General features: G+C 66.5%; 41 protein-coding genes (1 of these 41 running past the window's edge). 27 read left to right on the top strand and 14 right to left on the bottom strand.

Features of this window, described 5'->3' with window-relative positions:
* A partial coding sequence (locus AB4Z42_RS27275; protein WP_442012370.1) for a non-ribosomal peptide synthetase occupies positions 1-3,564 on the bottom strand: 3,564 nt, incomplete at its 3' end.
* Between the two features lie 374 nt (positions 3,565-3,938).
* Here AB4Z42_RS27275 and lysE point away from each other — a divergent pair.
* From lysE to AB4Z42_RS27210, 13 genes are all read left to right on the top strand, one after another.
* A complete protein-coding gene (gene lysE, locus AB4Z42_RS27270; RefSeq protein ID WP_442012369.1) occupies positions 3,939-4,538 on the top strand; it encodes an L-lysine exporter in 600 nt (199 codons plus the stop codon).
* 12 nt (positions 4,539-4,550) lie between these two features.
* Positions 4,551-5,135, top strand: a complete 585-nt coding sequence (locus tag AB4Z42_RS27265) for a TetR family transcriptional regulator (protein ID WP_442012368.1) — start codon at positions 4,551-4,553, stop codon at positions 5,133-5,135.
* Entirely contained in the window at positions 5,136-5,966 is an 831-nt protein-coding gene (locus AB4Z42_RS27260; protein ID WP_442012367.1) for an SDR family oxidoreductase, read from the top strand. It abuts the gene before it with no gap.
* Complete coding sequence (locus AB4Z42_RS27255) at positions 5,966-6,265, top strand: EF-Tu/IF-2/RF-3 family GTPase (protein ID WP_442012366.1); 300 nt, start codon at positions 5,966-5,968, stop codon at positions 6,263-6,265. The genes AB4Z42_RS27260 and AB4Z42_RS27255 overlap by 1 nt, the downstream gene beginning before the upstream one ends.
* A 145-nt stretch (positions 6,266-6,410) precedes the next feature.
* On the top strand, positions 6,411-7,520 hold the full coding sequence (locus AB4Z42_RS27250) for a YeiH family protein (protein WP_442012365.1): 1,110 nt from the start codon (positions 6,411-6,413) through the stop codon (positions 7,518-7,520).
* Positions 7,521-7,533: 13 nt separating this feature from the next.
* Positions 7,534-8,436 carry an ABC transporter substrate-binding protein gene (locus AB4Z42_RS27245; RefSeq protein ID WP_442012364.1) on the top strand — a complete coding sequence of 301 codons (903 nt, stop codon included), beginning with the start codon at positions 7,534-7,536 and terminating at the stop codon, positions 8,434-8,436.
* Between the two features lie 12 nt (positions 8,437-8,448).
* Complete coding sequence (locus tag AB4Z42_RS27240) at positions 8,449-9,153, top strand: queuosine precursor transporter (protein ID WP_442012363.1); 705 nt, start codon at positions 8,449-8,451, stop codon at positions 9,151-9,153.
* Positions 9,154-9,238: 85 nt separating this feature from the next.
* Positions 9,239-9,943, top strand: coding sequence for a 5-oxoprolinase subunit B family protein (locus AB4Z42_RS27235; protein WP_442012362.1), 705 nt, complete (start codon positions 9,239-9,241; stop codon positions 9,941-9,943).
* Positions 9,940-10,827, top strand: a complete 888-nt coding sequence (locus AB4Z42_RS27230; protein WP_442012361.1) for a 5-oxoprolinase/urea amidolyase family protein — start codon at positions 9,940-9,942, stop codon at positions 10,825-10,827. Before AB4Z42_RS27235 ends, AB4Z42_RS27230 begins: the two co-directional genes overlap by 4 nt.
* A 90-nt stretch (positions 10,828-10,917) precedes the next feature.
* On the top strand, positions 10,918-11,505 hold the full coding sequence (locus tag AB4Z42_RS27225; protein WP_442012360.1) for a GNAT family N-acetyltransferase: 588 nt from the start codon (positions 10,918-10,920) through the stop codon (positions 11,503-11,505).
* Between the two features lie 173 nt (positions 11,506-11,678).
* Positions 11,679-12,827: a uroporphyrinogen-III synthase gene (locus AB4Z42_RS27220; protein ID WP_442012359.1), complete on the top strand. Its 1,149-nt coding sequence runs from the start codon at positions 11,679-11,681 to the stop codon at positions 12,825-12,827.
* On the top strand, positions 12,824-13,516 hold the full coding sequence (locus AB4Z42_RS27215) for a sirohydrochlorin chelatase (RefSeq protein WP_442012358.1): 693 nt from the start codon (positions 12,824-12,826) through the stop codon (positions 13,514-13,516). Before AB4Z42_RS27220 ends, AB4Z42_RS27215 begins: the two co-directional genes overlap by 4 nt.
* Before the next feature lie 74 nt (positions 13,517-13,590).
* Positions 13,591-14,358 carry a superoxide dismutase family protein gene (locus tag AB4Z42_RS27210; RefSeq protein WP_442012357.1) on the top strand — a complete coding sequence of 256 codons (768 nt, stop codon included), beginning with the start codon at positions 13,591-13,593 and terminating at the stop codon, positions 14,356-14,358.
* An 11-nt stretch (positions 14,359-14,369) separates the two neighbouring features.
* Here the strand turns inward: AB4Z42_RS27210 and nirD are convergent, their stop codons facing one another.
* From nirD to AB4Z42_RS27190, 4 genes are all read right to left on the bottom strand, one after another.
* Positions 14,370-14,717: a nitrite reductase small subunit NirD gene (gene nirD / locus AB4Z42_RS27205; RefSeq protein ID WP_442012356.1), complete on the bottom strand. Its 348-nt coding sequence runs from the start codon at positions 14,715-14,717 to the stop codon at positions 14,370-14,372.
* Complete coding sequence (gene nirB / locus AB4Z42_RS27200; RefSeq protein ID WP_442012355.1) at positions 14,714-17,272, bottom strand: nitrite reductase large subunit NirB; 2,559 nt, start codon at positions 17,270-17,272, stop codon at positions 14,714-14,716. The genes nirD and nirB overlap by 4 nt, the downstream gene beginning before the upstream one ends.
* 67 nt (positions 17,273-17,339) lie before the next feature.
* Positions 17,340-17,648 (bottom strand): hypothetical protein, encoded by a 309-nt coding sequence (locus AB4Z42_RS27195; RefSeq protein ID WP_442012354.1) that lies wholly within the window; start codon positions 17,646-17,648, stop codon positions 17,340-17,342.
* Positions 17,649-17,657: 9 nt separating this feature from the next.
* Complete coding sequence (locus tag AB4Z42_RS27190) at positions 17,658-18,416, bottom strand: isocitrate lyase/PEP mutase family protein (RefSeq protein WP_442012353.1); 759 nt, start codon at positions 18,414-18,416, stop codon at positions 17,658-17,660.
* A gap of 110 nt (positions 18,417-18,526) precedes the next feature.
* Here AB4Z42_RS27190 and AB4Z42_RS27185 point away from each other — a divergent pair, with 110 nt between their 5' ends.
* The 5 genes from AB4Z42_RS27185 (at position 18,527) to AB4Z42_RS27165 (ending at position 22,662) form a co-directional block, all read left to right on the top strand.
* Positions 18,527-18,823: a hypothetical protein gene (locus AB4Z42_RS27185; protein WP_442012352.1), complete on the top strand. Its 297-nt coding sequence runs from the start codon at positions 18,527-18,529 to the stop codon at positions 18,821-18,823.
* A 45-nt stretch (positions 18,824-18,868) separates the two neighbouring features.
* On the top strand, positions 18,869-19,705 hold the full coding sequence (locus tag AB4Z42_RS27180) for a hypothetical protein (protein ID WP_442012351.1): 837 nt from the start codon (positions 18,869-18,871) through the stop codon (positions 19,703-19,705).
* A 59-nt stretch (positions 19,706-19,764) separates the two neighbouring features.
* The gene (locus AB4Z42_RS27175) at positions 19,765-21,678 is read left to right on the top strand and encodes a fumarate reductase/succinate dehydrogenase flavoprotein subunit (RefSeq protein ID WP_442012350.1); all 1,914 of its coding nucleotides are present in this window, start codon (positions 19,765-19,767) and stop codon (positions 21,676-21,678) included.
* On the top strand, positions 21,678-22,427 hold the full coding sequence (locus AB4Z42_RS27170) for a succinate dehydrogenase/fumarate reductase iron-sulfur subunit (protein WP_442012349.1): 750 nt from the start codon (positions 21,678-21,680) through the stop codon (positions 22,425-22,427). The genes AB4Z42_RS27175 and AB4Z42_RS27170 overlap by 1 nt, the downstream gene beginning before the upstream one ends.
* A gap of 73 nt (positions 22,428-22,500) precedes the next feature.
* Positions 22,501-22,662 carry a hypothetical protein gene (locus tag AB4Z42_RS27165; protein WP_442012348.1) on the top strand — a complete coding sequence of 54 codons (162 nt, stop codon included), beginning with the start codon at positions 22,501-22,503 and terminating at the stop codon, positions 22,660-22,662.
* 11 nt (positions 22,663-22,673) lie between these two features.
* On the opposite strand, the gene AB4Z42_RS27160 is transcribed toward AB4Z42_RS27165, so the two are convergent.
* Both AB4Z42_RS27160 and AB4Z42_RS27155 read right to left on the bottom strand, forming a co-directional pair.
* Positions 22,674-23,159 (bottom strand): flavin reductase family protein, encoded by a 486-nt coding sequence (locus AB4Z42_RS27160; RefSeq protein ID WP_442012347.1) that lies wholly within the window; start codon positions 23,157-23,159, stop codon positions 22,674-22,676.
* A 32-nt stretch (positions 23,160-23,191) separates the two neighbouring features.
* Positions 23,192-24,274 carry an NAD(P)H-dependent amine dehydrogenase family protein gene (locus tag AB4Z42_RS27155; RefSeq protein ID WP_442012346.1) on the bottom strand — a complete coding sequence of 361 codons (1,083 nt, stop codon included), beginning with the start codon at positions 24,272-24,274 and terminating at the stop codon, positions 23,192-23,194.
* Positions 24,275-24,512: 238 nt separating this feature from the next.
* On the opposite strand from AB4Z42_RS27155, the gene AB4Z42_RS27150 reads away from it, so the two are divergent.
* Positions 24,513-26,348 carry an acyl-CoA dehydrogenase gene (locus tag AB4Z42_RS27150; RefSeq protein WP_442012345.1) on the top strand — a complete coding sequence of 612 codons (1,836 nt, stop codon included), beginning with the start codon at positions 24,513-24,515 and terminating at the stop codon, positions 26,346-26,348.
* A gap of 64 nt (positions 26,349-26,412) precedes the next feature.
* Here AB4Z42_RS27150 and AB4Z42_RS27145 read toward each other — a convergent pair whose 3' ends face one another.
* The 3 genes from AB4Z42_RS27145 to AB4Z42_RS27135 all read right to left on the bottom strand — a co-directional run bounded on the left by AB4Z42_RS27145 (position 26,413) and on the right by AB4Z42_RS27135 (position 28,052).
* Positions 26,413-26,751, bottom strand: coding sequence for a hypothetical protein (locus AB4Z42_RS27145; protein ID WP_442012344.1), 339 nt, complete (start codon positions 26,749-26,751; stop codon positions 26,413-26,415).
* Between the two features lie 193 nt (positions 26,752-26,944).
* Positions 26,945-27,868: a TIGR03564 family F420-dependent LLM class oxidoreductase gene (locus tag AB4Z42_RS27140; protein WP_442012343.1), complete on the bottom strand. Its 924-nt coding sequence runs from the start codon at positions 27,866-27,868 to the stop codon at positions 26,945-26,947.
* Positions 27,869-27,941: 73 nt separating this feature from the next.
* Positions 27,942-28,052, bottom strand: coding sequence for an ATP-binding protein (locus tag AB4Z42_RS27135; RefSeq protein ID WP_442012342.1), 111 nt, complete (start codon positions 28,050-28,052; stop codon positions 27,942-27,944).
* 97 nt (positions 28,053-28,149) lie between these two features.
* Here AB4Z42_RS27135 and AB4Z42_RS27130 point away from each other — a divergent pair, with 97 nt between their 5' ends.
* Positions 28,150-29,289, top strand: coding sequence for a TDT family transporter (locus AB4Z42_RS27130; RefSeq protein ID WP_442012341.1), 1,140 nt, complete (start codon positions 28,150-28,152; stop codon positions 29,287-29,289).
* Between the two features lie 116 nt (positions 29,290-29,405).
* Here AB4Z42_RS27130 and AB4Z42_RS27125 read toward each other — a convergent pair whose 3' ends face one another.
* A complete protein-coding gene (locus AB4Z42_RS27125; protein WP_442012340.1) occupies positions 29,406-30,713 on the bottom strand; it encodes an acetyl-CoA C-acetyltransferase in 1,308 nt (435 codons plus the stop codon).
* Between the two features lie 38 nt (positions 30,714-30,751).
* On the opposite strand from AB4Z42_RS27125, the gene AB4Z42_RS27120 reads away from it, so the two are divergent.
* Together AB4Z42_RS27120 and AB4Z42_RS27115 are read left to right on the top strand one after the other, a co-directional pair.
* On the top strand, positions 30,752-32,107 hold the full coding sequence (locus AB4Z42_RS27120) for a 3-oxoacyl-ACP reductase (RefSeq protein WP_442012339.1): 1,356 nt from the start codon (positions 30,752-30,754) through the stop codon (positions 32,105-32,107).
* Between the two features lies 1 nt (position 32,108).
* Positions 32,109-32,951, top strand: a complete 843-nt coding sequence (locus tag AB4Z42_RS27115) for a MaoC/PaaZ C-terminal domain-containing protein (protein ID WP_442012338.1) — start codon at positions 32,109-32,111, stop codon at positions 32,949-32,951.
* Here AB4Z42_RS27115 and AB4Z42_RS27110 read toward each other — a convergent pair.
* Together AB4Z42_RS27110 and AB4Z42_RS27105 are read right to left on the bottom strand one after the other, a co-directional pair.
* Positions 32,948-33,607 (bottom strand): TetR/AcrR family transcriptional regulator, encoded by a 660-nt coding sequence (locus AB4Z42_RS27110; RefSeq protein WP_442012337.1) that lies wholly within the window; start codon positions 33,605-33,607, stop codon positions 32,948-32,950. The genes AB4Z42_RS27115 and AB4Z42_RS27110 overlap by 4 nt on opposite strands.
* 34 nt (positions 33,608-33,641) lie before the next feature.
* Positions 33,642-34,814 carry a glycoside hydrolase family 3 N-terminal domain-containing protein gene (locus AB4Z42_RS27105; RefSeq protein ID WP_442012336.1) on the bottom strand — a complete coding sequence of 391 codons (1,173 nt, stop codon included), beginning with the start codon at positions 34,812-34,814 and terminating at the stop codon, positions 33,642-33,644.
* Positions 34,815-34,928: 114 nt separating this feature from the next.
* Between AB4Z42_RS27105 and AB4Z42_RS27100 the strand changes: the two genes are divergently transcribed.
* From AB4Z42_RS27100 to AB4Z42_RS27085, 4 genes are read left to right on the top strand one after another with little or no spacing between them, the layout of a single operon-like run.
* Positions 34,929-35,102 carry a DUF2613 domain-containing protein gene (locus AB4Z42_RS27100; protein ID WP_442012335.1) on the top strand — a complete coding sequence of 58 codons (174 nt, stop codon included), beginning with the start codon at positions 34,929-34,931 and terminating at the stop codon, positions 35,100-35,102.
* A complete protein-coding gene (locus AB4Z42_RS27095) occupies positions 35,080-39,366 on the top strand; it encodes an alpha-(1->3)-arabinofuranosyltransferase (RefSeq protein WP_442012334.1) in 4,287 nt (1,428 codons plus the stop codon). Before AB4Z42_RS27100 ends, AB4Z42_RS27095 begins: the two co-directional genes overlap by 23 nt.
* Positions 39,367-39,376: 10 nt before the next feature.
* Positions 39,377-40,348 (top strand): phosphotriesterase family protein, encoded by a 972-nt coding sequence (locus tag AB4Z42_RS27090; RefSeq protein ID WP_442012333.1) that lies wholly within the window; start codon positions 39,377-39,379, stop codon positions 40,346-40,348.
* The gene (locus tag AB4Z42_RS27085; RefSeq protein ID WP_442012332.1) at positions 40,348-41,817 is read left to right on the top strand and encodes an AMP-binding protein; all 1,470 of its coding nucleotides are present in this window, start codon (positions 40,348-40,350) and stop codon (positions 41,815-41,817) included. Before AB4Z42_RS27090 ends, AB4Z42_RS27085 begins: the two co-directional genes overlap by 1 nt.
* Here AB4Z42_RS27085 and AB4Z42_RS27080 read toward each other — a convergent pair.
* On the bottom strand, positions 41,783-43,060 hold the full coding sequence (locus AB4Z42_RS27080; protein WP_442012331.1) for an acyltransferase family protein: 1,278 nt from the start codon (positions 43,058-43,060) through the stop codon (positions 41,783-41,785). The two genes, AB4Z42_RS27085 and AB4Z42_RS27080, sit on opposite strands and share 35 nt — an antisense overlap.
* Positions 43,061-43,153: 93 nt before the next feature.
* On the opposite strand from AB4Z42_RS27080, the gene AB4Z42_RS27075 reads away from it, so the two are divergent.
* A protein-coding gene (locus tag AB4Z42_RS27075; RefSeq protein WP_442012330.1) for a DUF3068 domain-containing protein crosses the window boundary here: on the top strand, positions 43,154-44,220 show its 5' portion. 130 nt of this gene lie beyond the right edge of the window; 1,067 of the gene's 1,197 nt are visible here — the first part of the coding sequence; the start codon lies at positions 43,154-43,156; the stop codon falls past the right edge of the window.

Raw genomic sequence — 44,220 nt, 5'->3', positions numbered from 1 at the left:
GTGATGCTGAACCCAGGCAATGTTGAGATCTTCCAACAAGATTCGCCACGACACCCCGTCGACAGCAAGATGGTGAATCATCAACACCAGCTGGCTCGTCGAGGTCACCCACAACGCGCTGAGCATCGAACCAGCAGCCGGGTTCAACCGCGACCGCGCCTCGACCATCGCGGCATCAGAGAAGCTGTGCACCGATTGCAGGCAACCGCGCGCATCCACTGCCCCCGCCTCGGGCACGTTCAACGAAAGGCCGCCCGCGCCGTCGTCGTCGACGAGGAGCCGCAACATGGCGTGGCGATCCAACAGCGCCTGCAAAACCGTCACGACGGCGTCCGCGGTCACTTCTGAGGGGGCCTGCACCACCAGGGTCTGGTTGAACTCGTCGACCGGGCCATCGACGTCGTGCAACCAACCCATGATCGGGCTGGCCGCCACCCGCCCGATCCCCTCATCGACGGGACCCCCCTCACCGTCGACCACACCGGCCACCCGGGCGAGCCCGGCCACGGTCTGCTCGACGAAAATGTCACGCGGCCGGCACAACACGCCCGCTGCCCGAGCCCGCGCCACCACCTGCATCGACAAGATGCTGTCGCCGCCGAGGTCGAAGAACGAATCGTCGACCCCAACCCGCTCGACACCCAGAACCTGTGCGAAGACGCCTGCCAGGATCTCCTCGACAGCATTCGTCGGAGGGCGGTACCGCTCGCCGTCACGATATTCAGGCGCAGGCAGAGCGCGCGTGTCCAACTTGCCGTTGAGCGTCAACGGCAGCGCGTCCAGCACCACCACCATCGCCGGAACCATGTAGGCGGGCAGTCGATCAGCCAACGCACTGCGCACCTCGGCGGGGTCGGCGGACCCGGTGAGGTAACCGACGAGTCGTTTGTCGCCCGGGCGGTCCTCACGCACGATCACCGCCGCCTGGTCGACCTTGTCGAGCGCGGCGAGCGCGGCCTGAACTTCACCGAGTTCGATGCGATAACCGCGGATCTTCACCTGCTTGTCGGCACGGCCCAGATACTGCAGCTGACCGTCCTCTGCCCACCGCACGACATCTCCGGTGCGATACATCCGCGACCCCGACGAGCCGAACGGGCATGCCACAAACCGCGTCGACGTCAGATCGCAACGTCGCCAATACCCCATACCCACACCATGACCGGCCACATACAACTCACCGACCACTCCCACCGGCACCTGCCGCATGCAGTCGTCCAGCACGAAGAAGGCGAGGTGATCCAGCGGCACCCCTATGGGACTGGAGTTGCCGACGATGTCCGCCTCGCCGATCTCCCGGAACGAGGCGTGCACGGTCGTCTCGGTGATGCCGTACATGTTGATCATGCGCGGCAGTCCCGGATGGCTGTACAGCCACGTCGAAAGGCGCTGCGGCTCAAGGGCTTCCCCGCCGAAGACCACCGTCTGAAGCTTCAGCTGCTGTCCCAGCTCCGGCTGAAGCGCATCAGCGGTCTGCAGCGCATAGAACGCCGACGGCGTCTGGCTCAGGACACTGACCTGCTCGGTGACCAACAGCGCGTGCAGATCCTCCGGCGAGCGAACGACCGAATCCGGCACGATCACCAACCGACCGCCGTAAAGGAGCGCGCCCCAGATCTCCCAGACCGAGTAGTCGAAAGCCAACGAATGGCACTGCGTCCACACCTGTCCCAGCGCCAGCTCGGCGTCCAGTGGCTCAAGCAGCTGGGCGACATTGGCGTGGGTGACCGCAACGCCCTTGGGGGTTCCGGTCGTGCCGGAGGTGTAGATGATGTAGGCGACGTCGTCAGCCGCGGGCACCGGCAACGCGACGCTGGGCTGGTCCGTGACGTCGGGGTCGTTGATATCGATGACGGGCACGCCGAACGGCTCCAGCCGCGACCGCAGATCCGCCGTGGTGATCGCGACGATCGGCGCGGCGTCGCCGAGCATGAATTCCATACGGGTGTCGGGATGCCCGGGGTCGATGGGCAGATACGCCGCACCGGTCTTGAGCACCGCCAGGATCGCCACGATCGCGTCGATCGAACGTGGAAACAGCAGCGCCACGCGCTCACCGGGACGTGCACCGTTGGCGGCCAACAGGTTCGCCAACCGATCGGCGGCCTCGTCGAGTTCGCGGTACGTCAGGTGATGACCGTCGAACGTCAGCGCCGCCGCTTCGGGCGCGCGGGTCACTTGGGCTGCGAACATCGCCGGAATCGATTGAACCGTCGGCACGGGCTGCGTCAACATCGCCCGGTTGCCCCACGCATCGAGCTGGCCGAATTCGCCGGTATCGAGCACATCGATCGACGACAACAGCCGCTCAGGATCAGTGGCCATGGCCGCGAGCAGGTGCTCCAGGCGTCGCGCCAGATCCGACACCTCGAAGTTCGAAAATGGCTGTCCTGCACCGGCGGTGCTGAGAATGAGTTGATCACTGGAGCCCAGGAAGACCAGCTCGAAGTGACGCACAGGGCCGAGGTTGGTATATGTCGCCGTCGCCGGCGCACCGGCGAAGTCCAGAGTGAGCCGCGCCGGGATGAAGTTGATCGCTACCCGATCAGCAGAGGCGCCGTCACGCTCGAGCGTACGAACCGGAAACCGTTGATGCTTCAACAGGTTTCGGATACGGGCGTCGACATCACGACAGAAGTCGGCAACGGTCACATCCGGCGATGTCTTCAACGCCAGCGGCACAACCCCGGTGAGCATTCCGGGCAGCGTCTTCGACTCGGGGCTGACTCGCCTGCTGACCGGGAAGTCGAGCGTCACGTCCGAGCCGTTGGCGCTCCAGCCACGCACCAGAAGTGCACTGGCCGCCGTGATCACCGAATAGCGACGGACGCGCAGAATCTTCGAAAGATTCTTTGATTGGCCGACGACGGACGGGTTCAGTTGGACCTGCTCAGCGGGGGCGAAGGGATCGCGCCCATTTGTCGTCTGAGCCTGCGGATACTGCGTTCCGCTCTCCGATGGAAGGTTGCTGCTCCAGTACGCCTGATCGTCGAGAAAGTCCTGGGACGCTTCGTATTCGGACTCGCAGTCGAGCAAGTCTTGGAGCGAGCCGAAGTAGGCAGGCGGGACGGGTTGGCCGGAAACAATCGCGGAGTAGATGCTTGCGACTCGACGGCTGACCAGCGCCATGCCCGTTCCGTCCATGGCTATGTGGTGGCAGCAGGCGAACAGGAAGAACTCATCGAGAGCGGTCTGGAAAAGCACGAACTTGAAGAGCGGGCCGCTGAACGACATGGGTATGCGCTGAATCGACGACGATATTTCGTGGACCTTCGCCACCGGATCGTCGAAACCGATCAGATCGTAGAAATCCACCTCGACTTCCGGATAGTCGACGGCTTGTTGACGAACGCGACCACCGACCTCGGCGAAGGCGGTTCTGCCCGGTTCGGCTTCCGCCACCACCAGACGTACTGCCCGCTGCAGGGCGTCGCGATCGACCTTGCCTGCGATTCTTCCCAGAAGACCGAGCTGCCACTCCGTCCCGGCCAGACCCAGTTCCTGTGCGAGAAAAATGTCCAACTGGCCACGCGTCAGCGGTCGCCCCCCGACCTCAGGATCCATCCACAACCCCTTAACCCTTCGACGGCCAAACGCCACCAGCCGCGGCCCGCTACTGCCCCTGTGCGGACCCCTCGGCTCCTAATCGATCGAGTTTCATGCGCCGCGGTCCAAGCGCGCGGGCAATCTACTCCTCCGTAAATTACCTGCCCGACCGCCAGTCCGCTGGACCGACGTGAATCTCGCCGTGGGCAATATTCCCCGAGTTGACGACGATGCGCGGCGCGGCGCGCAGGCATGTGCCGGCGGTGCTCGCGCCACCGATCGACCGAAAGCGCGGCAAAGAGGACGGACCCCAATTTGATCATTAGTAATGCTGATGTCGATGAAGAATCTTTAGATGTACTGATGCTGACGGGGTGGCTACCGTCGCCGATATGAACTCCCCGCTGGTCGTCGGTTTCCTCGCTTCTCTGACGCTGATCGTCGCCATCGGCGCGCAGAACGCGTTCGTCCTGCGCCAGGGCATTCGCGGCGAGCATGTGTTGGCGGTGGTGGCGGTGTGCGCTGTCTCCGACATCGTGCTCATCACCGCGGGAATCGCAGGCATCGGAGCCCTGATCTCCGCGCATCCGGGAGCCCTCGACATCGCCAGGTTCGGCGGCGCGGCGTTCCTGATCGGCTATGGGCTGCTCGCGGCGCGGCGCGCCTGGCATCCGTCCACGCTGACCCCGTCGGATACCGGCCCCGCACGACTTCTCGAGGTGCTGGTCACCTGCCTCGCGCTGACGTGGCTCAACCCGCATGTGTACCTCGACACCGTGGTCCTGCTCGGCACACTCGCCAACGAACACAGCGACCAGCGGTGGTTCTTCGGCGTCGGTGCGGTGACGGCCAGCGTGGTGTGGTTCGTCAGCCTCGGACTCGGTGCGCGTCGACTTTCCGGATTGTTCGCCACCCCGGTCACCTGGCGCATCCTCGACGGTCTGATCGCCGTGACAATGATCGGACTCGGCGTGTCGCTGGCCGTGGCCTGAGACAATTCACCCATGGGGGCAGGGGAATCAGAGCTTGGGCTGCGGGACCGGAAGAAGATCCAGACCCGTGACACGATTCTGCGCGAGTCCACGCGACTCTTCGAGGCCAACGGCTACGCCAACACGACCGTCGAGCAGATCGCCGAGGCCGCCGAGATAGCGCCGAGCACGTTCTTCCGCTACTTCCCGAGCAAAGAGTCGCTGGTGATGGCCAACGAAGTAGACAAGGTGATGATCGAGGCGCTGGCATCGCAGCCCGCCGACGTCCCATCGTTGGAGGCGTTTCGGCGCGCGCTCGAGTTCACTCTTGCCACCGTTTCCTCAGACGAGTGGCAGGTCGAACGCAAACGCCTCCAGATCGTGCTCGCGGTGCCGGAGCTCAAGGCCGCCCAACTCGACGGGTACCACCGCACGATCGCACAGCTCGCCGAGGCGGAGAGTCGCCGTACCGGCCGCGACCCCAACGACTTCGAGTCACGCGTTTTCATCGGCGCGCTGGCCGGCGGACTGATGGCGGCCCTGGGCGGTCACCAGTCCGGCCTGGTGAAACGGATGTACCGCACCCTCGACTTCATCGAAGCTGGTATGCCTCTCTAGATGAGGGGACAACAGAAATCCGTGTTCATCACCGGCGCCGCAGCCGGGATCGGGAGGGCGACCGCCCTGACGTTCGCGCGGCGGGGATTCACCGTCGGTGGCTACGACATCGACGAAGTCGGGCTCAAGACACTCGCCGACGAAATCGATCGACTCGGCGCGACAGGGTCGAATGTCGCCGGCCGAGCGGCTCCGGCGATAGTCGGCCACCTCGACGTCACCGATTCGGACGAGATGGCGCAGCGGGTCGGCGAGTTCGCGAATGCCGCGGGCGGCCGACTCGACGTGATGATCAACAACGCGGGCATCCTGCGGGCAGGCCGGTTCGAGGAGATGGACATCGCGGGCCATCTAAAGGAGATCGACATCAACGCCAAAGGTGTGGTGAACGGTCTGTACGCCGCGTTTCCCTATCTGAGATCCACGCCGAAGGCCGTCGTCGTCAACCTGTCGTCCGCGTCGGCGATCTACGGTCAGGCCGAACTCGCGAACTACAGCGCGACCAAGTTCTTCGTCCGCGGCATCACCGAGGCGCTGGACCTCGAGTGGGAGCGGTACGGCATCCGGGTGATCGCGATGTGGCCGCTCTACGTTCAGACGGCGATGACCGAAAATCTCGCGACCGGAACCACCGAATCCCTCGGTATTCGGCTGACAGCGCAGGAGATCGCCGACGCGATCGTGGCCGCGACCGAGCCGTCGAAGCTGCGGCGCGCCATCCACCAGGTGCACTTTCCGGTCGGCTCGCAGAGCAAGGTGCTGGCCACCGGCTCCCGATTCTCGCCCGGGTGGCTCACCCGGCTGGTCAACAAGAGATTGGCGCACTCCTGATGTTCAAGATGACTGTCGAAGACGTCTTCGCCATCCGCAATCGCGGCGTGGTCGCGACCGGTCGCGTCGAGAGCGGGACGCTGCGCGTCGGTGACACCGTGCACATCAACGGCGGCCCCGGCGTCACCGTCTCCGCCATCGAGAAGTTCCGCAAACAGCTGGACGAGGCCACAACCGGTGACAACGTCGGCGTGCTGATGAAGGGAATCGAGCGAGAACAGCTCAACCGCGGCGACGTCCTCACCTCCTCATCGTCGGGTTCGTCGTCCGCGTCGTACGGCGAGGCGCCCCCGCTCTAATCGATTCGCGCTGAGCACAACCGGTGACGTCTGGGCACCGGCTGGCTACGTTCCTGCGCATGAACGAGGATTGGCTCGCCGTCATCGCCGGCCTGGCTCTGCTGGCTCTTGTACTCGTCGGAGCGATCCCCGGCAGCGTGGTCCCGTGACCGAACAGGCCACCACCGAGAACCGCGAAAGAGCCCGCGACCGCGGCGTCGGCTATGCGGTCGCCGGAGTACTCGTCGTCATCGCGCTTGGTGCCGCGACCCGATTCCTGGAGCAGGAGGTTCCGCAGTGGGCGGCGGGCACTCCATTCGCGAAGGTCGCCAAGTCCATCGAATTCCCCATCTACGCAATCATTTTGGGGCTGATCGGTAATTTCATCCTGTCCAAACTGACTCTGCGTGACGCGCTCTCGCGGGGGTTTCGCACAGAGTTCTTCATCAAGACAGGACTGGTGCTTCTCGGTGCGTCGATCAACCTGAAGGTGCTTGTCACCGCCGCCGGACCAGCGATCATCCAGGCGTTGCTGTTGATCACCATCGTGTTTGGATTCACGTGGTGGCTCGGCGGAGTGCTCAAGCTGGAGGACAAACTGCGGGCGCTACTGGCGTCGGCCGTATCGATCTGCGGCGTGAGTGCGGCCATCGCGGCCGCGGGTGCGGTGCAGGCCAAGAAGGAGCAGCTGGCCTACGCCGCATCTCTGGTGATCGCCTTCGCGCTTCCGTCGATCTTCCTACTCCCTTGGCTCGCAGACGTTCTCAACCTGTCCGACGCCGTCGCCGGTGCATGGATCGGCGGCAATATCGACACCACCGCGGCCGTTGCCGCCGCAGGAGCAATCGCGGGTGAGGACGCCCTGCAGATCGCCACCATCGTGAAGACGACCCAGAACGCCCTGATCGGCGTCGTTGCGATCGCGTTGACCGCGTACTTCGCGTTCAAGGTCGAGCGCAAGTCCGCCGACACACCGTCGCTGCGACAGTTCTGGGAGCGCTTCCCGAAATTCGTGCTCGGCTTCATCGCCGCGTCGGTCATCGGCACGCTGTTTCTGCAGTGGGGCGGCGACAAGTCGGCGATCACGACCGTCAACGACCTGCGCACCTGGTTCCTGATCTTCGCGTTCGTCGCGATCGGCCTCGAGTTCTCGCTCAAGGGCCTCAAGGAAGCCGGTTGGCGACCCGTCGCGCTGTTCGCCTCGGCGACGGTCGTCAACATCGTCGTCGCGCTGGGCCTGGCCGTCCTATTGTTCGGCAGTTTCGAGGTGAGTTAGCTACGCTCGCCGAGTGCCTGCTTCGTTGTCCCGGAGGGGTTTCCTCGCGTTGACGGCCGGGGCGGCGGCGACCGTTGCCGCATGCTCGTCGAAGAAGCCGGGCGAAGTCGCCGACGACGGGTCCGTCACGGTCAAGCATGTGTTCGGCGAGACCAAGGTCCCCGCACCGCCCAAGCGGGTCGTCAGTGCGGGCCTCACCGGACAGGACGACCTGCTGGCCGTCGGCGTCATACCGATCGCGGTGACGGACTGGTTCGGCGGCGAGCCGTTCGCGGTATGGCCTTGGGCGCAGCCGAAACTCGGCGGTGCGCAACCCGTCGTGCTCAATCTCGTCGACGGCGTCCCGGTGGACCAGATCGCAACGCTTCGGCCCGATCTGATCGTCGCCACCAACGCCGGCCTCGACCAGGACACCTACAACAAGCTGGCGGCGATCGCCCCGACGATCGCGCAGTCCGGCCAGGACGCGTTCTTCGAACCGTGGAAGGACCAGGCGAACGCCATCGGGCAGGCGGTGTTCAAACACGACGAGATGCAGTCGCTCATCACCGCCGTCGATGAGAAGTTCGCCACCGCGGGCAAGGACAACGCGCAGTTCGCAGGCAAGAAGGCGCTGCTGCTGGAAGGCACCCTGGGCCCGGATGGTCCTGTCGTGATGTCCCCCGGTTGGCGCAGCGAATTCCTCACGCAGATGGGAATGGCCGTCGCCGACGGCGTCGATGCAGCCGATGTGCTGATCTGGGCCACCGAAAGCGACGAACAGCGGGCCGCGCTGCTGGCCGACCCGAAGATCAATCGGCGGCGCAACGCGTTCACCGACAAGGACCTCGCGGGCGCGATCGCGTTCGCCTCGCCGCTGTCGTATCCGCTGGTGGCAGACCGGCTGCCGGCGCTCATCGCCAGGGCGATCGCCTGACAAGATGTCCGGGTGACCGACACCAGCACCGAGTCCGAAAACAGAGGTTTTGCGACCACGGGATCGGCCTACTATCCGGCGTTGGTCGCGATCTTCACCGGACTGGTGCTGATTTCGAACGTGTCGGCCACCAAGGGCATCGCGTTCGGGCCGATCATCGGCGACTGGTCTCTGATCACCGACGGCGGGTTCATCGTCTTCCCGATGACGTACGTGATCGGCGACGTGCTGTCGGAGGTGTACGGCTTCAAAGCCACCCGGCGAGCGATCTACATCGCCTTCGTGATGGAGGCCATCGCGGCATTCACCTTCTGGCTCACCGCCTACCTTCCCGCGGCGGACTTCTATACCAACCAGGCGGCGTTCGAGGCCGTCGTCAAACCGTTCACGCAGTTGATCATCGCCGGGCTGGCCGGATTCATCGTCGGACAGACGCTCAATGCGTGGGTGGTGGTGAAGATCAAGGCCCGCACCAAAGAGAAGCATCTCTGGGCCCGGCTGATCGGATCCACCATCGTCGGCGAATTCGCGGACACCGTCGTGTTCTGCGCCATCGCCGCAGGCGCGATCGGCATCACGACGTGGCGGGACTTCCTCACGTACGTGGCGCTGGGCTGGGTGTACAAGACGCTCGTCGAGATCGTCGTGCTGCCGGTGACGTATCGGGTCATCGCGTACATCAAGCGTCGCGAGCCCACGTATCAACCCGCCGTGTGAGGCGTCGTTAAGGCTCCTCTGGCAAGGTTCGAAGAGCATCCCAAGAGCAGGAATAATGCTGGCTACTCGCGGGTAATTTGATGCCATGAGCGTGACAGCGGATCTGATGGACGCCAACACGAAAGGCGCGGATCCCATGATGATCCGTGACTACGGGGACCATGCCCTGCTACTGGAGTTCGACAGCACCGACGAAGTCCTGGCGTGGTCGGCAGCGATCACCGACGCCGAGTTGCTCGGTGTGCTCGACATCGTCGCGGGGTCTCGTACCGTGCTGATCAAACTGGAAGATGCCCGGTATCAGGCCCCCACCCGGCAGCGACTGGGCAAGCTGCGCGTCACATCCGACGCGGGCCCGGACGGGGCTGTGCCCGACGATGCGCGCGCCGACGTCGAGATCGAGGTTGTCTACGACGGACCCGATCTCGACGAAGTCGCCCGGCTCACCGGGTTGAGCGCCGACCAGGTCGTCGCCGTACACACCGGGACGCTGTGGCGCGTCGGATTCGGCGGTTTCGCGCCGGGGTTCGCGTATCTGGTCGGAGGTGACGGCCGACTCGAGGTGCCGCGGCGGGCCGAGCCGCGGACCAAGGTCCCCGCGGGATCTGTGGGCCTCGCAGGCGAATTCAGCGGCGTGTACCCGCGCGAGTCACCCGGCGGCTGGCAGCTGATCGGGCGCATCTCCGAGAACCAGGCGGCGTTGTGGGACGTCGACCGTGAGCCACCGGCGTTGTTGACCCCGGGCATGTGGGTGCAGTTCCGGGCGGTTGGTCAGGAGGGGGAGTCATGACCACTCTGGAAATCCTGCGTGCGGGTCCACTGTCGCTGATCGAGGATCTCGGCCGGCCCGGCCTGGCCCACATGGGCGTGAGCCGCTCGGGTGCCGCCGATCGCCGCGCGCACACCTTGGCGAACCGGCTGGTCGCCAACCCCGGCGAGTTCGCCACGATCGAGGTGACGTTCGGTGGCCTGACGGCGCGGGTGCGAGGCGGCGACAAGAAGGGTGTCGCGATCGCCGTCACCGGGGCCGACACCGATCCGGCGATCAACGGGATTCCGTTCGGCACGAACAGCATTCACTACGCCCATGACGGTGAAGTGATCACGCTCGGCGCACCACATTCAGGGTTGCGGACCTATCTGGCGGTACGCGGCGGCATCGACGTCGAGCCGGTGCTCGGGTCCCGGTCCTATGACGTCATGTCGGCGATCGGGCCGCTGCCGCTCTCGTCCGGCGACGTCCTGCCGATCGGCGAGCACAGCGACGAGTTCCCCGAGTTGGATCAGGCGCCGGTCGCCGCGATCGAGGACGACGCCCTCGAGTTGATGGTGGTGCCGGGACCTCGCGACGACTGGTTCACCGACCCGGATGTGCTGGTCCGCACCAACTGGCAGGCCACCAACAAGAGCGACCGCGTCGGGATGCGGCTCGTCGGGATGCCCCTGGAGTACCGCTGGCCCGACCGCCAGCTCCCCAGCGAGGGCGCGACCCGCGGGGCAATTCAGGTGCCGCCGAACGGTTTTCCGGTGATCTTGGGCCCGGACCACCCGGTCACGGGCGGGTACCCGGTGATCGGCGTGGTCGCCGACGACGACATCGACCGCGTCGCCCAGATAAGGCCCGGGCAGACCGTACGCATGCACTGGTCACGTCCGCGCCGCCCATCCCACTGAGCCGAGGGGCCGAACGTTCCTTACCGCCCGAAAGAATCCGAGCGGTAAGGAACGTTCGCACGGCAGCGGATTCCTGGTAGAAACGGCAGTGTGCACGCGCACAGCTTCAGCGCCTCTCACGTACGTGAGGAATCGTTTCCTCGCGTCCACAGCGCCCGCCTGATCCACACCTCCGATCTCGACAACGAGACCCGCGAGGATGCGCGCCGGATGGTCATCGACGCGTTCGCCGGAGAATTCACCGACGTCGACTGGGAACATTCGCTCGGCGGTATGCACGCGCTGATCTTCGACCACGGGGCTCTGATCGCGCACGCCGCGGTGGTGCAGCGCCGTCTGCTCTATCGGGACACCGCATTGCGCTGCGGCTACATCGAGGGTGTAGCCGTTCGGGAAGACCGTCGGGGACAAGGCCTTGCGAGCGCGGTGATGGACGCCGCGGAACAGGTGTTGCGCGGCGCGTATCAACTCGGTGCGCTCAGCGCATCCGAGGCGGGCCGGCCCATCTACGTCGCCCGCGGCTGGCTGCCGTGGCAGGGGCCGACGTCGGTGCTGGCGCCCGACGGGCTATCACGGACTCCCGACGACGACAACGGCCTCTTCGTTTTGCCCGTCGGCCTCGAGTTGGACACCACCGCCGAAATCACCTGCGATTGGCGCGACGGCGACGTCTGGTAGCTCACACAACCGTCGCCCACCGCGTGAGCGGAAGTTCACGGCGGGGTCACGGCGCAGCACTCTCGGGCAATAGAGCATCTCTAACCTGGTGTTATGGAATGCCGACGAGCGTTGACACGTCCAGGCAATGGCGAAGTAATCACTTGGAAACATGCGCTGAATACACAGGTGACATGAGTGAGCCTGACTGGGCACCGCTCACCGGCTTCCGGGTGGCGGTGACGTCCGCTCGGCGTGCCGAGGAACTGACCACGCTGCTGGAACGCCGCGGGGCCACCGTGACCAGCGCGGCGGCGATCACCATGGTGCCGCTTCCGGACGATGACGCGCTGCGCACGCACACGGAGGCACTGATCGCTGTGCCCCCCGACATCGTGATCGCGACCACGGGCATCGGATTCCGCGGCTGGGTTGCGGCGGCCGACGGCTGGGGGCTGGCCAACGATCTGATCGCGGCGCTGGGCAAGGCGCGCATCGTGTCGCGCGGCCCCAAGGCGACCGGAGCGCTGCGGGCTGCGGGGCTGCCCGAGGAATGGTCCCCCGAGTCCGAGTCGTCCCGTGAGCTTCTGCACTACCTCGTCGAGGGCGGCATCACCGGGCAGCGCATCGCGGTGCAACTGCACGGTGCCACCGAGGACTGGGATCCCTACCCGGAGTTCCTCGACGAACTGCGCGCGGCGGGCGCCGAAGTGGTGCCGATCCGTGTCTACCGCTGGCGCCCACCGCCTTACAACGGTGACTTCGATCAACTCGTCGCCGGCATCGCTGAGGAGAAATTCGATGCGGTGAGCTTCACCTCCGCGCCTGCGGTCGCGTCGGTCCTGATGCGCGCGGCGGAGATGGGCATCGAGGACCGGGTGCTCTCGGCCCTGCGCACCAGCGTGCACGCCATGTGCGTGGGCCCCGTGACCGCCCGCCCGCTGGTGCGACTGGGTGTGCCGACGTCCGCACCGGAACGAATGAGGCTGGGCGCGTTGGCGCGTCACATCACCGATGAACTTCCGCTGCTGTGCGCGCGAACATCCCGGGTCGCCGGTCATGTGCTCGAGATCCGCGGTACGTGTGTGCTCGTCGACGGCGTGGTGAAGGCGGTGTCCCCCGCGGGGATGGCGACGATCCGGGCGCTCGCGCATCAGCCCGGTGCAGTGGTGTCGCGCAATGCGCTGCTCGCTGCGCTACCCGGCAGTGGCACCGACACGCATGCCGTCGAGACGGCGGTGCTGCGGCTCCGAACGGCGCTGGGGGACAAGAACATCGTGTCGACCGTGGTCAAGCGGGGTTATCGGTTGGCCGTCGATGAGGACATGGCGCACGCACTATGAGCCTCCCGGCGGCACACGTCCTGGTGGCGCACGGCACTCGCAAGCAGTCCGGCGTCGCACTGATCGGCGATCTGGCGCAACGCGTCTCCGCGTCGCTGGGAACCAAGGTTCACGTCGCGTTCGTCGATGTTCTCGGTCCGACGCCGAGCGAGGTATTACGCGGTCTCGACGCACCGGCAGTCGTCGTACCCGCGTTTCTTTCACGCGGCTACCACGTCAATGCCGATATCCCCGCGCATGTGGCGGCGAGCGGCCATCCCGACGTCGTCATCACCGAGGCCCTCGGCCCGAGTCCGCAGGTGGCCCGCACAGTTGCCGACCGTCTCATCCAAAGCGATTGGCGCCCAGGCGACTCCGTGATCCTGGCGGCCGCGGGCACGTCGGATCCGGCCGCCCGCAGCGACCTGCACAAGATGGCAGCGTGGGTGTCCGCGCTCACCAGCTCACGCGTCGAGTTGGCGTTCGCCGCTACCGGCGAGCCTCATGTGGCGGACGCGGTCGCTGAACTCCGCGGGCGCGGAGCCCGGCGCGTGGTGGTGGCGTCATACCTGTTGGCGGATGGCCTTTTTCAGGATCGGCTACGCCACAGCGGCGCGGACACCGTAACCGATCCGCTGGGGTCGCATCCCGCGATGGTGCGGCTGATCGCGAACCGGTTTCACCGCGCCCGCGTGGCGGTGTCTGTGTAGCAGGATCTTTGACTTGGGAAGAGCAGGGGTGACTCGGCGTTTGTCGCGACTGCCCCAGGGGTACGTCCGACCTCATGATCAAGCATGTCACCGCCGCCATCGCTCTCATCGCCGCACCCGTCACCGCGTTGAGCGGTTGCGCGAACCAGCCCGCTGACAACTCGTCGACGTCGACCACATCCGGATCGGCGTCCGGCGCTCAGACACTGACGACCCAGCTGAAGACGGCCGACGGTGAACAGGTTGCCGATGCGACGATCGACTTCACCAACGGGTACGCCACGGTGACCATCGAGACCGTCGGGACCGGAATCCTCTCGCCCGGCTTCCACGGCCTGCACATCCATGCGGTCGGCAAGTGTGAAGGTGATTTCACTTCGGCAGGCGACCACTTCCAGGCACCCGGTCATACGGGACAGCCCGCGAGTGGGGATCTCCCGCCTCTGCTGGTGCGCTCCGACGGTGCCGGCAAACTCGTCGCCACCAGCGACAGCTTCACCCAGGATCAGCTCAAGGGCCCTGACGGCTCGGCGATCCTGCTCCACGAAGGCTCCGGCATGGGTGCCGAGGATGCCGCCGCCGACCAGCCCGTCGCCTGTGGCGTGCTCAGCCCGGCGAGTGCCACCAGTACATCCGTCTCGACATCGACCGAGACATCGACCGTCACCACGACCGCGGCCCCCACAGCTCCACCGGCCACCGCCACCGAGACGACATCGGCGCCTCCCACGTCCAGTTCCAGCGTCGCACCGAGTACGAGTACCAGCACCGTCACCGTGATCCAGCCCCCGACCATCCCGGAGATCACCGTGCCCCCACTGCCCGGCCCTAATGGCGGTTGATCGCCGCGTGGTCAGGCGCCGATCTCTACGTTCCCGTCTGCGGTAACGCGCGTCGGGTACACGGAAAGCGCGACATCAGCATCATCGAGGCAGACCCCGTCATCGAGGCCGAACGCCTGCTTCTTGATCGGCGACTGCACTGTCGGACGCCCGCCGCGGTCGCCGACGATGCCGCGCGAAATCACCGCGGCGCCCGAGAACGGATCTATGTTGCCGACCGCGTGCAGGGTGCCGTCCTCCAGCAGGAACAGCGCCGCTTGCGTCCCGTCGGCAAGCAGCACACCGACGCCGCGGCACGGTATCAGCCGGTCATAGGCACACGCTGTGGTCCACACCTGAACGTCGTTGAGCAGAGTCACTTTTGCGGCACCTTCGGTAGTCCGATGGGAACTATGCGGCCCGACCGCTGCGTGAACTCGACGGTCGGATCGGCGACGTCGGGCGCGTTGACGAAGGATACGAACCTCGACAGCTTGTCCGGATCCTCGAGCACACCCTTCCACTCACATGCGTACCCCTCGACGTGGCGGGCGACGGCCGCCTCGAATTCGCCGGCCAGCCCGAGGGAGTCATCGCAGACGACATCGCGAAGATGATCCAGCCCGCCCTCGAGGCTCTCCACCCACGGCGCGGTGCGCTGCAGGCGGTCAGCGGTGCGGATGTAGAACATCAGGAACCGGTCGATGTAGCGCACCAGTGTCTCGTCGTCGAGGTCGCCCGCAAGCAGCTGGGCATGTTTGGGCGTCATGCCGCCGTTGCCGCCGACGTAGAGGTTCCATCCGGTCTCGGTGGCGATGACACCGACGTCCTTGCCGCGCGCCTCGGCGCATTCTCGCGCGCAACCCGAGACGCCCATCTTGATCTTGTGCGGGGCCCGCAGCCCGCGATAGCGCAGTTCGAGATTGATGGCCATCTGCACCGAATCCTGCTGCCCATAACGGCACCAGTCGCTGCCGACACAGCTCTTCACCGTCCGCAGCGCCTTGCCGTAGGCATGTCCGGATTCCATACCGCCCTCGACCAACCGCCGCCAGATCTCCGGCAGCTGGTCCACCCGCGCACCGAACATGTCGATGCGCTGCCCTCCGGTGATCTTGGTATAGAGGTCGAAATCCCTTGCGATCTCGCCGATCAGGATCAGCTGTTCGGGGGTGATGTCACCGCCGGGCACGCGCGGCACGATCGAATAGCTGCCGTTCTTCTGGATGTTGGCCAGGAAGTGGTCGTTGCTGTCCTGCAGCGACGCTTGTTCACCGTCGAGGATGTGTTCGGAGCTCGTCGACGCCAGGATGGACGCGACAGCGGGTTTGCATATGTCGCAACCCTTTCCGGTGCCGAACCGCTCGATCAGACCCGAGAAGGTCCGGACCGACTCGGAGGGGCCTGCGGCCACGATCTCGAAAAGTTCCGCGCGTGACTGGCTGAAGTGTTCGCACAGCGCCTTCGACTGTTCGACGCCCTCGGACTCCAGAAGTTGCTTGAGCAGCGGGACGCACGAACCACAGGAGGTGCCTGCCAGCGTGCACTTCTTCAGATCGGCGACATCGCAGCATCCGCCCGCGATGGCCTCGCTCAGGTCGCCCTTCGTGACGTTGTTGCACGAGCAGATCTGCGCGGCAGCAGGCAACGCACCGACACCCAACCCGCCGCCGCCCTCGGATCCGGCCGGTGCGATCAGCGCCAGAGCGTCGCCGGGCAGCTGCTCGCCCACCATCGGCCGCAGAATGCCGTACGCGGAGGCGTCCCCCACCAGGATGCCGCCAAGCAGGGTCTTCGCATCATCGGAGAGCACGAGTTTGGCGTAGGTCTGGTTGACGGCGTCGTTGATCGCCACCTCCAGACAATCAGGGGTGGCGCCCATCGCGTCGCCGAAGCTGGCCACGTCGACCCCGAGCAGTTTGAGCTTGGTCGACATGTCGGCCTCGGGGAATTCCGCCTCACCGCCCAGCAGCCGGTCCGCCACCACCTCGGCACTCGTGTAGCCGGGACCGACGAGGCCGTAGCAGCGACCGTCGATCGCCGCCACCTCCCCGACCGCGTAGATGCTGGGATCCCCTGTGGCGCAGGACAGGTCGGTCAGCACGCCGCCACGGTCGGCGATCGCCAATCCGGCATCCCGGGCCAGTTCGTCACGTGGACGCACGCCTGCCGCGAAGACCACAACGCCGGTGTCGATGAACGTGCCGTCGCTCAGCGTCACCCGCATCGAATCATCGGCGGCGGAGCGCCGGACGGGCCGATTGCGTTGTGCCGGCGCAATATTGTCGGTGCCGACGCCGGTGTGCACGGTGATTCCCAGTTCGCCGATCATCCGGCCGAGCAGTGCCCCGCCGGCCTCGTCGAGCTGTTGGGCCATCAGGCGCGGCGCCATCTCGACGACGTGCGCGTGCAGCCCGAACGAGCGCAGGGCGTTGGCGGCCTCCAGGCCGAGCAGACCACCACCGATGACCACCCCGACCGGGACGCCTGCGGCCACGCTGCGCTGCGCGCTGTCGCGGATCGCATCGAGGTCGTCCAGGGTGCGATACACGTGGCAGGACGGCAGGTCGCGGCCGGGCACGGGAGGAACGAACGCGTAGGAGCCGGTGGCGAGGACGAGCGAGTCGTAGTCGATCCGGCCGCCGTCGGCGGTCAGCACCGACTTCGCGCTGCGGTCGATACCGGTCACCCGGCTGCCCAACCGGGTGTCCACCCGGTCGTCGCCGGGATAGGAGTTGCCGGGCAGGGCCAACAGCCCGCGATCCCAGTGGTCGGTGTATCCGGTGAGCCCGACGCGGTCGTATGCGGCGTCCGCCTCCTCGGCGAGGACCGTCACCCGCCATAGACCGGCAGTGTCGCGTGAGCGCAATGCCTCGACGAAGCGGTGACCGACCATGCCGTGCCCCACGACCACGACATTTTTTGAAGACTGCATGTCGCTGAGGCTAGGGAGCCGATATTGCCGCTATGTCGCCTTGTGTGAAGCGGCCATCACGGTGTGCTCACGGCGGCGGACCGCCGGGTGTGAGCGGAGCGGGAGGAGGCGGACCGGCAGGGGGAGGAACGATGGGGTTGTCCTCGCTCGTTTCGACGCTCGGCATCGAATAGCTGGTGGTGGTCGTCGAGGACGTGGTGTACGTCGACGGGGTCGCCGACGACGACGGGACGGACACCGTCTCGGGCACCTGCGACGAATCCGAGGTCTGGATCACCGCGTAGGCCAGGATCGCGACCAGGATCAGTACCGCCGCACCCGCGGCCACCATGAGCGATTTCTGATCAGCCCAGATCGGCTCGTCGTCGTCGGCCACGGCGCAATGCTATGCCCAGCGCTGCAGGATCGATTGTGCGCTTGCGGACAGCGCCCGCTGCAGGAACGGGCCGAAGCTGATCCGCCCGACGCCGAGCGGCCCGAACGAGGCGGGGTCGTCCTGCTCGGGCACCGCGATCGCATTGACCGGCAACGGCAGCTCAGAGGTCAAGCGCCGCAATGTGTCCGGTTCGTGCCGACCCACCGGATACAGGGAATCGGCGCCTGCCGAGGCGGCCTCCGTCAGCCGTGCGATCGCGCGATCCACCCGGTCCGATTCATCGCCGTCGGCCCTGATGAACAGGTCGGTGCGCGCATTGATGACCACATGAACGCCGGCCTCATCGGCGGCCCTGCGAAGGGCACCGACGAGTTCGGCGTGCTCGGTGGCCGAGCGCAGCCGGCCGCCCTCCTTGTGGACCGTGTCCTCGATGTTCAGCCCGACCGCACCTGCCTCCAGCAGCCCATTGATGAGGCGGCTGGCCGGTTCGCCGTAGCCCGATTCGATGTCCACCGAAATCGGCACCTCGACGGCGGCGGTGATCTGGCTCACCCGGGCCAGCACGTCCTCGAACGTCATGCCCTCCTGATCGCTCTTGCCGACGGAATCGGCAAGCGGGTGGCTGCCGACGGTGAGCGCGGCAAACCCCGCATCGACCGCCAGCCTCGCCGACCAGGCGTCCCATACCGTCGGCAGCACCACCGGGTTTCCGGGCCGGTGCAGGGAGAGCAGCGAGTCGGCGCGCTTCTCGAGGACCTGGTCAGACATCGGGCATACCTCCGGTTCAGACGTGATCTGTCTCACTACGTACTGCATGATGTGACTAGCCGCAGGTGTCGTAACGTGATGCCTGACACCCTTCAGCCCAAGGAGGTCAATTGTCCAGCACTACCGAACTCGCCGAGCTGCACGAGCTAATCGGGAGCCTGCGGCGGTGTGTCACGTCGCTGGCATCCAGGTATGGCGATAGCCCCGCCACGCGCCGGATCGTCAACGACGCCGAACGCATCCTCAACGACATCGACCGGCTCGATATCGACGCCGAGGAGTTGGAGCTGGCCCGTGGTGTGGTTCATCATCACCACGCCGGTGAAAGGATCGCGATCCCCGACACCGCGTACGACAAGGACTTCTGGCGTGACGTCGACGACGAAGGTCTCGGCGGCACCCGATAGGGCCGTCCCGATAGCCCCGGGACACCTCAACATCGAAAGGCAACAGTGAGCGCACCCACCGCCGACCGCAAGGCGACCGGCGTTTTTTCGCCGGGCCGTGCCGAGATCAAGCAGCGCACCCTGCGCACCGACAACTGGTTGAAGTCGCCGATATGGACTGATCTCGGGTTCGCGGCGTTCGTCATCTACGCGACGGCGCGGGCGTTCATGCAGGACCACTTCTACGTCGAGCAGTACAACTACCTGACGCCGTTCTATTCGCCCTGCGTGGTCAATTACAACGCGGCGACCGGGTCCGGATGCCCTGAAGGTGCAGCCCATTTCGGCACTTTCCTGCCCGACGTCTGGTTCCTGCCGTACGCGGCGCTGTCGCTGCCGTTCCTGCTGCTGTTCCGGCTGACGTGTTACTACTACCGCGGCGCTTACTACCGCTCGGTCTGGCAGTCGCCGACCGCGTGCGCAGTGGCCGAACCGCACGCGACGTACACCGGCGAGACACGGTTCCCGCTGATCATCCAGAACACCCACCGCTACTTCTTCTACATCGCGGGCATCATCTCGGTGATCAACACCTACGACGCGGTGATGGCGATGTTGCCCGAGAGCGGCTTCCGGTTCGGCGTCGGCAACCTGATCCTCTGGGTCAACGTGATCATGCTCTGGGTGTACACCCTGTCCTGTCACTCCTGCAGGCACGTCGTCGGTGGGCGTCTCAAGCATTTCTCGAAACACCCCGTGCGCTACTGGATGTGGAGCCAGATCAGCAGGCTGAACACTCGGCACAAGCTGTACGCGTGGATCACGCTCGGCACATTGATGCTGACCGACTTCTACATCATGTGTGTCTCGTTGGGTCTCAAAGACCTGCCGATCATTCCGTGACATTCCAGGACATTCCAGGACATTCCATAGTCCCGGTTCGAAAGATGAAGTGAGAGTTGATGAGTGAGCTAGAGCGGCACGAGTACGACGTCGTCGTGATCGGTGCCGGCGGCGCAGGGTTGCGTGCGGTCATCGAGGCGCGTGAGCGTGGTCTACGGGTTGCCGTGATCACCAAGTCGTTGTTCGGCAAGGCGCACACGGTGATGGCCGAGGGTGGCTGCGCCGCCGCGATGGGCAATGCGAACCCGAAGGACAACTGGCAGGTCCACTTCCGCGACACCATGCGTGGCGGGAAGTTCCTGAACAACTGGCGCATGGCCGAGCTGCACGCCAAGGAAGCACCGGACCGAGTCTGGGAGCTGGAGACCTACGGTGCGCTCTTCGACCGCACCAAGGACGGGCGGATCAGCCAGCGCAACTTCGGCGGCCACACCTACCCCCGGCTCGCCCACGTCGGCGACCGCACCGGCCTGGAGATCATCCGCACACTGCAGCAGAAGATCGTCTCGCTGCAGCAGGAGGACAAGGCCGAGTTCGGCGACTACGAGGCGCGCATCCGGGTCTTCCACGAATGCACCATCACCGACCTGGTCAAGGATGGCGACCGGATCGCGGGCGCGTTCGGGTACTGGCGCGAGAGCGGCAACTTCATCCTGTTCGAGACCCCCGCGGTGGTGCTGGCCACCGGCGGCATCGGCAAGTCCTACAAGGTGACGTCGAACTCGTGGGAGTACACCGGCGACGGTCACGCGCTCGCGTTGCGGGCCGGCGCGACGCTGATCAACATGGAGTTCGTCCAGTTCCACCCGACCGGCATGGTGTGGCCGCCCAGCGTCAAGGGCATCCTCGTCACCGAGGGTGTGCGCGGCGACGGCGGAGTGCTGAAGAACTCCGAGGGCAAGCGCTTCATGTTCGACTACATCCCGCCGGTGTTCAAGGGCCAGTACGCCGAGTCCGTCGAAGAAGCCGATCAGTGGCTCAAGGACAACGACTCCGCACGCCGGACCCCCGATCTGCTCCCCCGCGACGAGGTGGCCCGCGCCATCAACTCCGAGGTCAAGGCCGACCGCGGCACCCCGCATGGCGGCGTCTACCTCGACATCGCGTCGCGGCTCCCTGCCGAGGAGATCAAGCGCCGGCTGCCGTCGATGTATCACCAGTTCATGGAGCTCGCCGAGGTGGACATCACCAAGGAGCCCATGGAGGTCGGGCCGACGTGCCACTACGTCATGGGCGGTGTGGAGGTGGATCCCGACACCGGCGCCGCCAAGACACCGGGGCTGTTCGCCGCGGGCGAGTGCTCGGGCGGCATGCACGGATCGAACCGGCTCGGCGGCAATTCGCTGTCCGACCTGCTGGTGTTCGGCAGGCGCGCCGGAATGGGCGCCGCCGACTACGTACGCGCCCTTTCCGACCGGCCGAAGGTGTCCGATGACGCCATCACCGACGCCAAAGAGCTGGCGCTGCATCCGTTCGAGGGGCCGAGCAACGGCGACGCCGCCGAGAACCCGTACACCCTCCAGCTGGATCTGCAGGACGCGATGAACACCCTCGTCGGCATCATCCGCAAGGCGGACGAGGTGACCGAGGCGATCGAGAAGCTCAAGGAGCTGCGGGAGCGGTACAAGCGCGTCCGGGTGGAGGGCGGCAGGCTCTTCAATCCGGGCTGGCATCTGGCGATCGACCTGCGCAACATGCTCATCGTCAGCGAATGCATCGCGATGGCGGCGCTGGAGCGCACGGAGAGCCGGGGCGGGCACACCCGCGACGACCATCCGTCCATGGATTCGACCTGGCGTAAGACGCTGCTGGTGTGTCGCGCCGAGGGTGACGTGGTCGTGCCGGACATCACTATCACCCGCGAGGACCAGATCCCGATGCGCGAGGACCTGCTCGAGCTCATCGAGGTCGAAGAGCTGGAGAAGTACTTCACGCCCGAGGAACTCGTCAACCATTCGGCAAGGAGAGCCTGATGAGCTACCAAGCGAATATGCGGGTATGGCGCGGCGACGAGAGCGGCGGCGACCTGCAGGACTACGCGGTCGAGGTCAACGAGGGCGAGGTGGTGCTCGACATCATCCACCGACTGCAGCAGACACAGACCGGCGACCTGGCCGTGCGGTGGAACTGCAAGGCGGGCAAGTGCGGGTCCTGCTCGGCCGAGATCAACGGGCGGCCGCGGCTGATGTGCATGACGCGGATGTCGACGTTCTCGGAAACGGAGACCATCACGGTCACGCCTCTGCGGACCTTCCCGGTGATTCGCGACCTCGTCACCGATGTCTCCTTCAACTACGAGAAGGCCAGGGAGATCCCGTCGTTCACCCCGCCGAAGGACCTGCAGCCGGGCGAATACCGGATGATGCAGGAGGACGTGAACCGGTCACAGGAGTTCCGCAAGTGCATCGAGTGCTTCCTGTGCCAGAACACCTGTCACGTGGTGCGTGACCACGAGGAGAACAAGGAGGCCTTCGCAGGCCCGCGGTATCTGATGCGTCAGACCGAGCTCGACATGCATCCACTGGACACCCGCGACACCCGTGCGGTGCAGGCGCAGGAAGAGAACGGCCTCGGCTTCTGCAACATCACCAAGTGCTGCACCGAGGTGTGCCCCGAGCACATCAAGATCACCGACAATGCGTTGATCCCGCTCAAGGAGCGCGCGGCCGATCGCAAGTACGACCCGGTGGTGTGGCTGGGAAACAAGCTCTTCCGCAGGTAAGCGCGAGGTTGAGGAAGGCACTCCGGCGGGTAGCCTCAAGAGAAGCAGCCGATCATCGAAGAAGGGCGGCGCTATGACTCTGCGGGAGACGCACAGCATCAACGACATTCGCACGGCGATTCGCGAACTCAGCAGTCGCGCCGAGCTGGCCCGCAAGGAGGGCCGCGACGGCGACGCCAAGGAGATCGAACAGCGCATCGACGGTTATCGCGAGGAACTTGCCGCGCGACCCTGACCGTGTGAGCGTTACACGCCCAAGCGACGGAATGTGCTGCGGTGGAACACGATCGGCGATACATCGTCGTGCACGGTGATCTCGCTGACCCGCAGGATGACGATGATGTGGTCCCCCGCCGGGATCGACTGCTCGATCGCGCTCTCCAACCACACACTGGTGCCCCCGACGAACACGGCGCCCGACTCACGCGAGTGCGTATCGAGGCCGGCGAACCGGTCGCCGGTCTTGGCCGCAAGGGCGCGCGCGGCGGCGTCGTGTGCTTCACCGAGCAGGCTGATACCCAGGTGGGGCAGGTCCTTCAGCTTCGGCCAGGTCTCCGAGGTGTTCTGAACGCAGAACGACACAAGGGGCGGATCGAGCGAAACGGGCACGAAGGTGCTCGCCGCAAGGCCCACCCGAACGCCGTCGACCTCGGCGGCGATCGCGATGACACCGGACGGGAAATGCCCGAATGCTTCCCGCAGCGTGGTGGGGCTCAGATCGTTGTCGCTCATCGGCTCCATTTTCACACGTTCGGAGGACTACGTCAGTCGGCCCAGCGCTGCGCTTCCACCTCGGGGGCACGGCCCGTCTGCATCGGCACGTCGAGACCGTCGTAGATGCCGGGCTTCTGGGTGGACAGCCAGTCGAGCGCGCCCAGCAGGCGGTTGGCGGCAGTCGTATTGCCGCCGTCGGCGCGGCTGCCGCCGGGCAGGTCGGCACGGCTGGTGAGGGTGAGCTCGGGGTCGCCGTGCACGATCACCCGGTGGTCGCCAACGCCCTCGTCGGGATACGGCCAGTCCGGCGCGCATGACTCGTGGATGCGGGTGATGTGGTCGATGACGATCCGTTCGCGGCCGCCCGATTTCCCGATCACCTTCAGCCAGAAGGCGCCCTGAGTGCCCTTCTCGAACGGGCCCATGACGGTGTCGACGGACTCCTCGAGCGGCCTGCGCTCCACCTCCTCGGTGATCTCGTCGATCTCGAGGCCGAGGCCACGTCCGATGAGCCGAATGTTGCCGCCCCACACCATGGTCGGGATCGACGGCAACAGCATCATCGGCACGTCGTCCATCGACCCGCCGAAACCACACGACACCTTGACCGCATACGGCTGGTCGTAGGTGGAGTAGTCGAAGATCTCCTGGCAGTGGATCGTTCGGATCCGCGTGCACAACCCGGCGGCGATGACGGCCAGCGCATCGTTACCCCAGCCCGGATCCACACCGCTGACGAGCAAGGTCGCGCCACCCTCCTCGGCGGCACTGGTCAACCGGTCGACCCATTCCTCGGGCGCCGAGCGCGGGTCGTAGAGCGAGTACAGCGACGGCGTGACGACGTGCGAGCCGGCGCGCAGGCAGCGTTCGATGTCGTTGACCGCGTCGTCGGGGCGGATGTCGCCGGACGCCATGTAGGCCACCGCGTCGCAGTCGCCGAGCGCAGCGTCGACGTCGGTGGTGGCGATGACGCCGGTCGCCTGGTCAAGGCGTGCGAACGTCGACGCGTCCTTGCCCGCCTTGTCGGGCGACGACGTGATCACGCCCGACAGTTGCAACCCGGGAAACGCGGCTGCGCTCCGAATCGCCGTAGCCCCCATATTGCCTGTTCCCCACACTGCGACTCGAAGCACGCGATCACCCTAACCGGCCGCCCCGTGACGAGTTTCACAGTCCCTCGAAAGCACTCCGAAAGCGGGCGCCAACTGCGCTTTCACGCTCCCGACCAACCAGACGGTTACTTAGGCCGTGGAAATTGCTCGCGCACGCTTTGTGTTGAAGCTACTGAGCGGTATAGTTCAATCAAGTTACTGGTGGGTAACTTAGCCAAAAGTACCCAACCGCAAGTGGCATTCTCGACGAGGAGGAACAGTGAGCCACTATAAGAGCAACGTACGTGACCAGGAATTCAACCTGTTCGAGGTCTTCGGACTCGACAAGGTTCTCGGTACCGGCGACTACGCCGATATCGACGTCGACACCGCCCGCGAAATGCTCGGCGAGATGGCGAAACTGGCCGCAGGGCCGATCGCCGAATCGTTCGCCGATGCGGACCGCAATCCCCCGGTGTTCGACCCCAAGACGCACACCGTGACATTGCCCGAGTCGTTCAAGAAGTCGATGCGGGTGATGTTCGACGGTGGCTGGGACAAGGTCGGCGTGCTCGAGGAGCTCGGCGGTATGCCGATGCCCCGCTCGCTGCAGTGGGCCCTGATCGAACACATCCTCGGCGCGAACCCCGCGGCGTACATGTACGCGATGGGTTCGGGCATGGCCGAAATCTTCTACAAGAACGGCACCGACGAGCAGAAGAAGTGGGCCGTGCTGGCCGCCGAGCGCGGTTGGGGCGCCACCATGGTGCTGACCGAGCCCGACGCGGGCTCCGACGTCGGTGCAGGCCGCACCAAGGCCGTGCAGCAGGCTGACGGCACCTGGCACATCGACGGCGTCAAGCGCTTCATCACCTCGGGCGATTCCGACGACCTGTTCGAGAACATCATGCATCTGGTGCTGGCCCGCCCCGAGGGCGCAGGCCCTGGCACCAAGGGTCTGTCGCTGTTCTTCGTGCCGAAGTTCCACTTCGATCCCGAAACCGGCGAGCCCGGTGAGCGCAACGGCGTGTTCGTCACCAACGTCGAGCACAAGATGGGCCTCAAGGTCTCGGCCACGTGTGAGCTCTCGCTCGGCCAGCACGACGTTCCCGCCGTCGGCTGGCTCGTCGGCGAGGTGCACGACGGTATCGCGCAGATGTTCGACGTCATCGAGCAGGCTCGAATGATGGTGGGCACCAAGGCTATTGCGACGCTGTCGACCGGTTACCTCAACGCGCTCGAGTACGCGAAGGAACGCGTGCAGGGTGCCGACATGACGCAGATGACCGACAAGACGGCGCCACGTGTGACCATCACGCATCACCCTGATGTGCGTCGTTCGCTGATGACCCAGAAGGCATACGCCGAGGGCCTGCGCGCGCTGTACCTGTACACCGCGACCTATCAGGACTCCGCGGTCGCCAAGACCGTGCACGACGTCGACGCCGAGCTGGCGGTCAGGGTCAACGATCTGCTGCTGCCGATCGTCAAGGGTGTGGGCTCGGAGCAGGCGTACGCCAAGCTCACCGAGAGCCTGCAGACCTTCGGTGGTTCGGGCTTCCTGCAGGACTATCCGATCGAGCAGTACATCCGCGACGCCAAGATCGACTCGCTGTACGAGGGCACCACCGCCATCCAGGCGCAGGACTTCTTCTTCCGCAAGATCGTCCGCGACAAGGGTGCGGCGCTGGCCCACGTTGCAGGGCAGATCGAGCAGTTCGTCAAGAACGAGTCCGGTAACGGCCGGCTCAAGGCCGAGCGCGCACTGCTGGCGACCGCGCTTGAGGATGTGCAGGCCATGGCGGCCTCGCTGACCGGCTATCTGATGGCCGCGCAGGAGAACCCGGCCGAGCTGTACAAGGTCGGCCTCGGTTCGGTGCGCTTCCTGATGAGCGTCGGCGATCTGGTGATCGGCTGGCTGCTCGCCAAGCAGGCCGCGGTGGCGATCGAGGCGCTCGACAACGGCGCAAGCGGTGCCGATCGCGCGTTCTACGAGGGCAAGGTCGGCGTGGCATCGTTCTTCGCGAAGAACATGCTGCCGCTGCTGACCAGCACGCGCCTTATCGTCGAGAATCTCGACAACGATGTGATGGAGCTGGACGAGGCGGCCTTCTAAGCCTTCTGCCGCTTCGGAACCAAAACGCCCCCGGACTCTTCCCGGGGGCGTTTTGCGTATGCCGTCAAAGGCCCTGCGGCCCGGCCAGCAGACTGTCGATGCGACGAAACAGCCTCATGACGTTCGCCAGGGGGCGAAACGAGAAGCCGAGCCAGTATCTCAAGGACGAAGCAATCTTCACCTCGACGCCGCCGGATTCGGGCCCCCAGAGGGTGACGCCGACGCCGTCACCTGCCGACCAAATCGATATGCCTGTGGTGGCGTAAATGTGCCCGGACTCGGGCTCGGCCGAGCGGATGGTCATCTTTTCAGCGACCGCGGCGTCGCACACGGCGCGGAAGACCCGATCGTAGGGCTCGGAGAAGTGGCGGGTTTCCGACGAGGACCAATCCGATTCGAACACTCAGACATTATGGACGGTGCGCCTATCCCGAAAACGAAAAAGGGCGGGTTCGGGAGGACATCTAGGTGCGTCTCATTGATCTCGCGCGTCCGGCTTTCAACCCTGATGCCGGCTCTTCGGAATTGCCACTCCCGAACCCGTCGTGCGATCGACCGTACGCCTGTGACGGCGGTCACACAAGTGAATTTCGGCTTCAGGACTGCTTGCTGATCAGCAGCGCCCTCGTACGCGCACGCCCCTCGGACGACGCATCGAAGACAGACCCGGTGAACTCGTCGACGCCCGCGGCGCTGAGTTCGTCGAGGCGCTGCGAGACCGTCTGCTCGTCACCGATGATCGCCGCATCCTCGGGCCCGGCGTAGCCCTCGCGATCGAGCATCGCGCGGTAGGACGGCAGCGACCCGTAGACCGAGAACTCCTGTGCGGCCTGCTTCCGCGCCCCGTCGACGTCGTCGGTCACGGCGACCGGCAGCGACGCGGCGACCCGCACGGCCGACTCCGGGCGCCCCGCCTCGGCAGCGGCTCCGCGCAGTGTCGGCACGACGTGTTCGGCGAGGGTCTTGGGCCCGGTCATCCAGGTCAGCGTCCCGGCCGTGCGCCGTCCGGCAAGCCGCAGCATCTGCGGACCGAGCGCGGCAAGGTACAGTTCCGGCTCCGGCGCGGGAATCTGCAGCGCACCGCGGGCGGTCCAGATCTCACCCGCCGCGTTCGCCGGCTCGCCGGCCAACAGCGGTTGCAGACCGTCGAGGTATTCGCGCATCTGGCGCAGCGGCCTGTCCCACGAGACACCCCACATCCCCTCGGTCACCAGCCGATGGCTCATCCCGATGCCGAGCTTGAACCGGCCGTCACCGATCAGGCTCAGCGTCAGGGCTCTTTGAGCGAGCTGCATCGGATGTTGAGACTGGATCGGGATGACCGCCGAGCCGATCTCGATGCCGTCGACTTCCCGGAAGACGATGCCGAGGACCGTCGCGAGGTCCGCGTCGTAGGGCAGCTGGGCCATCCAGACGCGACGGAAACCCTCGTCACGCAGCTTGGCGACCGTGCCGACCAGGGAGTCCACCGGCGACGGTGCGCTCGCTGACAGTCCGACGATGCTGAGGCTGATATCCATGCCTCCCATCTAAGTACCGGCGTCGGCGGTGCGCGACGGCCTTCATCGAGGACGTTTCACCCGTCAGGGCGGGCTACCGCACCGTGAACCGGGTGAAGCCCTCGCGCGATTCGACGTCGATACAACCGCCGTGCGCTTCGGAGATCGACTCCACGATGGCCAATCCGAGACCAGAGCACCCCATCTCACGTGGTCTGCGCGCTTACCCGCCGGCGACAAATGTCGGCGCCAGCGGCGTGCCTGCCGTCGCATCGACGCGGAGCGCGCCGATACTGCGGGCCATGACGACCGAACTCGCCCGGCTGCAGAACTTCGGCCCGAACTGGTTCGCGTCGGTGATGGGCACCGGCATCGTGGCGACGGCCGGGGTCACGCTGCCGGTCCACGTGCCCGGACTGCACGTGTTCTCGCGGGTGGTGTGGGTGGTCGCGTCGGTGCTGCTGATTCTTCTGATCGTCGCCGTGACGATTCAGTGGGCGCGACATCCGACGGTGGCTCGCGGGCATGTGCGCAACCCGCAGATGACGCACTTCTACGGGGCCGCGCCGATGGCGCTGATGACCGTCGGATCGGGCGCGTTGCTGATCGGCAAGGACCTGATCGGCGAGCGCATCGCCGTGGATCTGGCGTGGGTGCTGTGGACGACGGGCACGATCGGCGGGTTGTTCACCGCCGCGACCATTCCGTTCCTGATGTTCACGCAACTCAACGTCGAACCGGATGCCGCCTTCGGCGGCTGGCTGATGCCGGTGGTGCCGCCGATGGTGTCCGCGGCCTCGGGTGCGCTGCTGATCCCTCACATGGCGGCGGGCACCGGCCGCACGACGATGCTCTACGGCTGCTACGCGATGTTCGGCCTGTCACTCGTGGCAGCGCTGATCATCATCTCGATGATCTGGAGCAGGCTCGCGCTGTTCGGCACGTCGGGCACCACCCGGGTGCCGACACTGTGGATCGTGCTCGGCCCACTGGGCCAGGGCATCACCGCCGCCGGCCTGCTCGGGGCGAATGCGGCGCTGGCCGTGCCGCCGGAACTGGCGAGCGGGATGAATGTGTTCGCGGTCCTGTTCGGTGTGCCCGTGTGGGGATTCGCGCTGCTGTGGATCGTGCTGGCGACCGAACTCACGGTCCGCACCCTGCGTCGCGGCATGCCGTTCGCGCTGACCTGGTGGAGCCTGACGTTCCCCGTTGGCACGTTCGTCACGGGCACCACGCAACTGGCCAACCACACCGCGCTGCCCGCATTCCGGATCGCCGCCGCGGTCGCCTACCTGGCGCTGTTGGGCACATGGGGACTGGTCGCTGTGCAAACCGCCCGCGGGAGCCTCGGCGGAGGCCTGTTCACTCCGCCCCCGGCCGCCGGGCCCATCAAGGCCAAAAAAGATCCGCCGCCGAACCCCTCAGTCGGCGGCAAGGTTTAGAGCCCCGTGCTGGCGTCGGGTCGGGGGGTCAGACGCCAACACGGAGCTATCCGGTGTATCGACATGTCCCACGGCGCCGTTACACACCTGACCGAACGAGTTTTGGCGTCCTGGGACTATGCCTCCAGGATCGCCGCGACGCCCTGCCCGCCTGCCGCGCAGATCGAGATCAGGCCACGCACGGGCTTGCCGGTTTCCTTCTTTTTCTCGGCCAGTTGCTTCGCCAGCTGCGCGACGATGCGGCCGCCGGTCGCCGCGAACGGGTGACCCGCTGCCAGCGATGAACCGTTGACGTTGAGCTTGGACCGATCGATGCTCCCGAGTGCCTTATCCAGTCCGAGGCGCTCCTTGCAGTACTCCTCGGACTCCCACGCCGCCAGCGTGGCCAGGACCACCGACGCGAAGGCCTCGTGGATCTCGTAGTAGTCGAAGTCAGCCAGGCTCAGACCGTTTCGTGCCAGCAGTCGCGGCACCGCGTAGGTGGGCGCCATCAGCAGGCCGTCGGGTCCATTCACGTAGTCCACGGCCGCGGTCTCACCGTCGACGAAGTACGCCAGCGGCTCGATGGAATGCGCGGCCGCCCACTCGTCGGTCCCAAGCAGCGCCACCGACGCGCCGTCGGTCAGCGGAGTCGAATTGCCCGCCGTCATCGTCGCGTCGCCGGCCTTCACCCCGAATACCGGCTTGAGGGTGGCCAGTTTCTCGGCTGATGAATCGGCGCGCAGGTTGTTGTCGCGGTAGACACCGAGGAATCCGGTGACGAGGTCGTCGAAGAACCCGCGGTCGTACGCGGCGGACATGTTGCGGTGGCTGGCAGCGGCCAGCTCGTCCTGATCGACGCGCTTGATGCCCATCTTCTTGGCGGTGATGGCGGCGTGTTCACCCATCGACAGCCCGGTGCGCGGCTCGCTGTTGACCGGGATCTCGACGCCGACCGACGCGGGCAGCTTGCCGACCAGCTTCAGCCGGTCCACGTTGGACTTGCTGCGTCGCAGCCCGAGCAGGACGCGTCGCAGATCGTCGCCGAACGCGATCGGTGCGTCCGAAGCGGTGTCAACGCCGCCCGCCGCGGCAACCTCGTAGCGGCCTGCGGCGACTCCGTCGGCGGCGGCGATGGTGGCCTGCAATCCCGTGCCGCACGCCTGCTGGATGTCGAACGCGGGCGTGTACGCCGACAGCGAGCTGCCGAGGACGCATTCGCGCATCAGGTTGAAATCGCGGCTGTGTTTGAGGACAGCGCCACCGATGACGGCGCCCAGCGTCTCGCCTGCCAGGTTGTACCGGTCGATCAGACCGTCCAGTGCGGCGGTGAACATATCCTGGTTGGACGCGTTGGCGTACGCGCCATCGGAGCGGACAAAAGGAATTCTGTTGCCGCCGAGGATTGCGACCGGTCGGCGGGTATCACTAGCCATGAGCCCCATAGTACCCACCCTTCTTACTCTGGAGTAAGTTCGTCCCCATGGCTACCGATCTGTACTCGCAAATCGTCCACTCGACGCCCGGATCGTTCCTCGCCAAGCAGCTCGGCGTCCCGCAGCCCGAGACGCTGCGCCGCTACCGCGCGGGTGATCCGCCCCTGGCAGGCACGCTGCTGATCGGCGGTGAGGGCCGCGTCGTGGAACCGCTGCGGACCGCGCTGTCCGAGGACTACGACGTCGTCTCCAACAACCTCGGCGGCCGCTGGGCCGACTCGTTCGGCGGGCTGGTGTACGACGCCACCGGCATCACCGAACCCGTGGAACTCAAGGGGCTGTACAAGTTCTTCACCCCGCTGCTGCGCAACCTGGGGTCGTCGGGACGGATCGTCGTCATCGGCACCACCCCTGACGACACCGGCAGCATCACCGAACGCATCGCGCAGCGCGCGCTCGAGGGGTTCACGCGCTCGCTCGGCAAGGAAGTGCGGGGCGGCGCCACCGTGAACCTCGTGTACCTGGCCGCCGATGCGAAGCCGGCCGCGACCGGACTCGAGTCGACGCTGCGGTTCCTGCTGTCGGGCAAGTCCGCCTACGTCGACGGCCAGGTGTTCCGGGTCGGCGCGGCCGATTCGGCGCCGCCCGCGGATTGGGATCGGCCGCTGGACGGCAAGATCGCCTTGGTGACGGGCGCCGCGCGCGGTATCGGCGCCACCATCGCCGAGGTGTTCGCGCGTGACGGCGCCAGCGTGATCGCCGTGGACGTGGAGGGCTCCCACGAGGATCTCGGGAACGTTGCCGCCAAGGTCGGCGCGACGGCGCTCACGCTCGACGTCACCGCCGATGACGCAGTGGACCGGATCGCCGAACACATGCGCGAGCACTACCACGGTTCGGCGCTCGACATCCTCGTCAACAACGCAGGTATCACCCGCGACAAGCTCCTCGCCAACATGGACGAAGCGCGCTGGGATTCCGTCGTCGCCGTCAATCTCCTTGCCCCGCTTCGGCTTACCGAAGGGCTCGTGGACAAGGGAACAATCAGCGAGGGCGGCAGAGTGGTCGGACTGTCCTCGATGGCAGGCATCGCCGGCAACCGCGGACAGACGAACTACGCCGCCACCAAGGCGGGCATGATCGGTCTGACCGACGCGCTGTCGGCCGAGTATGTCGACAAGGGCATCACCGTCAACGCCGTCGCACCCGGCTTCATCGAGACCAAGATGACCGAGGCCATCCCGCTGGCGACACGTGAGGTGGGCCGCAGGCTCAACTCGCTGTACCAGGGCGGCCAGCCGGTCGACGTCGCCGAGACCATCGCCTACTTCGCCAGTCCCGCATCCAATGCCGTCACCGGCAACACCATTCGGGTGTGCGGCCAGGCGATGCTGGGGGCCTAGGGTGACCCAACCGTCGGGACTGAGAAACCTGGTGCGCGCCGCAGCGGGTGCGCTGCCGTTCGTACCCCGCAGCGAAACGCTGCCCGACCGCGCGCTGACCGTCGAGGATCTGCCGATCGACAGTGCGAACGTGGCGGCGTACGCGGCGGTGACCGGACTGCGATTCGGCGACGCGGTGCCGCTGACCTACCCCTTCGCGTTCACGTTCCCGACCGTCATGTCGCTGGTCACCGGGTTCGATTTCCCCTTCCCCGCAATGGGTTCGGTCCATATCGAGAACCACATCACCCAGTACCGCCCGATCCTGGTGACGGACAAGGTCTCGGCGAAGGTGCACGCGGAGAACATTCGTGAGCACCGGCGCGGTCTGCTGGTCGACATCGTCACCGACGTCAGCGTTGGCAACGACAAGGCCTGGCACCAGGTGACGACGTTCCTGCACCAGCAGAAGACCAGCCTGTCCGACGAGCCGAAGTCCCCGCCGCAGAAGAAGGCGAAACTCGGGCCGCCGAACGCGCTGCTGCGCATCACGCCCGGTCAGATCCGCCACTATGCGTCCGTGGGCGGCGACCACAATCCGATTCACACCAACCCGATCGCGGCCAAACTGTTCGGCTTCCCGACGGTGATCGCGCACGGAATGTTCAGCGCCGCAGCAGTTCTGGCGAACATCGAGGGTCAGCTGCCGGATGCGGTGAAGTATTCGGTGCGCTTCGCCAAGCCAGTGGTGCTTCCCGCCCGCGCGGGACTGTACGTCGATCGCGTCACCGACGGGTGGGAACTCACCCTGCGCCACGCGAGCAACGGCGACCCGCATCTCAAGGGGACGGTGACCGCGCTCTAGCTGGCGGTGGCGGCGGGCGCGTCCTTATCGAACCCCGGGTCGCTTCGCTCCTGCCCGCCGGTGTCGGACTGCTTGCCCTTCAGGCCCCGCCAGAAGAGGTTGATCATCAGCTCGGCGGCCTCGTCGACGCCCGCGTCGCCGGTGCTGACTCGCGCGGCGATGGCCTCACCGGCACCCACCAGCGCGACGGCCATCATGTCGAAATCGGTGTCCGGCTCCGGATTTCGCGTGCCGGACTGCAGCAGCCTGCCGACGAGCTCGATGATCCGCTCCCGCCCCTCGCGAACGGTGTGCGCGAACGCCTGCGAGCTGGTGGCCTGGTTGTAGAGCACCATCCACGACGCCCGGTTGGTGTCGATATAGGTCAGGAACGCCAGAACGGCGTTGCGCAGTAGATCTTTCGGGCTCTGTTTGAAGTCGATCTTGTCGCGGACGTCTTCGACGAAGCGGGACAGCTCACGGTCCAGGCACGCGCCGAACAGCTCCTCCTTGGAGCCGTAGTACAGGTACAGCATGGGTTTGGAGATCTTGGCTTCGGCCGCGATAGCATCCATCGACGTCTCGTGATAGCCGTTCACCGAGAAAATCTGCACGGCCGCATCGAGCATCTGCTGCTCACGCACCGCACGCGGCAACCGCTTCGTCCCACCGGCCATTACTCCAGAGTAAGCAATGGGCGAACTGCGAGCGTCAGCAACGCGGGTTGGGCCCCTTGACCGCCGCCATGCGCAGCACCGATGCATCCACCTGGGGCATCGACAGTTCGCCCGCGGCGACCGCCTTCTCCAGCCTGTCCAGTACCGCGGGCACCTCGTCGGTGGTCACCCACAACGCCGTGTCGGCGCCGGCCTGCAGTCCGCGAAGCGCGGCGTCAGGGACCCCGAGACGATCGGAGATCGCCTGCATCGACGACAGGTCATCGGTGAAGACGGGGCCGTTGAAAGGCGGGCCGCCGTAGCCACCGGAGCGCAGCAGCCCATAGGCGCTCGGACTCAGGCTGGCCGGTTCGTTGCCGGTGAGTCCGGGGACCTGCATGTGACCGACCATCACGCCGACCGGCAGCTGCGCGTTCAGCGTGCGGTACGGAACCAAATCCGCGTTCTGCAGGTCGGCGATCGGCGGCGTCGTGACGCTGCCGGTGTGCGAGTCACCCGACCCGTTCCCGTGTCCCGGGAAATGCTTGAGCACAGGCAACAGTCCGGCGTCTCGCAGACCGCGGGCGTAGGCGCCCGCGAAGTCGGTGACCACGGCCGGGTCCTTACCGAAGGACCGGTCGCCGATCACGGTGTCATCCGGCGCATCGGAGACGTCGACCACCGGCGCGAAGTCGATCGTGATGCCGAGGCCCCGCATGGCCTGGCCGCGTTGCAGCGCGATGGCGTACACCTGCTCGGGCGTCTGGGTCTGTGCCAGCACCCTCGCCGACGGCTGGGTGCCGATCACCGAGGACAGCCGCGACACCCGGCCGCCCTCCTCGTCGACGCTGACCGCAAGGGGCAGCGGGGCCGCCGACTTCGCGATCTCGGTCAGCGAGCCGTCGGACACCATCGCCAGGTCCGTCCAGCTGCCGATCATGATGCCGCCGACGTGGTGCGACTCGACGACGGACCGGGCGTCGGCCGCGTCTTTCACGCCGACCATCAGCAGCTGCGCCAACTTGTCGCGGGTCGAGAGCTGCGACAACAGCGCCGGCCCCTCGCCGCACGCGGGGGGCGGGATGAGCACAGGGGCCTGCGGCACGGACGTCGCCGCCATCGACGGGTTCGGGGCCTCCTGATCCGCGCCGGTCGAGCAGGCGGACAGGAGCGCGGGCAGTGCCATGGCCGCACACAGCGCACGCAGCCCCGAACCAATTGAAACCATGGGCCCCGAGACTAGTAGGAAACGAATCCGCATTCGATCCCCCGGTCGGTGAGCCAGCTCCGCTCGCCCCGCTCGACAGCGGGCATGGCAAATATTGTCTGCTACTTTGGCCGAATGGATCGGTTTCTCGTGCCCGCCGCGGCCAGCATCGTTGTCGGCCTGCTGCTGGGTGCGGCCGCCGTGTTCGGGGTGACACTGATGGTGCAACAGGACAACAGAGCTCCGCTGCAGGCGGGCGACCCGGCGTCATCGGTGCTCAACAGGGTTGAGTACGGCGACAGAAGTTAACGAGACGCCGTCCCCCTGCCCTTCGGGCGGGCGGTGCCCCCAGTCGCGGCGCTGGCTATGGGTGGTCGCTGCGGCGGCGCTGATCCTGACGTTCGCCCAGTCACCCGGACAGATCTCACCCGACACCAAGCTCGACCTGACCGCCAACCCGCTGCGGTTCCTGACTCGCGCATTCAACCTATGGAACAGCGAACTGCCTTTCGGGCAGGCGCAGAACCAGGCCTACGGCTATCTGTTTCCCCACGGCACCTTCTTTCTCGCCGGCGATGTGCTCGGACTACCCGACTGGGTGACCCAGCGGCTGTGGTGGGCGCTGCTTCTGGTGGTCGGCTTCTGGGGGTTTCTGCGCGTCGCCGAAGCACTGAACGACGGGCGGGGCATCGGCACCGCCAACTCGCGGGTCATCGCCGCCGTCGCATTCGCGTTGTCGCCCCGGGTGCTGACCACCATCGGGGCGATCTCGTCCGAGACGCTGCCGATGATGCTGGCGCCGTGGGTGCTGCTGCCGGTGATCCTCGCCCTCCGGGGCACAAGCGGGTCCATTCGCGTGCTGGCCGCCCGGTCGGCGGTGGCCATCGCATTGATGGGCGCTGTGAACGCCGTCGCGACCCTGACCGCCTGCATGGTGGCCGCGATCTGGCTGGTCTTTCACAAGCCGAACCGGCTGTGGTGGCGCTTCGCCGGCTGGTGGGCGTTGTGCATCGTGCTCGCGGTGCTGTGGTGGGTGGTCGCGCTCATACTGCTCGGCCGGGTCAGCCCGCCGTTCCTGGACTACATCGAATCCTCGGGCGTGACCACGCGCTGGATGTCGTTGACCGAGATGCTTCGCGGCACCGACGTCTGGACACCGTTCGTGGCGCCGAACGCCACCGCGGGCGCCTCCTTGGTGACGGGTTCGGTCGCGGTGCTCGCGACAACGCTGGTGGCGGCCGCCGGTCTGGCAGGGCTGGCCCTGCGGTCGATGCCTGCGCGCGGACGGCTCGTCACCATCCTGCTGGTCGGGGTCGCCGTGCTGGCTGTGGGATATTCCGGCGGTCTGGGATCGCCTGTGGCCCTTACCGTTCAGGCCTTCCTGGACGCGGACGGCACACCGTTGCGCAATATCCACAAACTCGAACCGCTGCTGCGGCTGCCGATCGCGTTGGGTCTGGCGCATCTATTGGGCCGCGTCCCGCTTCCCGGAAGCGTGCCACGCGCGGTGTGGCGCGATGCGCTCGCCCATCCCGAACGCGACCGCCGAATCGCCGTCGGCGTCGTCGTCCTGGTCGCACTGACCGCCGCGACCTCGCTGGCCTGGACCGGTCGCCTTACGCCGCCCGGCGCGTTCGACGCGATCCCGCAGTATTGGCACGACGCCGCCGACTGGCTCGACGAGCACAACGACTCCGGACGTGTCCTGGTGGCACCGGGCGCCCCGTTCGCCACCCAGGTGTGGGGCACCAGCCACGACGAGCCGCTGCAGGTGCTCGGCGACAGCGCGTGGGGAGTGCGGGATTCGATTCCGCTGACTCCGCCGGGAACCATCCGGGCCCTGGACTCCGTACAGCGTCTGTTCGCCGCCGGTCGTCCATCCGCAGGACTGGCGGATTCCCTTGCTCGCCAAGGTATCTCGTATGTCGTCGTGCGCAACGATCTGGATCCCGAGACGTCGCGCTCGGCGCGGCCGGTGTTGGTGCACCGCGCGATCGAGGGGTCGCCGGGTCTGCAGCGGGTCGCTGAGTTCGGCGATCCGGTCGGACCGGGCACGTTGTCCGGATTCATCACCGACAGCGGCCTGCGACCGCGCTACCCCGCCGTCGAGATCTACCGGGTGAACGCGGCCGCGCCTGCCGTCCCGGTGACGCCGTACCTCACCGACACCGACGCGATGGCCCGCGTCGACGGCGCGCCCGAGGTGCTGCTGCGCCTCGACGAGCGACGCCGCCTGCTCGGACAGCCTCCGCTGGGGCCGATGCTGCTGACGGCGGATGCGCAGGAGGCGGGCCTTGCCACGCCGCCGGGGACCGGCGTCATCGTGACCGACACCCCGCTCGCCAGAGAAATCGACTACGGCCGCGTCGACGACCACTCGTCGGCGATCCGAACGCCCGACGATCCGCGGCACACGTTCAACCGCGTGATGGACTACCCGACTCCGGGCGCCGACACGGTCTACGGGCAGTGGTCCGGTGGACGTGTCTCGGTGTCGAGTTCGGCGTCGGACTCGACCGCACTGCCCAACGTGGCGCCCGCGACCGGACCGGCGGCGGCCATCGACGGCGACTCGTCGACGAGCTGGGTGTCCAACGCGTTGCAGTCGGCGATCGGCCAATGGCTGCAGGTCGATTTCGACCATCCCGTCACGAACGCCACGATCACCATCACGCCTAGTGCGACGGCCGTCGGCGCACAGGTTCGTCGCATCGAGGTCGCCACCGTCAACGGCACCAGCACGATGCGCTTCGACGAGGCGGGCAAGCCTCTGACCGTCGCGCTGCCGTACGGCGAGTCGCCATGGGTGCGGATCACCGCCGTGGCCACCGATGACGGCTCCTCGGGTGTGCAGTTCGGCGTCACCGACTTCGCCGTCACGCAGTACGACGCCAACGGGTTCGCACACCCCGTCGCGCTGCGGCACACGGTGTCAGTGCCGGGGCCGCCGCCGGATTCTGCTGTTGCGCAATGGGATCTGGGATCCGAGCTGCTGGGCCGGCCCGGCTGCGCGGAAAGTCCGAACGGCATTCGCTGCGCTGCGGCAATGGCGTTGTCGCCGGAGGAGCCGGTGAACCTGAGCAGGACGCTCACGGTTCCGGAACCGACGGCGGTGACTCCGACCGTGTGGGTGCGCGCTCGCCAGGGCCCCAACCTCGCCGACCTGATCAGAGCGCCCGGCACTGCGCGTGCCACCGGAGACGCGGACCCGATCGACGTTCTGGGTTCGGCGTACGCCGCGGCCGACGGAGACCCGGCCACGGCGTGGACCGCGCGGCAGAGCGTCGTACAACACAAGGCACCACCCACCCTCATCCTGACGCTGCCCGCCCGCCGTGAGGTGGCCGCAGTACAGCTGACGCCCAGTTCGTCTGAACTTCCTGCACATCCGACGCTCGTGGCCATCGACCTCGGCGACGGACCACAGGTACGCAGGCTGGCCGGCGACGCCGGAACGCAGACCCTCGACCTCAAGCCCCGCGTCACGGACACCGTGAAGGTTTCGATCCTGGACTGGGACGACATCATCGACCGCACCGCGCTGGGGTTCGACCAACTCAAGCCTCCCGGCCTGGCCGAGGTGACGGCACTGGACGCACAGGGTGCCCCGATCGCCGCAGCCGACGCGGCGCGCAACCGGAACCGGACCATCGAATTACCTTGCGGCCGTGGGCCGATCATCGGTGTCGCCGGACAGTTCGTGCAGACGTCGATGAGAACAACCGTGGGCGCGCTCCTCGACGGCGAACCCGTTGCAGCCAAACCCTGCCAGGCCGGGCCGATCGTGCTGCCAGCCGGACAGCAGGAACTGCTGATCAGCCCCGGTGCCGCGTTCACCGCCGACGGAGTGCAGCTCGACGGCCCACTGGCGGGTCGAATTCATTCCGCGGCAACGATTCCCGTGAAAGTCGACACGTGGACCGCCGACCACCGAGAGGTGGACGTCGCGTCGTCGGGGGTGTCGCGGGTGCTTACCGTCCCCGAAAGCGTGAACCCGGGCTGGGTCGCGCACCGCGCCGACGGCACCCTGCTGACTCCGGTCACCGTCAACGGGTGGCAGCAGGGCTGGGTTCTGCCGCCGGGCACCGAGGGACCCGTCACGCTCACCTTCCCGTCGAACACGCCGTACCGGGTCGGGCTGATCGGCGGCCTCGCCCTCCTGCCGGTACTCGCTCTGCTGGCGTTCCTGCCTGTCCGCCGCCGCCCCGAGCCGGACGAGCCCGCGCTCCCGTGGCGGCCGGGGCGCTGGCCGGTGACCGCCGCGGTGCTTGCGGTCGGTGGCGTCATCTCCGGGGTGGCGGGCGTCGTCGTTGTCGGCATCGCCGTCGGGCTGCGCTATCTACTGCGCAACCGCGAAAGACTTTGCGACGCCATCACGGTCACGGCGACGGCGGGCGGGCTGATCTTGGCCGGGGCCGTGCTCAGCCAGAACCCGTGGCGATCGGTCGACGGATACGTCGGCCACTCGGCCGGGCTGCAACTGCTTGCTCTCATCTCGGTAGCGATGCTGGCCGCCTCGGTCGTACCGGACGATCGCCACCATTTCATAGCCGCGGAGTCCGCCGACCCCTAGCATCGGCTATGTGCCGCAGCTGAATACCGCCCGGGGAGAGATCGCGACCACCGACCTGGGGGTCACGCTGATGCATGAACACGTCTTCGTGTTGTCCCCCGAAATCCATGCCAACTATCCCGAAGTGTGGGGCGACGAGGCCAAACGCCAGGCCGATGCGGTCACCCGACTCAATGAACTCAAAGCGCGGGGCGTTGACACCATCGTGGATCTCACCGTCATCGGTCTCGGTCGCTACATTCCGCGCATCGCGAAGATCGCCGAGCAGACCGACATCAACATCGTGGTGGCCACGGGCGTCTACACCTACAACGACGTGCCGATGTATTTCCACTTCAGCGGACCCGACACGCCGCTGGGCGAGCCGATGGTCGACATGTTCGTCAACGACATCGAGAAAGGCATTGCGGGCACCAGCATCAAGGCCGCGATCCTCAAATGCGCCACCGACGAACCCGGGGTGACGCCCGGCGTCGAGCGGGTGTTGCGCGCGGTGGCGCAGGCGCACCGGCGCACGGGTGTGCCGATCTCGACGCACACCCACGCGGCCACCCGTCGCGGTCTCGAACAGCAGCGGATCTTCGCCGAGGAGGGTGTGGACCTGAGTCGGGTCGTCATCGGTCACTCGGGCGACAGCACCGACCTCGGCTACCTCGAGGAGCTCATCGGCGCAGGGTCCTACATCGGCATGGACCGCTTCGGCGTCGATGTCTTCCTCGGATTCGAGGACCGGGTCAACACCGTCGCGCAGATGTGCGAGCGCGGCCACGCCGACAAGATGGTGCTCTCGCACGACGCGGCGTGCCTGATGGACTGGCTGCCCGAGGACATGGTGCCGGTGGTCATGCCGAACTGGCATTACCTGCATATCCACAACGACGTCATCCCGGCGTTGAAGGAACGAGGGGTCACCGACGAACAGCTCACCACGATGCTCGTCGACAATCCGCGCCGGATCTTCGAGGCGCAGGGCGCCTACTGATGGCCGACATTCCCGCGATCGGCACGGAGTTCTCCCGCCTGGCCGGGCTGGCACCCGACGAGCCTGCGGTCAGCTGCGGTGGACGGACACTGACCCGCGGCGAACTCGACAGCTCGACCAACCGCCTGGCCCGCGCGTACGCGGCCCTCGGGGTCGGCCACGGCGATTACGTCACCATCGTGCTGCCCAATTCCATCGAGTGGATCCAGGCCGCGCTGGCGACGTGGAAGCTCGGCGCGGTCCCCCAGCCGCTGTCGGCGCGGCTGCCCGACGAGGAACTGAAGGGGCTGCTCGAGCTCAAGCCAAGGGCTCTACTCGTGGGCCGGGCCGATCCGAGCGGCGTAATCCCCAGCGTGCCAGGCGATTACATTCCCGACGCCGGACTATCGGAGGCCCCGCTGCCCGAGGCCGTTTCACCGGCGTGGAAGGCGCTGGGATCAGGTGGCAGCACCGGCAGGCCCAAGCTCATCGAGGCAGGCGGTGACAGCCGATACCCCGGTGCGCTCGCCGGCTATGGAATGGGAGCGCAGGAGGGCGACACCCAGTTGGTCGCCGTCCCGCTGAGCCATAACACCGGCATGACGGTCGCGACGATCGGTTTGTTGATGGGGCATCACCTCGTGCTGATGCCCAGGTTCGACTCCGCCGAATTCCTCCGGCTGATCACCGAACATCGTGTCTCGTTCCTCGTGGCGGTGCCGACCATCATGCAGCGGCTCCTGCCGGCATACCGAGCCGATCCCAATGCTTACGACCTGTCATCGATCCGGCGGCTTTGGCATGTCGGCGCGGCGTGCCCGCCCGCCGTCAAGGAGGCGTGGATCGATCTGCTCGGTCCCGAAGCGATCTGGGAGTTGTACGGGGGCACCGAACTTCAAGCCCTCACGTTCATCTCGGGCGAACAGTGGCTGGCCCACCCGGGTTCGGTCGGTGTGGTGGTCGCAGGCGAGATGAAGGTGCTCGACGACGACGGAAACGAATGCCCACCGGGTGTCAGCGGCGAGATCTACATGCGCCCAGCACCGGGAAGCGAACCGACCTACCGCTACATCGGCGCCACCGCGAAGCAGCGCGACGGCTGGGACTCGCTGGGTGATCTCGGGTATTTCGACGAGGACGGCTTCCTCTATCTCAACGACCGGCGCGTCGACATGTTCACCGTCGGCGGCCGAAACGTCTACCCCGCCGAGATCGAGTCGGCGCTGTCGGCGCATCCGGATGTGCTGTCCTGCTTGGTCGTCGGCGTTCCCGACGAGGATCTGGGCCAGGTGCCCTACGCCATCGTGCAGGCCGACGGGCTCGACGAGGCGTCGGTGATCGCGTTCCTGACCGACCGCATCGCCGGCTACAAGGTCCCTCGGACGGTGGAGTTCAGCGACACCCCGCTGCGCGACGACGCAGGCAAGGCCCGCCGGTCGGCCGTCCGCGACGAGATCATCTCGCGACGGCAGGCTCAGGCTCGTCGGTGACCGAGTCCCCCTGCCCTTCGGGCGGGTGGTGCCCCCAGTCCAGCGGCGAGGGATCGTTTCGTCTCTCCCAGCGCCGCAAGGCGTTACGGCACGGCGACTCGACCAACGCGTAGCTGACCGCCGCGATCGCGAACCCGAACACCACCGTCAGCAGGAGCACGATCGGCATGTGCCCGTTGAAGGCGAACTCACCGATCACCGGGAACACCATCGCCAGCGCCGCAAGGTGCCAGACGAACAAGCCGTAGGACCATCGACCCAGCGTCACCATCGTCGCGCTGCCAAGAAGTCGGTGCCGGGTGTCGGGCCGGTCCAGGACCAGCGGGGCGATCAGCGCCGCGGCCAGCACGGCTCCCATTGCGATCTTCACGACGAACTGGCTGACGGTTCCGGGGGTCAGTCCCTCCGGGCCTGCCAGCGGTGAGGCCGCCACCACGAACGCCGCGATGGCCACCAGCGCCATCGGCACCCGCCGCCGCGCCAGTCGGTGCGCCCATCCGACGGGCATGACCGTGAGCTCGGCCAGCAGCATCCCGGCGGCGAACCAGGAGAAGAACGCGGGCGGCCAGTTGAGCGGGTTGACGCCGAACGGGGCCGAGAACGGGATCAGGCCCCAGGCCAGGCTGGCCATGGCCGTGGCCGCGATGACCGGTATGCGGGCGCGCACCGGCAGCCGTCGTGCCAGCAGCGCCAGCAACGGCAGCGCGAAATAGAACGCGACTTCGACCGAGAGACTCCACATCTGGGTCAGGCCGGCGGTCAGGGTCAGCGGCACATAGATCTGGGTCAGTGTCAGGTTGGCCAGCCAGACGGTCAGATCGGCCTTCGCCTCGGGCAGCAGCGACAAAATGACCACGACGGCGACGATGTAGCCGGGCATGATGCGCACGATCCGGGACCGCAGGTAGTGGCCGGTGGGCGGGATGGGCCGCATACCGCGTGCCGCGGCGGCGTGGCCGCGCCACAGCAGGAACCCCGACAGCGCGAAGAACACGGCAACGGCGAGGTCGAACCTGCCGAAGAACCGGCCCGTGACTCCGCCGGTGTGGCCGGTCTGGAAGGCGACGTGGGTGACGACCACGCCGACCGCCGCGCAGGCGCGCATCCCCTCGACGGCGGGGAGGAACCCACGCGTGCCGCCGACGGAGCTCTCGGCGTTACCCGTGTCGGTGGTGGATTCCGTCACGACATCAGTGTGCCGGGTGCGACGAAAGACGCTGAATACGGGTACACAGGCGGCCATGGGTAGATGCATCCGGACTAAACATCGACCTTAACTTGGGCTGTTAGGGTCGTACGGGTTTGCGGGACTCACCGCAGGTGAAGGAGGCACGGTTTGAACCGCGCGGTGGCGCTGCGTATCGCGGCTTGCGGAATCATGGGCTTGGGCGCTGCCTTGTTGATAGCCGCGCTGTTGCTGTCTACCTACACCCAAAGCAAGATCGCCAAGGTTCCGCTGAACCTGGACACCACGCTGATCAGTGACGGCACCGGGACGGCGTTCGATCCCGTCTCCCTGAACGCGCAGAAGTTCGTCGTGGACCGCGATGTGCCGCTGAATCTGCAGGAGCAGATCTCGGTGGAGGCGCCGTCGAATGCGGACGTGGTGACCCTTCAGGTCGGCAGTACGCTCCGGCGCACCGATAAGCAGAAGGACGAGGGCCTGCTGCTCGCACTGGTCGACACGGTCACGGTCAACCGCCAGACGGCAGAAGCGGTGTCCAGCGAAAGCAACCCCGGCGGTGCGGTGCAGAAGCCGCGGGCCATCGACGATGACCAGCCGCCGACCAATATCGCGCTGCCGCACACCGGATTGACCTACCGATTCCCGTTCGACACCGAAAAGCGGACATATCCGGTCTTCGACCCGATCGCGCAGAAGGAGTTCGACGCCAACTACGACGGCGAGGAAGACGTCAACGGTCTGACCGCGTACCGGTTCAGCCAGAACGTCGGCTACGACGCGGACGGCAAGCTCGTCGAGCCGGTCAAGTACTCCTCACTGCTCGACGACGACGCCGACAGCGAGGTCACCGCGACCGCGTCGATGTGGGGCATCCCCGGCGAACCCGACGAGTCGATCACGATGACCCGCTATTACGCCGCGCAACGCACGTTCTGGGTCGATCCGGTGTCGGGCACCATCGTCAAGAAAGAAGAACACGGCTACCACTACTACGCTCGTGAGCCGCTCAAGCCCGAGGTGACCTTCGTCGACTTCAAGGTCTCCTACAACGAAGACACGGTCGAATCCCAGGTCGCCAGCGCCAGAGACGAGCGGGACCGGGTGGGGTTGTGGGGTCGCATCCTGCCCATCTCGTTCATCGCCATCGGCCTGGTGTCCCTCGTCGGTGGTGCACTGCTGGGCTCCTTCAGCCTGCGGGCCGAGTCCGCACTCATCGA

This window comes from Mycobacterium sp. 2YAF39 (assembly GCF_052114565.1).
Lineage (GTDB): Bacteria > Actinomycetota > Actinomycetes > Mycobacteriales > Mycobacteriaceae > Mycobacterium.
Note: the sequence above shows the minus strand (reverse complement) of the source record. Positions and strands in the feature narration are given on the sequence as shown.

Coding starts and splice junctions, on each gene's coding strand:
- lysE (WP_442012369.1), top strand. CDS start 3,939: ATGAACTCCCCGCTGGTCGTCGGTTTCCTCGCTTCTCTGACGCTGATC.
- AB4Z42_RS27265 (WP_442012368.1), top strand. CDS start 4,551: ATGGGGGCAGGGGAATCAGAGCTTGGGCTGCGGGACCGGAAGAAGATC.
- AB4Z42_RS27260 (WP_442012367.1), top strand. CDS start 5,136: ATGAGGGGACAACAGAAATCCGTGTTCATCACCGGCGCCGCAGCCGGG.
- AB4Z42_RS27255 (WP_442012366.1), top strand. CDS start 5,966: ATGTTCAAGATGACTGTCGAAGACGTCTTCGCCATCCGCAATCGCGGC.
- AB4Z42_RS27235 (WP_442012362.1), top strand. CDS start 9,239: ATGAGCGTGACAGCGGATCTGATGGACGCCAACACGAAAGGCGCGGAT.
- AB4Z42_RS27230 (WP_442012361.1), top strand. CDS start 9,940: ATGACCACTCTGGAAATCCTGCGTGCGGGTCCACTGTCGCTGATCGAG.
- AB4Z42_RS27220 (WP_442012359.1), top strand. CDS start 11,679: ATGAGTGAGCCTGACTGGGCACCGCTCACCGGCTTCCGGGTGGCGGTG.
- AB4Z42_RS27215 (WP_442012358.1), top strand. CDS start 12,824: ATGAGCCTCCCGGCGGCACACGTCCTGGTGGCGCACGGCACTCGCAAG.
- AB4Z42_RS27210 (WP_442012357.1), top strand. CDS start 13,591: ATGATCAAGCATGTCACCGCCGCCATCGCTCTCATCGCCGCACCCGTC.
- nirB (WP_442012355.1), bottom strand. CDS start 17,272: ATGCAGTCTTCAAAAAATGTCGTGGTCGTGGGGCACGGCATGGTCGGT.
- AB4Z42_RS27190 (WP_442012353.1), bottom strand. CDS start 18,416: ATGTCTGACCAGGTCCTCGAGAAGCGCGCCGACTCGCTGCTCTCCCTG.
- AB4Z42_RS27175 (WP_442012350.1), top strand. CDS start 19,765: ATGAGTGAGCTAGAGCGGCACGAGTACGACGTCGTCGTGATCGGTGCC.
- AB4Z42_RS27170 (WP_442012349.1), top strand. CDS start 21,678: ATGAGCTACCAAGCGAATATGCGGGTATGGCGCGGCGACGAGAGCGGC.
- AB4Z42_RS27165 (WP_442012348.1), top strand. CDS start 22,501: ATGACTCTGCGGGAGACGCACAGCATCAACGACATTCGCACGGCGATT.
- AB4Z42_RS27160 (WP_442012347.1), bottom strand. CDS start 23,159: ATGAGCGACAACGATCTGAGCCCCACCACGCTGCGGGAAGCATTCGGG.
- AB4Z42_RS27140 (WP_442012343.1), bottom strand. CDS start 27,868: ATGGATATCAGCCTCAGCATCGTCGGACTGTCAGCGAGCGCACCGTCG.
- AB4Z42_RS27135 (WP_442012342.1), bottom strand. CDS start 28,052: ATGGGGTGCTCTGGTCTCGGATTGGCCATCGTGGAGTCGATCTCCGAA.
- AB4Z42_RS27130 (WP_442012341.1), top strand. CDS start 28,150: ATGACGACCGAACTCGCCCGGCTGCAGAACTTCGGCCCGAACTGGTTC.
- AB4Z42_RS27125 (WP_442012340.1), bottom strand. CDS start 30,713: ATGGGGCTCATGGCTAGTGATACCCGCCGACCGGTCGCAATCCTCGGC.
- AB4Z42_RS27120 (WP_442012339.1), top strand. CDS start 30,752: ATGGCTACCGATCTGTACTCGCAAATCGTCCACTCGACGCCCGGATCG.
- AB4Z42_RS27110 (WP_442012337.1), bottom strand. CDS start 33,607: ATGGCCGGTGGGACGAAGCGGTTGCCGCGTGCGGTGCGTGAGCAGCAG.
- AB4Z42_RS27105 (WP_442012336.1), bottom strand. CDS start 34,814: ATGGTTTCAATTGGTTCGGGGCTGCGTGCGCTGTGTGCGGCCATGGCA.
- AB4Z42_RS27100 (WP_442012335.1), top strand. CDS start 34,929: ATGGATCGGTTTCTCGTGCCCGCCGCGGCCAGCATCGTTGTCGGCCTG.
- AB4Z42_RS27085 (WP_442012332.1), top strand. CDS start 40,348: ATGGCCGACATTCCCGCGATCGGCACGGAGTTCTCCCGCCTGGCCGGG.
- AB4Z42_RS27080 (WP_442012331.1), bottom strand. CDS start 43,060: ATGGCCGCCTGTGTACCCGTATTCAGCGTCTTTCGTCGCACCCGGCAC.